This is a genomic window from Shewanella sp. Isolate11, from assembly GCF_022398315.1.
GTDB lineage: Bacteria > Pseudomonadota > Gammaproteobacteria > Enterobacterales > Shewanellaceae > Shewanella.
Genome location: NZ_JAKEVF010000002.1, coordinates 691,523 through 749,193, shown reverse-complemented (window position 1 = coordinate 749,193; position 57,671 = coordinate 691,523). Strand labels below are relative to the sequence as shown.

The window sequence follows — 57,671 nt, the reverse complement described above, 5'->3', positions numbered from 1 at the left end:
TTTGCAGAGCCGTGCGCTACTGTTTGAGAACCCCTCTCTCAATTCGTTCTCAGGCCTTAAATTGTAGTCGAGCTAAAAAAAAACACCTCAATAGAATAAAAAATAACCAGTATAAATTTTCATAAAAAACCGATTTTATATGAGTAATTTGTTTATTGGATCTTATCAATGCAACTGGCAACCTTGGATAATTCAAACCACTCTTAGCCATGTTTTGTTCTTTAACTTCGCTTAAAACTCAATGAAATAGTTACATTTATGATAATTGGCTTTCTTTGTCCAGCCACTAAAATACTGCACAGCTTCGATAAAGTACTTTATCGATATCTCGCAAACTAAAGTCATTTTTGATTCAGAGCTTCGTCGAGCGATTAAAGTTTGCTGCTGGATGCAGCGATTTTATCTTTGACCAGCTCTCTGGGTAGGCTGTTTTTCAGCTTGTTTCCTAAGTGTTTTACTAATCCCAAATTGACATCTTGATAGCAGACGATTTTTTCGCCTTGAGGCTTAGTTTTGCTCGCTAACATGATGTCGCGGCCCATCAAGAAATCGCTGGCCTGTTGTTCATCGAGTGCGATGCTATCTTCTACGTTGGCTAGTGCTGTGATGGCCTCGTGTCGAACTTTAAAACCTTTTTTAAGTCCGTCAGCAACTTTAATTCCGAGCCGTTGGAAGCGAATTTTACCGATCAAAGGCAAAATATTGTCAGGGAACAGCCAATACTCATCATCACGCTGCATTAAACAGCCGTATTGCTTTAGCTCGATATTGAAGCTGGAAAAGTATTCTTGTAAGGCTTGAGATTGCTTGTTACTGACAGCTGTAAAAGGAAAGTTCTTTTGCGCTTTAGGCTCAGGTTTAGCTCGCTCTACAGAGGCAGTTTTGGTTATTTTGGCAACGAAGAAACCTTCGCTATCGTAAATTTGCGGCCATACATGCAAGAAACCTTCAGGGGTACAGGCTTTATCGGCATCGGTAAATAGTTTATTTAACGGCACAAATTCGACGGCGTTAGGGTAGCGCTGTTTAAGGTACTGACACACGGATTGATTTTCTGTTTGGTTTAAGGTGCAGGTTGAATAAACCAGGCTGCCGCCAGGCTTGAGAGCGAGAAACGCCGATTCAATTAAGTCCTTCTGTGTCGCAGCAATTGCTTCTATCTCAGAAAAATCCCAGTGCTTCAGAGCATCGGGATCTTTTCGTACTGTACCTTCTCCGCTGCAGGGCGCATCCAGCAAAATAGCATCGAAAGTTTCATATAGGTATTCACCAAAAACCCTTGCATCGAAGTGAGTTAGGGCGCAGTTTTTCACTCCCATACGTAGCACGTTTGCATGCAGTACTTTGACCCGGCTCGATGAGTATTCATTGGCAACCAATAAGCCTTGATTATGCATCATCGCTGCGAGTTGGGTGGTTTTTGATCCCGGCGCCGATGCCATATCAAGTAGTGTCAGTTCATTTGCCTTGTCTATAACCTCAGGAAAAAGCGCATGAGGAGGCAACATCGAGCTGGCTTCTTGAATATAAAACAAACCCTGAATGTGCTCTATGGTGTTACCTAGTTGAATATCTTCAGCAGCTGTGACCCAAAAGCCATCTTGGCACCAGGGGATAGCCTCGAAGTGCCAACCTTTGGCTTGCATCAATCGGACAAAGGTTGTGCTAGCTATTTTAAGGGTGTTTACCCTAATAGAAGGTCTTAATGGCTTGGCGCTATAGGCGATAAAATCGTCCATCGATAAATGGGCGGGCATATCTTTGGCTATGCTATTGATAAAATTTTGATTTAGTTGAACCATAGGAGAGTAAAACAGGATATTGTTACATAGGAGTATATCACATAGCTGCGAGTGCTTATGTGAATAAACCTCTGGTTGAAAGGAGTTTTTGTGCTTAATCGCATTTGGTTAATTTTCTTTGTGGCGGCATTGTTGGCGATCGGTGTTTCACTCGTGCAAGGCGAGTGGCAAGTGTTGTCGACAGCTGTAGAAGCGTTATTTGCCAGCGCTAAATTAGCAGCAGAAATCGCATTAGGTTTGATTGGTGTTTTAGCCCTATGGATGGGCTTAATGCGGGTAGGGGAGAAAGCCGGTGTAGTGGGGGCTATTGCTTACCTGTTTGAGCCGCTTTTGAGACGATTAATGCCAGAAGTCCCCAGAGGTCACCCCGCTTTTGGTAGTGTCACCATGAATTTAACTGCCAATATTTTAGGGCTAGATAATGCGGCTACGCCTTTGGGGTTAAAGGCGATGCAGGACCTACAATCTCTGAACCCAACCAAGTCGGTTGCAACCAATGCTCAAATTTTATTCCTTGTGCTTAATACTTCTTCGGTTACCTTAGTTCCTGTTACCGTGTTTCTTTATCGTGCTCAGCAAGGTGCGGCGGCACCTGCTGATATATTTTTACCTATTTTACTGGCGACAACGGCATCGACTTTGGTTGGTGTACTTGTAGTTGCTGTTTTTCAGCGCCTGTCTCTGTTCAATTCGGTGATAATGGCTTACGCCGCAGTTATTTTTGGTGGTATCGCTGCCTTGGTATTCTACTTAGGCACCTTGAGCGCTAGTGCCATTGGCTCACTATCTACGGCGCTGGGTAATGGCATTTTATTGTTACTGATATTCAGTTTCATTTTAGTCGCAGGCATGCGTAAGGTGGCTGTTTATGATGAGTTTGTCTCGGGTGCGAAAGAAGGGTTTGAGCAGGCCATAAAACTGATCCCCTATTTGTTAGCCATGTTGCTTGCCATTGCGCTGCTGCGAGCATCTGGGGCGCTTGATTATCTATTGCACTTGATTGCCATCATTGTGAATACAGTAGGTGGTGATACTCGATTTATTGATGCCTTGCCTACGGCATTGATGAAGCCTTTTAGCGGTTCGGGAGCAAGAGCCATGATGTTAGAAACTATGCAACATTATGGCGTCGATTCTTTTGCCGGACGATTGGCCGCGATAGTGCAGGGAAGTACAGAAACCACTTTTTATGTATTAGCTGTATATTTTGGAGCGGTAGGGATCAGAAATGGTCGCCATGCCTTGGTGTGTGGCTTAACCGCAGATTTTGCTGGAATATGTGCCGCTATTGGTGTGTGTTATTGGTTTTATGGTTAATGGGCTAATTTTAATAACCTCGCTCAACTGACGGAGCGAAGTTATTAATATTTGGTCTAATTTATCTTTAGTATTCATTGCAAACCAATGAAAGCCAAAATACTTACTAGGTTATTTTTAGAAGAATATCGGCCAAATAATCATTAGCCAGGTAAGGCCACATAGCGTTAAGCTGATAAATACTGCTGCTGAAGCGATATCCTTTGCTTGACCACTTAAAGGGTGTATTTCATCGCCTATTCTATCGACAACCGCTTCGATTGCAGAATTGAGTAACTCAACGATCAAGACGATGAGTACTGTCATAATGAGCAAAATCCGCTCAACATTACTGACATCGAGCAGCACCGCTATGGGGAGCATGATTAAAGCCAGCACAAGTTCTTGTCTGAAAGCGGCTTCTGATTGCCAAGCTTGCTTTAGTCCCTGCATGGAAAAGCCAGTTGCGCGAAATACGCGTTTAATACCGTGATTATTTTCCGGTTTCATAAATTTCCATTCTTATCGTTATTAGTTGAATAATGCTTAAAAAGCTGCGCAATTATAGCAGCCAAGTAACACGGTTAACAATTTGAACTAAACTGGTATCAGCGAAGATACATTAGAGCTCAAGGAGGAGCTTATGAAATTACATTTCAATGGGATAACCGCTCTCTGGTCAAATTTCGATTCTATTCATCGTCGTTGGCCTAATTGGTTGAAGTACGGCTTAATCATGTTTAGTCTCAACATCAATGTAATTGGTGCTGAAGAAGCCAGTAGCCAAACAAGTCCTCAACTTCATTTACAACATGCCGGCGCGATAAAACCGCAATTTCCGATAACCGAATATTTGGTAAGCGAGAAGCTTGATGGCGTTCGTGGTCATTGGGATGGTGAACAGATGTTTACTCGAACCGGTAACCTGATTAATTTGCCTTCATGGTTTACACAAAATTTTCCTAAACAAGCGTTAGACGGTGAATTGTGGATAGGTAGAGGAGAATTTGATGCTATCTCGGCATTAATTCGAACAAGTAAAGCACCACAACAGAGCTGGAGGCAGGTCAAGTTTATGGTGTTTGATTTCCCTGATATCGCTAAACCTTTCGCTGAGCGTTATCAATTTGCCAGCGAGCATTTCGATGAAGTTTCACCCTACTTAATGGTTATTCCTCAGCAAGCGTTCCAAGATCAGCTGCAGTTAGATCAGCATCTAGATGCCATTGTCGCATCAGGAGGTGAAGGGTTGATGCTGCATCGAAAAACAGCCATGTATCGTGAGGGACGTAATAATGATTTGGTTAAACTCAAACGCTATCAGGATGCAGAAGCGGTTGTAATCGCTCATTATCCCGGTAAAGGCAAGTTTGCAGGCATGTTGGGCGCGCTAGAAGTTAAGACCCCAACAGGTATCCGTTTTCGACTCGGTACTGGTTTTAACAACCAACAGCGCAGGCAACCTCCAGCCATCGGTAGTGTTGTAACCTACAAGTATTATGGTCTAACTAAATCGGGGATACCCAGGTTTGCTAGCTTTATACGAGAGCGCCCGCCTTTATAATCTTTATCATATTTAGTGCGCGATTAAGTGCGTAGCAAGTGAAGTTATCGTGATTAATCGTTTGATGTAAAAAACTGCATAAGATCAACTTATCAGTGTTTTAGTCTTTTTTGTGGGGTTATTGTTTTATTGGAAATAGTGAAATTAATTCAGTTAACAAAAGTTAATGAAAAATAGCTTGAACCTAGCCTCCTAAAGGAGCAGTCTGAAAGTGTCAAGTGGTTAATTCACAATTAAAGGGTAAAAATATGAAATCACAATATCAAACAGAAGCGTTAAGCGAAGTGACAACTAAAATCGGATTAGCACTATTCTTTACTTTTTGTATTATTGCACCATTTAGCGACCTTGCGGATATCCTTATTCATCTGTAATTGAGGATGGAACTGTTCAAATAAAGCTAGTATTTACAATACAAACAATAATATAAAGCATACTCACTTCTACACTAGCTTTTTGGCCATTATGAATGATGTTGATTGATAACCATCAATAATGGCCTCATGTTAGCACTCGTTCTGATGAGTTCAATTCATTATCGGTAATTTGGCCAAGCTGTTTTTTATATTCCTATCAGTGGTAGACTTTATAGTTACCCCCAGTAGTCTATGTCTGAGTGATTATCCAATATGAGCACTGTTAATTCTATCTTGTTTGTTTGCCTTGGTAATATTTGTCGTTCACCGACAGCCGAGGCGGTATTTAAAGCAAAAGCCAAGAAGCGGGGCATTCAAGTGCAATCAGACTCGGCCGGCACAATGGCTTATCACCAAGGTAGTTCCAGTGATAAGCGAGTTAGGGTAGCAGGTGAGCGACGTGGCTATGATTTTTCAGGGATTATCGCTAGAGGTATCGAGGATAAAGATTTTGCTGATTTCGATCTTATCTTGGCGGCCGATAATCAAAATTTACAGGATTTACGTAGTCGCTGTCCGCTTGAGTTTCAGCATAAATTAGCTTTAATACTGTCGTTTGCTGATGCCGATTATAGTGAGGTACCGGATCCTTATTATGGTGGTGAGCAGGGCTTTGAGCTGGTATTGGATTTATTAGAGATAAGTTGTGACAATCTACTCGATAAACTGTCAGCATCAGTACGTTAAAAGTGCCTCATAAAAAAAACGAGCATTGAATGCTCGCTTTTATCAGCTTTGTTATCTGAAATACGCCAACTAGTTGTTATGTCGAACACCAGAACGCTTAATTCTTTCCTCTTCTAGCTTCTGCTGTTTCAGCGCTTCTTTTTCTGCCAATACCCGAGCCACTTCGGCTTTTTCAGCTTCAGCCATTTCGGGTGTTTCCAAGGATAATAAGCCAATTTTTCCTGAGCGATATTCATGTAACAGTAATTCAGAGGCTTTATGCAAATCGATGCGTCCGCCTGGTCTTAATGCCCCGCGCTTACGTCCAATGGCTTCTAACAGGCCAATATCGTCTTTGGGTAATGTTTTTAATTTATATCGCTCAGCTATCTCGTCAGGGTAAGCCGCTAAGAAATATTCTGCAGCAAACATGGCCACATCTTCATATTCCATCGCGGTATCTTTAATGGCTCCGGTAACAGCGAGGCGATAACTACTGGCCTCGTTATCTACTTTTGGCCATAAAATACCTGGGGTGTCTGACAGCACGATGCCGTTTTTCAGGTTGATACGTTGTTGTCTTTTAGTCACTGCTGGTTCGTTACCGGTTTTTGCGATGACCTTACCGGCAAGAATATTGATGATGGTCGATTTCCCCACATTGGGGATCCCCATGATCATGGTGCGAATATCTTTTTCACTGGCTTCTCTATTAGGAACTAGCTTACGACACAGATCGGGGACCTTTCGAACTTGCGCCGCCTGCAGTGTTGTAACTGCCATAGCTTTAACGCCTTGTTCTTGCTCTAAATAGTCAATCCACAATTGGGTGGTTACGGGATCAGCGAGATCAGATTTGTTGAGCAATTTAATACAGGGTCTATCGCCACGCAGTGTTTTCACCATTGGGTTTTCACTACTGAAGGGAATACGAGCATCGAGCACCTCGATCACGAGATCGATCTGAGGCATCACCTCTTCAATCTCTTTACGTGCCTTGTGCATGTGACCGGGATACCACTGAATTGCCATCTTGATTCTCTTTATCTACTAACGGTTATAAGACGGGGATTTTACCTTGAAATAGCATAAAAATCACAAATATAAAGCGCCATTAGGCGCTTTATTCACTTCCAGTTTTATATTAGCCCAAGTTCTCGCAGTCTTTCCATTAGATAACTATCTGCGGTATAACGCTCAGATAGTACTACCTCAGGTTTAGGATGAAGAAACAATGGTAAAGAGATACGCGAACGGCTTCTATCGGCACCTTCTGGGTTGATTACTCTGTGGGTCGTTGATGGGAAGTAACCCGCAGAGGCTTCCTGTAGCATATCGCCAGTATTGATAATGATGTTACCGAAATCACTAGGTACATCCAGCCATTCACCTTGTTTGCTCTTAACTTGTAGACCTGGCTCGTTAGCGGCCGGAAGCACTGTTAACAGGTTAATATCTTCATGAGCTGCGGCTCTGATCGCGCCAAGCTCTTCATCTCCTGATAAAGGAGGATAATGTAATATTCGTAGTAAGGTTTTTTGGCTGTCTTCAATCATTTTAGGCAATGCCATCGAATAGTTGGCAGCAATATCCTCAGGTGTATATGCTTCAACCCAACTGAGCAATTCTGCCGCTAGCGCGTTGGCTTGATGATAATATTTTAAAATGTTTTCTCTTAACGCATCTGGAATCCGACCCCAAGGGTAAACGTGGTAATACTCTTTAATATCTTTAACACTGTTTCCTTTTGCCGTTTCAGAAACTTCGGCGGGAAAGAAACCATCATGAGTTTCGGCTTTAAATAAGAAAGCCTGTTTTGCATCACTATTAAAGAAGTCCTGCCATTGAGCGTAAATGGTCTCCACCAACTCTTGCTCTATAGGATGGTTACTCAATACGCCAAACCCCGTATTACGTAGGGAGTCGACAAATTGTTTTGCGCCGTCTTGTGCGCGGTAATCGATAGTGGCTAATTGCATAAATTCTTTTGTTGTTATTAAACCCCGACAGCAGTGTAGCGTTGACTCTAATGATCAGCAAATAAGTGTGACTAAAATCACCTTATCACTGTTCTTACAAAGAGTTACATGATTGCGAGGTTGCTATTAGGTTTTGTTTTTCAACAGTTTGATTGCAAACAATGGTTGGAAAAATATAAGTGAGAAATATCTGAGTTCATTACTGAGTCTTTTATCTGTTAACCTTGGTATATTAGGAAAGTGAATTTAGCCTGTGAAGAAAAAATTGCAGGGGATGAGTGGTTAGGTATGCGTAAATTAACTGAATTTGAGCAATACGTGATTGAACAGAAGGGAACAGAGCGTCCCTTTAGCGGCGATTATTATCATTGGGATGCTGAAGGGGTTTACCATTGTAAACGTTGTGATGCGCCACTTTATTTGTCTGAGCATAAATTTAACGCTCATTGTGGTTGGCCAGCATTTGATGATGAAATTAAAGGCGCTGTAAAGCGGATTCCTGATAGTGATGGTCAACGTATTGAGATTGTATGTCAGCATTGTGATGCTCATCTTGGACATGTGTTTGAAGGCGAATACTTAACTGATAAAAACATCCGGCACTGTGTAAATTCAGTTTCTATGATTTTTAAACCACTAGAGCAATCAGTGGCAGTATCATCAGAACAACAACCGCAACAATCGCAACAACAATTTTCCTATGCCACTTTAGGTGGTGGTTGCTTCTGGTGTTTAGAGGCGATTTTTAGTCAGTTAAACGGTGTGCATTCTGTGCAATCAGGCTACAGTGGTGGCAGCGAGCAAGATGCGAATTACAAGGCGGTTTGTAGCGCTAGTACCGGGCATGCTGAGGTGGTGCAGATTGAATTTGATAGCGAAATAATTAGTTATGAAACCTTGTTAAGGGTGTTTTTTAGCAGTCATGATCCCACCACGTTAAATCGACAAGGAAACGATGTCGGCCCACAATACCGTTCGGTTATTTTTGCTCACGATACGCAGCAAATTGATATTGCATCCTTGATGATCCAGCAGCTAACAGAGCAACAGCTATATCCTACACCAATAGTGACAGAGTTAGTTGCACTTGAGCAATTTTATCCAGCGGAGACATATCATGATGACTACTTTGCTAATAATGCGCAGCAGCCTTATTGTCAGGTTGTCGTTAAGCCTAAACTGGATAAATTTAAAGCTTTATTTAAAGAACATTTGCAAACTGATAGGTATGAGTGATTGCAGAAAAATAAAAGGCGCTTGAAGCGCCTTTTTTATCGATAAAAAATTAATCTAATTTGTCGTCAGCCACTTTATAGTGAGGATCTTCGATTAAATTCACTTCGACTAAATCCCCCGCTTTATGCAGTAATTGCTTACAGTCATTACTGAGGTGACGTAGATGTAAGCGTTTACCGGCGCTGACATAACGTTCCGCCAAGGTATCGATAGCTTCTAATGCTGAGTGATCGCATACCCGAGAATTTTCAAAATCGACTATCACATCTTCAGGGTCAGTTTGCGAGTGAAATAGCTCTAGAAACTCAGCAACAGAACCAAAGAACAGCGGACCGTTTAGTTTGTAAACTTTCCAACCATTAGCATCTTTGCTTATATTGACATTAATGTGCTTTGCATGTTCCCAAGCAAATACCAGTGCAGACACTATTACACCCACGAATACAGCGAAGGCGAGGTCGGTAAATACGGTGACCACAGTGACCAGTACAATGACGAAGGCATCGTGTTTAGGCACTTTACGCATTACTTTGAAACTGGCCCATTCGAAGGTACCAAGCACCACCATGAACATCACGCCGACCAAGGCAGCTAGAGGGATCATTTCAATCAGTGATGAGCCAAATAAAATAAAGGCGAGTAATGCCACTGCGGCAGTAATGCCTGATAGACGTCCACGACCACCCGAGTTGATGTTAATCATCGATTGACCAATCATGGCGCAACCACCCATAGCACCGAAGAAGCCACTGGTGATGTTACCTACACCTTGTCCAACACACTCTTTATTGCCTTTACCACGGCTGTTGGTCATCTCATCAATCACGGTCAGAGTCAGCAATGATTCAATCAAGCCAACGGCGGCCAAAATAAACGAATAGGGGAGAATGATGTATAAGGTTTCTAGATTAAATGGCACAGATGGAATGGCAAATGTTGGCAAGGAGCCAGCAATGGTTGCACTGTCATCACCGCTCATGGATTTTAAGAAATCGAGTACGTTACGGGTATCTAATTCGAAAAATACCACGATGGCTGTCACTGATAAAATCGCTGCCAATGATGAAGGGAATGCCGTTGTTAATTTAGGTAAAAAGTGGATAATCGCCATAGTTACGGCAACAAGAACAAGCATTAAGATTAATTGTTCTTGTGGGAGCCAAGTTAGCACACCACTTGCATCTGGTGCTTTAAATTGTCCCAATTGAGCAAGAAAGATAACGATTGCTAGACCATTAACAAAGCCTATCATCACCGGATAGGGCACAATGCGAATAAACTTTCCGAGTTTGAAAACACCACAAGCGACCTGAATTAATCCGGCTAAGACCACTGCGGCAAACAGATATTGCACGCCATGCTGCGCTACTAAGGCGACCATCACCACGGCCATAGCACCGGTGGCACCTGAGATCATGCCTGGTCGTCCACCGATTAATGCAGTAACCAAGCCCATAATAAATGCGGCATATAAACCCACCATTGGCTCTACACCAGCAACGAATGCAAATGCAACAGCTTCAGGTACTAGAGCTAGTGCTACAGTTAAGCCTGAAAGGATGTCTGCTTTGTGGCTTGAAGTTTTGTGACGAATGAGATCGAACATTTAGCCTCTGTTATAAATTTGTTAGTTATATAGTCTGCGGCCGCGAATACTAGCAAAATTCCCAGCTCAGTTAAATAAAAAGCCATGCGACTGCATGGCTTTTAAATTGAGGGGCGAATGAGATACGCCCCTTATAACGCAAAGTTATGGGCGTGCCATCTCTGATGTTGCACTGTCTTTGCGTGGTGCTGCGGCTTCGCTGCTAGTAGGCTTCTCTGTCGCTTGATATTGGCGACCAGTGGGCACTTCTACATTGGCTCGTGTTTCAACGCTTGGCTTGGTCGTCGTTGAACTCACCATTGTGCCGAAGCGACTTGAAGTACTCGTAGCAGGCTTAGCGCTAACTTCCACTTTGGCTTCTACAGGCTTAGTTTTAACAGGAGCCGAAACCGCTGGTGCGGAAATAGCTGCAGGTTTTGCCATTGGCGCTGAAGCTGCAGTTTCTTGAACTTTTTTTGCAGGCTTAGCGACAGTGGCTGCTGTTTTTGTTACGGCTTCATCAGCTTGAGTTTCAACAGCTTGCTTTTCAGCAACTTCAACTTTAACAGTCTCGGCTTCGACAGCCTTAGGCTCTACCGCTTCAGTTTCGGCTGCTTCAGTAGCAACTTTGGTGACTTCAGAAGCTTCTACATTTTCAGCGTTATCTGTATCAGCTGTTTGGCTTGCAACAGGCTCAGCTATTGGTGTTGACGTTACCTCTGAAACTGCTTCGTCAGCTTTAACATTTTCAGTAGGAGATTCAGTTGCTTCAGCCTTGCTGTCATCTTTTTTAGGTGAAGCGCCACGTTTAGGCTTAGCTTCAGCTTTAACTTCTTCTGCTTGTTCAACATTTGCTGGAGCAGCCTCGATAGCAACTTCAGCTTTTGCTTCAACGGTGGGCTCAACCTGAGTTTCACTCTGGATTTCAACACTAGCGGTTCCATCACTGGTTGTAGAAACGGCTTCAGTATCTAAGATTGGCGCAGTTTCAACATCGTTAGGAATGAAAGCGGGTTGCCCGTCTCCATTTGCTTCCTGTGATGGATCTTCATCACGGCGACGACGTTGGCCAGCGGCTCTTAGGTGACGAGGACTACGGCGACTGCGACGCTGACCGTCACGTGGTTCACGTTTTAATTCAGTGTCACTGTCGTCTGCACTTGTTTCGTCTTTAGCAACAGCATCAGCATCAACTAGAACTTCTGCACCTACCTGAACTTCGGCTTTAACGGGAGTGTCAACTTTCGTCTCAGCAGTGACAGTTTCAGTTGCTTCTGTATCGTTAGTTTCAGCAACATCTTGTTCAGACTTGGCTTGTTTTGGCTTAGCTTTACGTGGTTGACGTTTCGCTTTTGGTGCTTTGTCTTCAGCTTTAGTCGTCTCAACTTTTGGCTCAAGTTCAACATCACCGCTTTGAGCTTCAAGTGTTAATGCTGCTTCTTCAGCTTGTTGCTGTTCGCTTTGAACGCGGACTTTGCGACGCATATTACGACGTTGACGACGTTCTCTTGCAGCTTCCTGTTTAGGCTGCTTCTCAGTTGAAGTGTCGGCTGCTTTTTGAGGAGATTCCGATTTAACATCGTCACGTTTTACACGTTTATTGTCGTTACGGCCTTTAGATGTACTGGTTTCATTTGAACCGGCTTTTTGATTGCGATTGCGTTTGTTATCGGTTTCTTTGATATCGGCTTCTTCGCGGTTACGACGATTGTCGTTACGGCGGTTGTTACGACGACCTTTGCTATTATTGCTGTTACTGCGATTTTGTGAATTACGACGAGGCTGCTGTTTGCTCTTTTGCTGCTCCTCAGTTGAGTCATTTGTACTGAATAAACTACCAAGGGCTTTTAGTAGTTTAGAGAATAACCCAGGTGAAGCCGACTTTTCCGCCGTTTTGGCAGTTGGAGCGGTCGCTGTCTGTGGCGCAGTCTTGGTTGGTGCGGCGAAGCCTTTTAATGCAGGCTCTGGAGAGGCTGCTCGCTCAAATTTACGCGGTTCATAAAGTTTACTTTCTGGCGTTTCAAGTAATTTGTAACTTGATTCGCTGATCTCATCATCTTTACGATGACGTGTTACACGATAATCCGGTGTCGTCATGTTTGGATCTGGGATCACGTAAACTTCAACATCATGACGCTGTTCTGTAATACGAATTGCTTTACGCTTCTCATTCAACAAGAATGCGGCCACATCGACAGGGACTACCGCTTCGATTTGCGAAGTGTTTTCTTTAATCGCTTCTTCTTCCATTAGACGAAGAATCGATAGCGCTAATGATTCGGTGCCTCGAATAGTACCTTGACCATGACAGCGTGGGCACAGATGGGCAGCAGACTCTTCAAGAGAAGGACGTAGGCGCTGACGAGACATCTCCATCAAGCCAAAGCGAGAGATACGGCCAAGCTGTACTCGAGCTCTGTCAGGGTGAACGGCATCACGCATTCTATTTTCAACTTCACGCTGATGCCTTACCGGTGTCATATCGATGAAATCAATCACCACGAGACCACCTAAGTCTCGTAGACGTAACTGGCGTGCAATTTCATCTGCGGCTTCAAGGTTCGTATTCAGTGCGGTTTCTTCAATATCTCCACCTTTAGTGGCGCGGGCAGAGTTGATATCGATAGAGGTCAGTGCTTCGGTTGGATCGATAACAATCGAACCACCAGATGGTAATCTCACTTCACGTTGGAAAGCCGATTCAATCTGGGTTTCGATCTGGAAATGAGTGAAGAGTGGCACTTCAGCTTCGTAACGCTTAATTCGATCGACAAAGTCTGGACGAACTAAAGAAACATGTTGTTTCGCTTGCTCATAAATACGAGCGTGGTCGATAAGCACCTCACCAACATCACGACGTAAATAATCACGGATTGCGCGAACGATAACATTACTTTCTTGATGGATTAAGAAAGGCGCAGGGCGTGATTGTGCAGCTTCTTCGATGGCAGCCCAGTGGTGTTGTAGGACTTTTAAATCCCATTTCAGTTCGGCGGCATCTTTACCTACACCAGCGGTACGTACAATTAAGCCCATGCCTTGTGGAACTTCGAGCTCAGAAAGCGCTGCTTTAAGTTCGGTTCGCTCGTCACCTTCAATACGGCGTGAAATACCACCTGCACGAGGGTTATTCGGCATTAATACTAAGTATGAACCTGCCAAACTGATGAAAGTGGTTAGTGCCGCACCTTTGTTGCCACGTTCTTCTTTGTCAATTTGAACAATAACTTCTTGTCCTTCTTTAACAACCTCTTTGATGCTCGGACGGCCTTGGAATGAGTAACCTTTTGGGAAATATTCGCGAGCAATTTCTTTGAGAGGAAGGAAACCATGGCGTTCTGCGCCATAGTCGACAAATGCGGCTTCAAGTGAAGGTTCTACGCGGGTGATTTTACCTTTGTAGATATTGGCTTTTTTCTGCTCATGACCTGGGCTTTCAATGTCTAAGTCATATAGCTGTTGCCCATCAACAAGGGCAACACGCAACTCTTCAGATTGAGTTGCATTAATTAACATCCGTTTCATGATGACGTATTTCTTCTTAAAATAAGGTCATCAAACCACACTTATTTCGATGCATTACGGGCCCAGATCTGGAGTGAAGCCTCTCGGCTTGGGTCTCGGCTTAAGGTGCGCAATTTTGTAAGACGCAATCTCTGCGTGTCGCTACCTATTTATGGCTTATTTTTTAATGTTACTAAAAACAAGGAATTCGTTGTAAAACGTCAACCAACCCCATAAATTCTATTGTTCTTTCCGGTAATGCCAAAATCGATAAGTGTTTGTCTGACGACAAGTTAAAATTAAACTTCGAATTTGGGGGCGCTATTCTTAGAGAAACCACGTTGAAATGTGGCATTGATACTGTGTTTAGTCGTTCAAACTCGTTTTCTCGGTTTATTTTTATGCAACGACTTGCAAATCAATGAGTTGCTACTCAGTAAAAATGTTTTTTAGTCTCGGCTCTTCGCGCTTGCTTTGGGGGATTTATGAACACTTTATTCAGCTTTTATCCCCATTAGCGAGGCAAATATAGCAACAATACATAATTTCAGCAAATGGAAAGGCATAAAAGATGTTAGTTGTGTACAATAAGCCTCTTGAAAGAGACAAGGCTAAACATGAATAATCCACAACCTTTAAATAAAGTCGAATTAGTTACAATAGATGAAGACCATTTAGGGCAACGTATCGACAATTATCTTGTGACCAAATTAAAAGGTGTACCTAAGAGCATGATATACCGGATCGTGCGTAAGGGAGAGGTGCGTGTAAATAAAAAGCGCATTAAGCCTGAGTACAAGTTACAAGATGGTGATGTGGTGCGGATCCCGCCTGTTAGAGTTTCCAACAATGAAGATAAGCCGGGCCCAAGTACCAAACTCACTAAAGTTTCACAACTGGAAGATCGCATCGTATTCGAAGATAAATCGATTATCGTGCTTAACAAACCTGCAGGCATTGCCGTACATGGTGGTAGTGGTGTCGACTTTGGTGTCATCGAAGCGATGCGTTCATTACGTCCGCAACAGAAGTTTTTAGAATTGGTGCATCGTCTCGATAAAGATACATCCGGCGTGTTACTGATTGCCAAAAAGCGCAGCGCATTAAAACATCTGCACGATCAGTTGCGTTATAAGAAAATGCAGAAAGATTACTTTGCGCTAGTGCGAGGCGAATGGCAGTCACATGATAAAGTGGTTAATGCGCCCTTGCTCAAGTTGACATTAAAATCCGGTGAGCGAATCGTTCGGGTTAACAAAGAGGGCAAAGCCTCTGAAACTCGTTTTAAAATTAAGCAGCGTTATAAAGGCGCAACCTTGGTACAGGCCAGCCCTGTAACAGGCCGAACTCATCAGATCCGTGTGCATTGCCAATACGCAGGTCACCCTATTGCTTGTGATGAAAAATACAGTGAGCAGAAGTTTGACGATAGTATGAGGGCACTCGGATTAAATCGTCTGTTTTTACATGCCGCGCAGCTGAAATTTATTCATCCGTTAACCGAAGAGATTATGCAAGTTAAAGCCCCTTTAGATGAGGCGTTAGAGCTGTTATTAAATAAGTTGGAAAAAGTATGAAACGATATGAGCTAGTCATCTTCGATTGGGATGGCACCTTGATGGATTCGATTGGGAAAATTGTTGCCTGTATGCAACAAACGGCTAAAGAGCTGAGTATGTTAGTGCCAACAGAAGCCGCTGTACGAGACATCATAGGTTTATCTATGGATGAAGCTCTCAATACCTTACATCCAACAGCTTGTGCTAAAACCCGAGAAGATATGATTGCAGTGTATCGCCAGCAGTATTTGCAACTTAATAAAACTCCAAGCCCAGTTTTTGATGGTGCTGAAGAGTTATTACTTACGCTTAAAGATTCTGGCCATAAACTTGCTGTTGCAACGGGTAAAGCAAGAGCGGGTTTAAATCGAGTATTAAATGAGACCGGATTTGCTGCGCATTTTCACGGCAGTCGCTGTGCCGATGAAGCTAAGAGCAAGCCAGATCCACAGATGCTGCATGAACTATTAGTACAATTAAATGTGGCGCCTGAAAAAGCGGTGATGGTGGGGGATTCTATTCACGATCTTACAATGGCAAAAAATGCCGGCATCGATGCTATTGGTGTGAGTTATGGTGCTCACAATGAGCAGATTTTAAAGCAAGCTCAGCCCATTGCCATTGTTGCTTCACCTCTCGCCATGTTGCCTGTGATTATGGAAGTCTAACGACGAGCTGAATTGTATACAAAGTTGTGTATATACAAGTTGTAATAAGCCATAAGTAATAAACCCAGAAAACAGAGTAGAGTCGGCGAAGGTATTATGGAACACTTTTATTCGCAGCTGTAGACGCTTTGTTATTTATCTTTTTGGCTTATCGCAACTTTCACTGCTTTAAGGATTCAACACATCCACACCTTGGGCTAATAACATTTCGGTGAGCAAGATTAATGGCAAGCCAACCAAGCAGTTTGGATCGCGTCCTTCCAATTGGGTAAACAAAGCGATACCTAACCCTTCACACATAAAGCTGCCTGCACAATATAGTGGTTGCTCCTTGTCGACGTAGTAACGTATCTGAGCTTCAGTTAAATCTCTAAAATGGACCGTAAAGGTTTCATACCTAACATCTATGCTGTCTGCCGCAACATTATACAGGGCGAGTCCTGTATAAAAATTAATTTTACGGCCTGAGAAACTCATTAACTGTTTCACGGCATTTTCGCTAGTGAGGGGTTTGCCAATGATCTTGCCGTTCAACACAGCCGCTTGATCTGAGCCAATGATGATGCCAGTTTGCTTACCTTCTGCACCAGCTTTGGCTTTAGCGCTTGCTAAACGCATCACCATTTGTTGGGCGGTTTCAGACTCGAGAGGGGTCTCATCTGTATCTACACTACAGGTTTCAAAAGGAATGGCTAACTTTTCTAATAATAACTTTCGATAACTGGATGTAGAGGCAAGCACTAATGCTGACATATTGCATCTCTCCATGGAAAAATGAGATGAGATCTGAGACCTTGGACTTGTAGCTAACGATAGGACAACAGGGTCTCAATAAGGATGTCATTTATGCTAACAGTTTTCTTGCTTAAATAGACTAAAATTAACGTCGAATGCTACTATTTTAAGCGTGTTGGGCTTGAGTATATACTTGGGCTTGGGTAAAATTTTGGCTCCAACAATTTTGGATTTTATTAGGTGTTTTATGGGAATCGTTACCTTGATCTATATAAGGTGAGTAATTTTCCTTTGACTCCGAGTAATTCAAACTATAATATGCGCGCCTTATGCAAACAGTAAAGATACCGGTTTCAATTGATCCTAACCGCGCGGCGGCAAGTAAGCTTTCTTATGAGGGCTATATTCCTGGCGTCCAGCTGAAGCGATTAAATGAGTTATGTGCCGGCGACTGTTCCGATGTGGCAGTGTCGCTTGAATGTGGCGTAGATATACAGGGGATAGTCTACCTGAAAGGGAAGGCTGTGACGGAGCTCACTCTGAATTGTCAACGTTGCATGACGCTTTATACCACTGAGGTTACGGTCGACTTTTGTTTTAGCCCTTGCGGGTCTGAGGCAGAAATCGATGAGCTCCCGGATGCGTATGACCCTATTGAGTGCAATGAGATAGGTGAAGTTCGTCTGCATCAATTGATTGAAGATGAATTGATAGTTGCTATGCCATTAATACCCATGCATGAAGACGAAAGTTGTAATGAAGGGGACCAAGACATAGTAGTAGGCGAGATTGAACCCGCTCAAGAGGAGCGTCCAAATCCGTTTGCAGTGTTAGAAAAACTGAAGAGCAAGTAATCTAGGAGACAGGTCAAATGGCTGTACAACAGAATAAAAAATCTCGTTCAAAGCGCGGTATGCGTCGTTCACATGATTCATTGAGCACTGCTCAATTATCTGTAGATGCAACAAGCGGTGAACTACACCGTCGTCACAACGTGACAGCTGACGGTTTCTACCGTGGTCAAAAGGTTATCAACAAGTAATTTGTTGATCATCTTATGACTGATCTGACGCTTGCGTTAGATGCGATGGGGGGCGACTTTGGCCCCCGCATCACAGTGCCTGCAACTCTGCAGGCACTTCGCTTATATCCCTTTTTAAATGTCATTATCGTTGGCGATAGAGCTCAAATCGAGCCGCTATTAAGCCAATGCGACTCTGCTGTTCTTTCGAGAATTGAGATTGTACATACGACTGAAGTCGTGCAAATGTGCGATCGTCCTGTGCATGCGCTTCGCAACTGCAAACAGAGTTCAATGCGATTAGCGGTTGAGTTGGTTCGTGATAATAAGGCTCAAGCTTGTATAAGTGCTGGAAATACCGGTGCCTTAATGGCTATCTCCAAGGTATTGCTCAAGACACTGCCAGGTATCGATAGGCCTGCATTGGTGAGCTGTTTACCGGCAGTAACTCATAAACCCGTTTATCTTCTCGACTTAGGTGCTAATGTCTCATGCTGCTCTGAAACCCTGTTCCAGTTTGCGGTTATGGGCTCTGTATTATGCGAAGCGGTCGATAAAAATCCCAAGCCTAAAGTTGCATTACTCAATGTTGGTATTGAAGAAATAAAAGGCAATGATCAGGTTCAGCAAGCAGGACAGCTGTTACAGCAAAGCTCGCATCTAAATTACACAGGCTTCATCGAGGGCGATAATATATACTCAGGTGAAGTGGATGTGATTGTTTGTGATGGTTTTGTTGGCAATATCACTTTAAAAACATCAGAGGGGATCGCTAGACTCCTCGTCCATCAGTTAAAGAAAGGATTAACTCAGGGCTTTTTTGTACGATTAATGGCCAAGTTAATCGCTCCGCGGATCAATAGTGTGCTAAATCAGATGAACCCCGACCACTATAATGGGGCAAGTCTGATAGGATTGCGCGGAATTGTAGTGAAAAGTCATGGAAGTGCCGATGAGACAGCCTATTTACAAGCAATTAGTTTAGCTGTTACCGAAGCACAACGTCGACTTCCTGAGATGATTGAACAACGTCTCGAGTCGATCCTTTTAGACATAAATAACTGATATCTCCTTATATGCATACAAAAATTCTCGGAACGGGCAGTTATGTGCCAGCGCAAGTCCGTAGCAATCAAGATCTGGAACAGATGGTGGAAACCAGTGACCAGTGGATTGTTGAACGAACCGGTATTTCAGAGCGCAGAATAGCCGCCAGCGACGAATCTGTTACCACCATGGGCCACCAAGCAGCGTTAAAAGCGCTTGAGATGGCAGGTATTGAAGCCAGTGAATTAGACATGATTGTCTGCGGCACAACCAGTGCCAGTAATGCATTTCCTGCTGCAGCATGTGAAATTCAAGCCTTGTTGGGCGTACACACTATCCCTGCATTTGATGTGGCAGCTGCATGTTCAGGTTTCGTTTATGCTTTATCTGTAGCTGATCAATTTGTTAAAACCGGCTCAGCTAAGAAAGTATTGGTGATTGGTGCTGACGTATTATCACGTCTCTGTCATCCAGATGATCGCTCGACAATTATCTTGTTTGGTGATGGTGCTGGTGCTGCGGTGATTGGTGCCTCTGATACACCAGGTATTTTATCGACTCATATTTATGCCGATGGCCGTCAAGGCGATCTGCTAAAGTGTCAATTTCCACCTCGTGCAGGTGAAACGACTGAAGCCGTTGGTTTCATGACTATGAAAGGTAATGACGTATTTAAAGTTGCAGTCACCCAGCTATCTCATGTGGTGACAGAAACATTACGTATCAACCAAATTGAGAAGTCTGAAATCGATTGGCTAGTTCCCCATCAAGCTAATTTCCGCATTATTAAAGCGACAGCCAAAAAATTGGATATGAGCTTAGATAAAGTGGTTCTCACCTTGGCCAAACACGGAAACACATCTGCTGCATCTGTGCCTATTGCACTGGATGAAGCTGTACGTGACGGACGTATTCAGCGTGGTCAACTATTATTGTTAGAAGCTTTTGGCGCCGGGTTTGCTTGGGGCAGTGCATTAGTTCGTTTTTAAATTCGTTTTCTATAATAGATTTGATTTAGCAAAGGTATAAAAATAATGGAAAAAATTGCTTATGTTTTTCCTGGGCAAGGATCTCAGACCGTAGGTATGTTGGCCGACTTAGCCGCAGAACATGCGATTGTGACGCAGACTTTCAGCGAAGCAAGCCAAGTATTAGGTTATGACTTATGGCAGTTAGTACAAGATGGACCTGCTGAAACCTTAAATGAAACAGATAAGACTCAGCCTGCACTGCTTACGGCAAGTGTTGCTATCTGGCGTGCAATTGAGGCTACAGGAGTGGCTAAGCCTGAGGTATTAGCCGGTCATAGTCTAGGCGAATACTCAGCATTAGTGTGTGCTGGTGTGATTGACTTTACTGATGCTGTCAAACTGGTTGAATTGCGTGGCCAATTGATGCAACAAGCGGTTCCTGCTGGAACTGGTGCTATGTTTGCCATCATCGGCCTCGATAATGATGCAATTCAACAGGCATGTGATGATTCGGCGCAAGGGGCTGTTGTCAGCCCTGTTAACTTCAATAGTCCAGGTCAAGTTGTGATTGCTGGTGAGAAAGAAGCCGTTGAACGTGCCGCTGCGGCTTGTAAAGAAGCCGGTGCCAAAATGGCGGTAGCTTTACCTGTAAGCGTGCCATCACATTGCCAACTAATGAAGCCTGCGGCAGATAAATTAGCCGAGGCATTAGCCGCCATTAGCTTCTCTGCACCTAGCATTAAAGTGATCAATAATGTCGATGTAGCTGCACCACAAACTGCGCAGGAGATAAAAGATGCACTCGTTCGTCAACTCTACTGCCCAGTAAGATGGTCAGAAACAGTAGAAGCTATGGCCGCTGAGGGTGTAACACAGTTAGTGGAAGTCGGTCCCGGTAAAGTGTTAACCGGGCTTGCAAAGAGAATTAATCGATCCTTGGGTGCTAAAGTGGCCAATGATCCTGCCTCGGTTGCAGCACTGAGCGAATAAAGGAGTTTTTGATGAGTTTCAATTTTGATTTAACTGGCAAAGTGGCATTAGTCACTGGTGCTAGCCGCGGTATTGGGCGCGCTGTTGCAGAAACTTTAGTGCAAGCTGGAGCGACAGTTATTGGTACAGCTACCAGTGAACGTGGCGCAGAGGCAATTCAAAGTTATTTGGGTGATAAAGGTCACGGCTTGGTATTAAATGTTACCGATCCTGATTCAATTGCCGATTTATTCGCCTTGATCAAAGAAAAAGCTGGCGATGTTGATATTCTGGTTAATAATGCAGGTATCACGCGTGATAATTTATTGATGCGTATGAAAGAGGAAGAGTGGGTTGATATCATTGATACTAACTTAAGCTCTCTCTATCGCACTTCTAAACCAGTGCTACGCGCTATGATGAAAAAACGTGGTGGTCGCATTATTAATATCGGCTCTGTCGTAGGAACCATGGGCAATCCTGGCCAAACAAACTATTGTGCGGCGAAGGCTGGCTTAATTGGGTTTACAAAATCTCTTGCAAGAGAAGTTGCATCTCGTCAAATAACAGTTAATGCTATTGCTCCTGGATTTATCCAGACTGATATGACAGATGAGCTGACTGAAGAGCAGCAAAAAGGTATCATGTCTCAAGTTCCGATGGAAAGATTAGGTCAACCGCAAGAAATTGCGAATGCAGTACTATTTTTAGCCTCGGATTCAGCTGCTTACATTACAGGGGAAACTCTGCATGTAAACGGCGGCATGTATATGGTTTAATCAATTAGTTTTAACAACTAACTGATTTTGATTGAATTTGGGCGTAAATTTACGTAGGTTTCGTGGTTTGACCACAAAAGTTAAGCTTGCATTGTGTGCCAAATTGAATAAACTACTCGCAATCTTACGCAAGTGCGTAATTTGAATAGGAAAGAAAACTAATGAGCAACATCGAAGAACGTGTAAAGAAAATCATTATCGAGCAACTGGGCGTTAAAGAAGAAGACGTTAAACCAGCAGCATCTTTCGTAGACGACCTAGGTGCAGATTCTCTGGACACCGTTGAGTTGGTAATGGCTCTAGAAGAAGAGTTTGACACTGAGATCCCTGATGAAGAAGCAGAAAAGATCACTACTGTTCAAGCAGCGATCGATTACGTTTCTAAGAATCAGTAATACTGAATTCTAAAAAACAGGCGGCTATTATGCCGCCTGTTTTTGTTTTAGGTTTTGGAAATTTATACAACAGCATATTTCCTGTAAGGTTTTGCTGTGGTTGTTGTGCTATAAATTATTAATCTTTATTTCCTTTTAATTGCCTTTGTTGAGGCAAATTGTCATAACTTTAGTAGAAGGTGAAAACGTGTCTAAACGTCGTGTAGTCGTAACAGGTCTTGGTCTCGTCACTCCTGTAGGCAATACCGTAGATACGTCCTGGAAAGCGTTAGTCTCAGGACAAAGCGGTATTGCGCCTATAACAAAATTTGATGCCACAGAGTATTCCACGCGTATTAGTGGTTCAGTTAAAGATTTTGATGTTGAGCAATATCTGTCTAAGAAAGATGCTCGTAAGATGGATTTATTTATTCAGTATGGATTAGCGGCTGGTATTCAGGCGATTAAAGATGCTGGATTAGATATGGAACAAGAAGATCCTACTCGTGTCGGTACTGCGATTGGTGCAGGTATGGGAGGAATGCCTTTAATTGAGGCGGCGCACACTAGTTTAATGAATGGTGGCCCACGTAAAATCTCACCTTTTTTTGTTCCTAGCACCATTATTAATATGGTCGCAGGTCACCTTTCTATCATGTACGGTATGACTGGTCCTAATTTTGCTGTTACTACAGCATGTACGACAGGCGTACATAATATCGGTTTTGCTGCGCGTACAATTGCTTACGGTGACGCCGATGTGATGGTTGCCGGTGGTGCTGAAGATGTGACTTGTCCATTGGCCGTCGGAGGTTTCGGTTCGGCTAAAGCATTATCGACACGTAACGATGATCCCACTGCAGCGAGCCGTCCATGGGACAAAGACCGTGATGGTTTTGTGATTGGTGATGGTGCTGGCGTGATGGTCATGGAAGAATATGAACATGCTAAAGCGCGTGGTGCCACGATATACGGTGAGCTTGTGGGTTTTGGTATGAGTGGTGACGCTTTCCATATGACATCACCTCCAGCCGATGGCGCTGGTGCTGCAGCTGCAATGGAAAATGCGATCAAGGATGCGGGAATTGATAAAGCCCTAATCGGTTATATTAATGCTCATGGTACCTCGACGCCAGCCGGCGATAAGGCTGAAGTGGCAGCGGTTAAGTCAGTGTTCGAGCAACATGCTTATGATCTATTAGTGAGCTCGACTAAGTCGATGACCGGCCATCTTTTAGGTGCAGCGGGTTCTGTTGAGGCTATTATCACCTTGTTGGCGCTTCGCGATCAAATTGTGCCTCCAACACTGAATCTTGATAACCCTGATGAAGGTTGTGATTTAGATTTTGTGCCTCATACCGCTCGTGAACATAGCTTCGAATATGCGTTATGTAATTCGTTTGGTTTCGGTGGGACTAATGGTTCATTACTGTTTAAACGTGGCGAATAAGCTTTAAACCGCAAAAAAGCACCTTCGGGTGCTTTTTTTATATCGATATGTTGTGGTCCGATTGGCCTATTAATAGATATCTGTATCACTAAGACTCAATTATACCAATTAGTATAAAGGTGTGATCGCTAAGCGAGAATTTAGTGTTTCTGAGGCAAGAAGTGAAGAGTATAGTTGTTCTGCTGTCAAATTCGTCGACACAGCATCAGAAGTGCTAAAGCTCGCTTGTTAGACGTATTTAGGGCTGCCTACTTATAGGTTGGATGGTCTCACTAGGAATAACCCTTCCATCATCCACTGCCTTGAATGAGTTGCCAAAAAACGTTGAGTAGATCATTTCCTCATACTAATTGGTATTATCCACTTCTGTATGAAATCGCGTAGTTTATTCACGATTAAAATTGGTTTATTGGGATAATCTTAGATATTCGCTGGCTTTATTTTGCAGTACACTCTAAGCAAATCATCTGAATCGAGCAAATCGATATGGCCGGAAAAGAAAGAGAGATCACTTTACGATTTTTAGCTGAGCCTGCCGACGTTAACTTTGGTGGCAAGGTGCACGGCGGTGCGGTTATGAAGTGGATTGACTTAGCGGCTTACGCCTGCGCAGCTGCTTGGAGCGGGAAATACTGTATTACCGCTTATGCAGGGGGGATTCGTTTTGTTAAACCTATTTTGGTCGGCAATATCGTTGAAGTGAGTGCCAAGGTTATTTACACCGGCAGAACCTCAATGCATTTAGGTATTGATGTCAAGGCGGGCGATCCTAAAAACCCTGAACGTCATCTTACGACCCACTGTATTGTTATCATGGTTGCCGTTGATGATGAAGGACAACCTACCGGGGTGCCTGAGTGGGTTCCAGTTACCGAGTCGGATAAAGTTATGCGCGATTCTGCTATTCGATTAATGGAAATGCGCAAAAAAATTGGCGCCGAAATGGAAGCCCACCTTAAACCTTAACGTTATTGCAGCTTAAGGTTTTATATTTTTAAAATTTATACTTTCAGATAAATAGATAGGATTATTCATGGCAAAGGTCGCATTTTTAGGATTAGGTGTAATGGGCTACCCGATGGCTGGACACTTAGTTAAACATGGTCATGAGGTTACCGTTTATAACCGCACCACAGCCAAAGCCTCTGCTTGGGCACAAGAGCATGGCGGTCAGTTTTGTGATACACCTTTTGGAGCGGCTAAAGGTCAAGACTTTGTGTTTGTGTGTGTTGGGAATGATGATGATTTACGCTCGGTGATCTTAGGTGAACAGGGCGCGCTTGCAGCCATGGAAGCCGGTAGCATCTTGGTCGATCACACAACGGCTTCTGCCGATGTTGCCAGAGAAATAGGCGCATTGGCTGCGACGAAGGGCGTCGGCTTCATCGATGCCCCGGTATCAGGTGGTCAAGCTGGTGCTGAAAATGGCGTATTAACCGTGATGATTGGTGGCGAACAATCGACATTTGATAAGGCAAAACCGGTAATGCAGGCCTATGCTCGTTGCGCTGAACTATTGGGCGAAGTAGGTAGCGGTCAATTAACCAAGATGGTAAATCAAATCTGTATCGCGGGTGTGGTTCAAGGTTTAGCTGAAGGTTTGCACTTTGCTCGTAGTGCCGGACTCGACGGTGAGAAAGTGGTTGAGGTGATCAGCAACGGCGCAGCCCAATCTTGGCAAATGGAAAATCGTTATCAAACCATGTGGCAAGGTGAGTATAACTTGGGCTTTGCAGTTGACTGGATGCGTAAAGATTTGGGCATTGCACTCGATGAAGCTCGCCGTAATGGGTCGCAATTGCCACTTACCGCGTTAGTCGATCAGTTTTATTCAGATGTGCAGGCCAGTGGCGGCCAGCGTTGGGACACTTCAAGCCTACTTTCTCGTTTAGAGCGCAATCGAAATAAATAACATAATAAAAAGGACTGCATTGCAGTCCTTTTTATATCGTCATCAGTTAAGCATCATCTAACTGATAGGGTCAATCGCAATATGTTCTAGTTCTATGGCTGCCACAGTGTGCAGCGCATCCATCGTCGCGCCCACCAATGATATTTTTCCTTGGCTTGATTCAACTAGCACCGCACGGTTAATTTCACTAAAGTCTCGATTGTGTCTTGCCATCGCCGACAGTGCCATTTGCATGGGTAACATGGATGGGTTAAATGCTGCATTTTCAGCATAACGACCACAGAAGGTTTGTCCATCTTTGGTTTCTAACACTACGGCTGCGTAGCTGTTTGAATATGGCGCGTAACTTAGGCTTGCATGGTCTAAGGCTTCGATGATCATCGGATCGCTACTGTCTAAGGCAAATTCATGTTGTTGCTTTGATAGTAGAGGGGGGGTGATATTAAGATCACTCGGTCCGAAAGCATAGGGTAAGTAATGAGACAATGGCTTCGCGCTTTGTCCCGGCAAGTGGATATTAATCTGTTGACCCGCCACAAGCTCATTCATAAATTGGCGGCAGTGACCACAAGGTGAAGCATTGACTATGATATCTTCAATCTCGGTTTCACCGCTTAACCATGCATGACTAATGGCACTTTGTTCGGCATGAACACTGTGAAATAGCGCTTCACCAGCCAATTCAAGGTTAGCTCCCATGTAGATATCGCCACTTTTTCCCTTGGCGATAGCGCCCACATAAAACTCGCTTATTGGTGGTTTTGCTAATGCCGCCGCTACCGGAAGAAGCTTCAGCAGCAGTTGTTCGCTTGGGAGGTGAGTAGCCGTTGCGAGATCGGCAATTTGTTTAGCATCTATATGACCAGCAAAATCATGATTTAGCAGGGGAACTAATTTGTCTGCCAGCGGTGCTGGCATATTAGCTATGCAGTGAATAAACCTATCTTGCATCAGCTTTGTCCTTTTAAATATTCGACGATGGGTTAATCATTTTAGCGATTAAGCCTGCATGATGATGGGATCCTTATCCCATTCATCTGGAGTTTACACTACAAATTACTTAGGTAATGACATAGTGCTGTGAGTAACTTTTGCTTTTCAGTATCAGGCTGAGTTTCATTACATAAGGTTTCTAATTTGTGCAAGTAGTCAGCATCATTAAGCCTTTGTTGGCAAAACTCTCGCCAGCGGTATTGTTCAGAATCATCAAGAGTTTCTGGATAATTACGCCCACGATAGCGGAATAACATCTCCTTAAGTCTAGGATCGTCGAAATGAAGATCCAACGCGGCTAGATTGTGTGGCTGGGTATGACGGATGATCTCCATTTTATTTTTGTCAGCCTGACTAAAAAAACCACCGCTATAAAGCTGCAAATCTGGATCTGTGATTTCACTGCCATGATCGTTATCAAATACTGCAACCAACTTTTCTCTGATCTCAGGGTGTTGTCTTAAGCGCTTATATTGTGCTCTGGCAAATTCTTTATCGATACTTAAACGTTCGGCATTGTCATCGGTCAGGGATTTGGCGGGGGCAATGAATGGGCATTTATTAATATGCAGTTGTTTCAGACCTATGGGTAATTCATCGGCGGCGAGTTCGTGGCGCGGAGTATACATACGCTGTTTGATCTGCTCGACATCGAGCTCTAATAGCGGAGTCACATCCATGGCTAAATTGACGCAAATAACCGCGTTTTTATTGCTAATGTGGTGAGCAATGGGGGCGATTAACGTCGTGCAGCCATTCAAGGCACTGATCTTGGAGCTGACATGCAATAGAGGCTGCATGTTGAGTACATCTATTTGTTTATTTACTTCGTTTTTTTTGCGCAGGCTAAAATAATAATCAAATAGTTTGGGCTGTACTTGTTTAATCAATTTTGCCATTGCAATAGTGGCGTAGACATCTGACATCGCATCATGGGCTTTTTCATGACTTAAGTCATTGGCTTGAGTAAGATGCTCAAGTTTAAAACTTGGGCTGCCATCTTCTTTTGAAGGCCATTCAATGCCATCAGGTCTTAGCGCATAACAAGCTCTGACCAGATCGATAATGTCCCAGCGAGAATTTCCATTTTGCCACTCTCTGGCATAAGGGTCGAAAAAGTTACGATAAAATCCATAGCGAGTGACTTCATCATCAAACCTGAGCGAGTTATAACCAGCAACACAAGTATTTGGCACCGAAAATTGTTCATGTACTCTGGCCATAAACTCAGCTTCAGGCATGCCTTTTAAATTGGCCAGCTGCGGTGTTATCCCTGTGATCAATATCGCCTCTGGTGAGGGCAGGTAATCCTTGGCCAACTTACAATAAAAGGTGATTGGCTCTGAGATAATATTGAGATCTAAATCGGTGCGAATACCAGCAAACTGTGAAGGCCTATCTTTAGCAGGATTGGCGCCAAAGGTTTCATAATCGTGCCAGAAAATGCTCGCTAAATTATTAGATGACATATAAAAGTGGGCAAAATGAATAGTGCTTTTATCATAGCATTCACAAACTCATTGATGCCATTGGAATTGGGATTAATCATAATCAAGGAAAAATAGGGTAAATGAACTGGTCGCTGGAGAACAACACAGCTACAATGGAGTGCAATGTAAAGGAAATCTTCATGTTCGAGTCGTTACTTAACCAGCCGCAATTAATTGAACTGACTTACGGTTCACAACTCAAATTGAGTTTACGTGATCAGATCAGTGATATTAGTTTGTTGCAAACTTTAGGCGGTCATATTGCCGAATGGGTGGTGGTTGATACTAATAGCCGTAGTGTGACGCTGGTGGCTCGAACGCATCCGTTTCTGCAGATCGAAAATCAATCACAGCTTACTATTGTTGAGCAGTCACAAGAATTTGTTCAACATGAGATCATCCGTACTCATGGTCAAGGTGTACGTTTATTTGGTTCGTTAGGATTTTCGCCCTCCATCTGTATTGGTTTGTTACGCCAAGGTTTATTTATTTCAATTGATTCTAAGCAGGCGGGAGAGGTGAGTTTCTCACCAAGATTTGATAACAAATGGCAATTGATTGAACTTGAAAATGATTTACGTTTGTTCAGTGAGCCAAACGAGATGCATAGAGCCAAAGCACTTCTTGCGAGAAAATTAGATTACGAGTTAAAGCCAGAAGCTTATTTACTCGATATCAGTGAAATTGAAATCGTAAGTAGGGAGCTTAATCAGTTTGCCGGTAATCATAGCGTGCATCACTTCAGTGGCATTGTCGGTGAGCTTTCGACTATTGAATCGCAATTGCATCGCAGAAAACAATTACTTATTAGGTTATATCAGCAGCTATTAGAACGACCTAACTGGCAATATTCTTCTAATAGCGCCGATGATTTCGACAGCATCAAGCGCAAGTTGGAATCCTATCAGTTACTCGCCCCACCAGAGCTTAATGCGATGGTTGAACAAATGTTTATTGATGATCTTGACTGAAATTATCCTTTCTACTCCAGTTCCCAGTTTCGGAAAATTTAATGAATTATCGTTGTCCAATTTGTAGTCAAACTTTGCAATTAATTCAACAAACTTGGTGTTGTGATAACAATCATAGATTTGATTGCGCCAAAGAGGGCTACGTTAACTTATTGCCTGTACAGAAAAAACGCTCAAAAGATCCTGGTGACAGTAAAGAGATGATGTTCGCTCGGCGGGAGTTTTTGAACCAAGGCTATTACCAATTTATGAGCGATAGAGTTAATCAACTGGCATTAGAGTTTGCGCCAGATGCGATACATGGCTTAGATATCGGTTGTGGTGAGGGCTATTACTCACATCGATTACAACGGGTGATGCAGACCAGAGGCGAGTTTAGTTTAAACGGGGTTGATATCTCCAAGTCGGCGCTGAAATATGCGGCGAAACGCTATAAAGAGATCGACTTTTGTGTCGCAAGTAGTTTTGAAATGCCATTTGAAGACAATAGCTTTGATTTCATGTTGAGAATCTATGCGCCGTCTCAAGATGCAGAGTTACATAGAGTCGTGAAGTCTGGAGGTATTTTGATCACCGTATCAGCAGGGCCGCAACATCACTTTGCGCTGAAACAACGTATTTATGAACAGCCGCGCTCACATCCTGATATTGTTAGCCAGATTGAGGGCTTTGAATTAATACATGGAGAACGGGTTCAGCAGCTGTTGCAGCTAGAAGACCCCACCGATATAGCAAATTTTTTAGTGATGACACCCTATAATTGGAAATTTACAGCAGAACAAAAACAGGCGATGACGACGGCAAAGTTTAGCTGTGAGCTAGATTTCAAGATAGAAGTCTTTCGAGCGAGCTAGCGTGTTAATCATTGTTTAAGTTATCTATTTTTTTGCCCCCAAAAAACTGTTCAACATGCGGTTTAAATTTTCAGTCATTAATTTGTAACAACTGACAGAAATTTAAGTAAAAAATCAGATTTTGGATGGTTTAAGGTTGTTGACATACTGCTAGAATCATTTATAGTGATTGGAGCTTGAAGGTTGGGCTTAACTTTATGTGTTCAATACGACCAGTTCGTCCTGTTAACATAAGTAATACCGGCATTTTCCAGCTCTACTGCCGTTTATGGCTTTAATTTATTTAGTTACAGGATTTATATCATGTCTCAAGTTACTGGCGTTGTTAAGTGGTTCAACTCTGACAAAGGTTTTGGTTTTATCGAGCAAGAGTCTGGCCCAGACGTTTTCGTACACTTCCGTGCGATCAACTCTGACGGTTTCAAAACTCTTGACGAAGGTCAGAAAGTGCAGTTCACTGTGACTCAAGGTCAAAAAGGTCCACAAGCTGAGAACGTAACTGTTCTTTAAGCTGACCTAGTAGCATATAGCTACTAAAAAGAATTCTAAGAGCTGCGATTAATCGCGGCTCTTTTTTTATGGGTAATTCATGTACCTAGCCAGATTATCCGGCTTTATGAACCAGCTTTGTCTTCGCATCTTCTCGCAATATCGTCCATTTACGTTGCTCAATATCTACTTATTAACTGCTGATTTTTACTCTCAATTTGATAGGCAAGTCATAGCTATAATAAAGCCAGCATGATGCTGGCTTTATGGTTTAGTTACTCTAGTGAGCTTAACGCTGCTCAGCCTTAGTTTGAAAACAGCTTATCCTCAAGGGTTCTACCACGCTGGATAGTTTTGTATGACCAACCTTGTTCACTAAACAGATTGAGTAGCTGCTGCTCAATCTGAAATCCTTGTAGTACCTCATAATGAAGCACGAATTCATGATACTGATTGCTCTTAACCGATTTAACCTGTGGCCAAGTAGAAAGGATGGCTATGAGTCGTTCGCTATCACATTGCTGCATCGCTAAGGTGAGATAATCTTCAGCCTGATTGTCTTTTATCGACACCGATTGATTTAGCACGCCTAAGTCGAGATATAACACCTTGTCGCACAGCTTTTCTAGCTCATCGAGATTATGCGAGCTGATAATAAATGTGGTTTGGCTCGATTGGCTGCGTATTAATTCTCTTATGGCTTTGGCATTGACAGGATCGAGGCCTGCTGTTGGCTCATCTAATAACACTAATTGAGGAGAGCCTATCAGCGCTTGGGCAATGGCTATTCGTTTTCCCATACCGTGGCTGAGCGCCAGTGGTTTCTGCTCGGCTACATCAAGCAAGTTGACTAAGTTTAATACTCGCAGTGCTTCCTGCTTTGCCGATGATTTATTAAATCCCTGTAATTGTGCAAAAAAACTTAATTGTGTTAACACGGTCAAATTAGGATCGAGTCTGGCATCCTGAGGTAAGGCGGCGACATTGCCTAACAAGGCACTGTCACCGGGCTTATGACCCATAATATTAATCTCGCCCTGGGAAGGGCTAATATAACCACATAAAAGTGAGAATAGGGTGGTTTTACCCGCCCCATTGGGGCCGACTAAGGCGATGGCTTGTCCTGCATCGATGTCGAAACTAACATCATTTAATGCTCGTTTGTTGCCATATAATTTACTGACATTTTGGCAGCAGATCATTTTCATAGTGCAATCCTCGCCATATAGGTTCGACCTAAAAGCAGCAATATGGCGGCTTGCACTAGGGGGACAACTGTAATCCCTAGATTGTTAAAGCCGTGGCTATTAATCATGATTGATAGCTGTGCGCCAGGAATTAGCCAATTTAGTGTTTCGCCAATTGCTGGCAAGTAGTGTGAAATCAAACCATTAATAATCGATGTGCCCACTAAAAATAATGTGGCATATATTGTCGCTTGACGAGCCGAATTAGCATGAAGCGATAACAAGGCCATTAATGCTGTAAAGGGCAAAATCACTATCATGATATTGATAAAGATAAATGTACTCGATGCCAAGGCGACCCATATTAAACTGGTGTCACGATAGCCCACCAGTAACAGTGTCGCTAACAATGTAAAGCCCAGTAGCAAGGCTTGAATTAACAAGTAACCAGTGACGCGCCCAAAGAATAATGTGTCTCGACTGGTACGCAGAGTAAGGAAGCGAAAAGTTCCTCTGGTTTTGTCTGAGGCAAACTGATCGGCGCAGACAAACAAGCTGAATAGTGGGAACAAGTACAGAGCAGCAACCCACATAATCGCCATTTCAGCCACTTTCCAAGAGAAAAGCTCTTTTACGGAGTCTTCACCAAACATGCCTGTCAGTAAATGCTTTAAATCTGGAGAGAATAAGTAAAATGATGCTTGTCTGATGGGATACCAAAGCAAAACAAACCAAACAAGAGAGAAAGCAGCTAGGGCTACAATACCACGTCTGCTGAAGAGTATCTTTTTCAATTCAAAGGTTGCTAAGAGCAACGCTGCATTGATAGGGTTTTTAGTTGTCACAGTATTCAATGATAAATCCCTTTTTAATTATTGCCCTACGTTAACATCTCTGTATGCAACAGGGTATGTTGAAATGTGTTTAATTGTTACTTTTTAGTTGTAAAACTAGCTGTTTTAACTCAGCGACTTCCAGTTCTAATTGAGATACTCGGTCAGCTAAAGCGGTGGAATGAGGTTCTGGGTTATCAGTGTTGCTGGGGATCACAGAGAGATCATCTGTTGACAAGTTATCACTCGTTTCGCTTAATAGTTCGGTGAAGCGACATTCGCGTTTCCCTGGTTCTCTAGGCAGTTGCTGTACTAAGGGGGAGTCTAACTGGTTGAGCTCCATAAGGGCACTTTCAACTTCAGCGACATCGCTAAAAGGATGTAATCTGTTACTACGAGTTCGCAACTCGCCTGGCGTTTGTGGGCCTCGAAGCAGTAATAAACAGATAATGGCGACTTGAGCTTGGCTCAGTTGTAATGCACTGAATTCGGTGTTGCAGAAACGATGTTTATATTTGACGACTCGGGAGCCAAAACCGCTCTGTTCGCTTATTAGTCGTTTCTTGTTGAGCGAATCTAAGGTTGATTGGACTTCTGATTCAGTTAAGTTCATCACTGGCTCACGGCTGGATTTTTGGTTACAAGCTAAGGTTAGGCCGTTTAATGAGAGTGGGTATTGTTCTGGTGTGGTTTTTTCTTTTTCGAGTAAGCAACCGATAACGCGAGCTTCAAGTGCAGTGAGTTTCATCATTAGGTCTTATCTAAAATAAAAGCATAGCCTTGTTATAACAGAGCTATGCTTTTGTGCAAAGACAATCGCTAAGTTGGCATTTTTACTGGTTAAAAATACCTCGCATACGTTTAAATAAGGCGTATACCGTCGGTGTCTATGGTGATTTTCTGCATTTTATATAAACCGCCGATGCTCTTCTTAAAGGCTTTTTTACTCATGGCCAATTCGGCATAAATTACTTCAGCATCGGTTTTGTCAGTAAGGGGCAAGAAACCATCTGATTGTTTTAATTTAATCATAATGGTGTTGGCATGTTTATCGAGTTCTTCTTTGGCACCGCGCTGTAAAATCAAATCGATTTTATCGTCGCTGCGAACGCGCTTGATAAAGCCATTAGTACGCTGGCCAAAACGCAGTGGTTTAAACACTTCATTTTTATATATGACGCCCCAGTGGGCATGATCGATAATCGCTTTGTAGCCCAAATCAGTGGTGCCTGCGATGATCAAACTGACCTCTTGCCCATTACGATATGGCGGCGGCGTTTTATCTAAAAATTTATCGACTTTTGATGACGCAACAATACGTTCATCGGCACTGTTTTGATAAACATAAACCAAATAAGAGCGACCAACCTCAATCTCTCTATGTTGTTCGCCGAAAGGGAGGAATAAGTCTTTATCTAAGCCCCAATCTAAGAAGGCGCCATAAGGACCAGTAGCTACGGCTTTTAGATAAGCAAATTGCCCTACCTGAACTTTTGGTTGCTTGGTCGTAGCAATTACCATGTCTTCAGAATCAAGATAAAGAAACACCTCGATGTTATCGCCAATTTCAAATTCTTTGGGTGCCACTTTTCTTGGTAGCAAGACTTGACCTAATTCATGGGCATTAAGATATACACCAAAATCGACCTGTTTGACGATCTCTAACGTGCAGGATTTTCCTATCTCTATCATGGGATTCTCTATGGTTTTGTCGAACAACTTCGACTGCGGATTATAGAGTAATTTTGCCTAAGATGCTTGAGCAGTTATTGGTTAAGGCTATTTATTTTAGCTAGGCTAATAAGTTTACAGTTACACGTGACAAAATTTGTCTTATGGAAGTGATAAAAGTGCATTAAAGGTTGTAATAAATTAATGTGTTATTGATACTTGCAATTAATTTATTTCGGGGGTTTAATTGCGCGCCTTTTTTGCTTTATCCCTGGATAAGCTTGGGTAATGGATTAGGGCGTGTGAAGCGAATACTTAATACGGCCTCCAAACAGTTTTGATGTTGCCTTTGTGTGCCAAGATGTGGCGATATTGAATTACATTAATGTGTTGGTAAGCGCTGCGCGAGCCAAATATGAATGTCGATAGACAGGTTGAGAAAATATGAGTAATTGGTCTATTAAAGATGCTTATGCAGGTTATAACGTTAACTACTGGAGCTCTGGGCTCTATGGCATAAGTGAGGCCGGTGAGGTGACGGTTTCGCCCGATCCGAATCATCCTGAACACAGTATTGGATTAAATGAGTTGGCCAAAGATATGGTCAAATCAGGTGTTGCTTTACCCGTACTTGTGCGTTTTCCGCAAATTTTGCACCACAGAGTCAATAGTCTTTGTCAGGCGTTTAACCAAGCGATTCAGCGTTACGATTATCAATCTGATTACTTACTTGTTTACCCTATTAAAGTTAATCAGCAGCAGACTGTAGTTGAAGAGATCTTAGCCAGCCAAGTCTCTAAAGAAGTGCCGCAGTTAGGCTTAGAAGCCGGTAGTAAGCCCGAGTTAATGGCCGTGCTAGCCATGGCGCAAAAAGCCAGCTCAGTGATTATCTGTAATGGCTATAAAGATGTTGAATATATTCGTTTAGCGCTGATTGGTGAAAAGCTGGGTCATAGCGTTTATATCGTCTTAGAGAAACTGTCAGAGCTAAAAGTCGTACTCGAAGAAGCCAAAAAACTTGGCGTAACACCTCGATTAGGTTTGCGCGTACGTTTGGCGTTCCAAGGTAAAGGTAAGTGGCAAGCCAGTGGCGGTGAAAAATCTAAGTTTGGATTGTCAGCGGCGCAAGTGTTAACAGTGATTGACTCTCTCAAAGCCAATGACATGCTTGATTGCTTACAGCTGCTGCATTTCCATTTAGGTTCGCAAATAGCCAATATTCGTGACATTCGAAGTGGTGTGAGTGAAGCTGGTCGTTTCTATTGCGAGCTGCAAATGCTGGGTGCCAACGTTAAATGTTTCGACGTCGGTGGTGGTTTGGCTGTGGATTACGATGGAACGCGAAGCCAAAGTAGTAACTCGATGAACTACGGTTTAACTGAGTATGCTAACAATATTGTGAGTACACTTCGCGATATGTGTGATGAGTATGAACAGCCGATGCCGAGATTGATCTCGGAGTCGGGACGTTATCTGACCGCACACCATGCCGTGTTGATCACCGATGTTATTGGCACTGAAGCCTATAAGTCGGAAGAACTCGATCCACCCAGTGAAGAAGCGCCCCAGCAGCTTAAAAACATGTGGCAGTCTTGGACTGAAGTGAGTGCCAGAGCTGATCAGCGTGCGCTGATTGAGATCTATCATGACGTGCAAAGTGATTTGGCTGAAGTGCATTCATTATTCGCGTTAGGACAGATGAGTCTTACCGATAGAGCTTGGGCTGAGCAGATGAATTTGCGTGTCTGCTACGAATTAAAAGGTGTGATGAGTGGTAAGTACCGTTTCCATCGTCCCATTATTGATGAATTAAATGAAAAGTTAGCAGATAAGTTTTTCGTTAATTTCTCACTGTTCCAGTCTTTGCCTGATGCTTGGGGGATCGAACAGGTCTTTCCTGTGATGCCGCTCAGTGGATTAGATAAGAAGCCAGAGCGCCGTGCTGTGATGCTTGATATCACCTGTGATTCGGACGGTATTGTCGATCAGTATGTTGACGGCCAAGGGATTGAAACCACTTTACCTGTACCGGCATGGAGCGCAGAGAGTCCATATTTGATTGGCTTTTTCCTCGTTGGAGCTTATCAAGAGATTTTGGGCGATATGCATAATCTGTTTGGTGATACCAATTCAGCCGTTGTGCGTTTAGATGACGAAGGACTAGTGAATATAGAATCTGTACTCGCAGGCGATACCGTTGCCGATGTTTTGCGTTATGTGAACCTTGATGCAGTGTCCTTTATGCGTACGTATGAGGAGTTGGTGAATCAGCATATTCAAGAAGATGAACGTGCTAATATTCTCGAAGAGTTGCAAGTGGGCTTAAAAGGTTACACTTATTTGGAAGATTTCTCTTAAGCCAAAGTGTAAGCTTTAATTCTCAAAAGCCAGTTTTGACTCGGTCAAAGCTGGCTTTTGGCTATATAATCACTATCAATCATTCACTGGAGCAGCCCTATTAGCATGTTTTTTGAAGGTGCAGAAAAACGCATTGAGATAGTTATCGATGAAAGCCAAACGGGTTTTCGTGATAGAGAAATACTATTTTGGCAAACTGTGCTGGCAAAAGCGGGGGCGAGCATCCTTTCGAAAACCACCCATAATTATTGTGATGCCTATGTGCTTAGTGAGTCGAGCTTATTCGTCTGGCAGCATAAGCTGATCTTAATTACTTGCGGTAACACCAGTTTAATTGATACTACTTTGGCTATATTAACGTCGGTCGGCTGTGAGAATATCAAGGGCTTTAGCTATCAGCGCAAGAGTGAGCTGTATGCACACCTTCAGTCGAGCCGTTTTGAAGATGATGTGTGGCAATTACGTCAACATATTGCAGGTAAAGCCTATCGATTAGGTCATTTAGACAGCCATCATCATTACCTGTTTACCTATGGTGAAGAGGCTTTGAGTCGCCATTTTAGCGGCTTACAGCTATTTCATATTCGGGGTGAGTTTGCCGAGTATCTGCGTGCTGAGACGCAGAGTAAGCAGTATATTTTTCAGCAGTTAGGCTTAGCCGAACGCTTGCCCGACTTTCAGTTTGATGATCATCTGTTTACTCCCTATGGCTACTCATTAAATGGGGTGTTAGAGCAGCAGTATTTAACGTTACATATAACCCCGCAACTGCCGAACTGTTACATCAGTATTGAAACCAATATCGAACAGGACGAGCTAGTGTGTTCGCTGTTTGATGTGCTTTTAACGGCATTTAATCCTAGTCGTTGGGATATGATTAATATCGACTCTACAAAATTAATTGGATTGGCGAATACTGTGGCAAAAGATGCACAACACTTATCTCAAATTCAATTGTCAATTGGACGGCAAAAAACGGTTTTTATTAATCATTATAAACAGTTGGATTGTGAACACCTTGTCCCTGTAGAATTAACCTAATTAGGCTTTAATTGGCCTACAAGAATGTTGAGTTGCACTAAGGCTAATTGTTGCAATAGCAACGACAGGGTAGATGGATGCAAGGGCCTATGCTTTAAAATGAGTTAGTCCCTGTTTAATCTTGATGTAGTAAAGGAAAAGAGATGTCGAACTTAGATGATATCAGACGGGAATATACCTTAGGTGGCTTACATCGCGAGGAACTTCCCGATGATCCTATGGTGCTATTCGAGAAATGGATGCAAGAGATCCGTGATGCCAATGTATTAACGGATCCAACGGCGATGTCGGTGGCGACAGTCGATGAGCATGGCCAGCCTTTTCAACGTATCGTGTTGCTAAAACGCTTTGATGATAACGGCTTTGTGTTTTTTACTAATTTGGAGAGCCGTAAGGCTGAACAAATTGCTCAAAACAGCAAGGTGAGTCTGTTATTCCCTTGGCATCCCCTTGAGCGACAAGTGGCAATTACCGGAGTTGCAGAAGCATTATCAACCACTGAAGTACTAAAGTATTTTATTACGCGGCCGAAAGAGAGCCAGATAGCGGCCTGGGTATCAAAACAGTCGAGTAAGATTTCTGCCCGTCAGGCGCTTGAGAGTAAATTTGCTGAAATGAAGGCCAAATTTAGTAAAGGCGAGGTGCCATTACCCAAATTCTGGGGCGGATATGTGGTGAAACCTTCTAGTATTGAGTTTTGGCAAGGTGGTGAATATCGTTTACACGATCGTTTTCTTTATAGCCGACAGGACGTGGGTTGGGATATTTCGAGATTAGCGCCTTAGGTAAAGATAATTGAGCTTCTACATCATAAAAAAACCACCAACTGAACTTGGTGGTTTTTTTTCAGTAAGTCAAATGGGATCACCATTTTTTCTTAGGTTGGAATAATACATCAATATCATCTTCGCCCTGTTTTCTCTGTACCACATCGGGTTCGGCGAGCTTTTGTGCGCCCATTATCTCATCAAGTAATAATTTGGCTTCCTCGACTTTTTTCATGATGAAAGGATCGTTAGGCGTCAGCGCCTTAATGGTATGGAGTGTTGCTAAAGCTTTAGTAACCATCTGTTTTGATGAGCCATATTGCTTCATAAAACAGGCAGTACGTGCCCGAGAAAGCATAGATTCAACATTAATTCTGAGCTGTAAACTATCTACGCGAGCCTCTTCTTGAGCGAAAATAGTGGGCTCAACTTTGCCTTTGTTATGTTCGGCGCGAAGGATAGCTTTTAGTTTTTTTAATACTTGAACCAAGGTCAAAATCTGTTTATCGGTATCGGGTAAGCGAAACTGTTCAACAGAGGGATTTTTTTTCGGGTTAGCATTGAGGGCTTCGATCTGGCCATTGAGATCAATTAAACGGCGGCGGTAGTCAGCAGCTAAGCTTCCACCTAGATGACTCGCCTGAAATAACGCCTCTTGAATGCGTTTATAGAGGATAAGGGTGATATCGGTAGAGCAGGGGAACATGCCGGTACAAGACAAGACATTTTCAGTTTCATCAATAATGGCCCGTTGGCGTGCGAGTTCAATTCTTCTTTCTGCTTCTACACGCTCTTTATGCTGTTGTATCACATTGATACCGATAACTAGAAGCAGTAAAGCACCAATTAGGATCAGAACCAAAGTAAATATCATTGGGTTACCATTATTTTTATAATTAGGTTAATACTACAATAAATCAAAATACTAGCATAGCTATCTTATTTAAGAGTATTGCTAATCTCTCATCATAGATTTTTGATATATGCTATATTCCAGATTGATTTAATTTTCTGCATGCACTATAACTATTTCTTATACTTAAAGTTACAATTATTGTGCAACCACATGAGCATTGCACACCTTTCAAAGGATAGAAGATGAAGCTACAGCAACTGAGATATATCGCCGAAGTGGTTAATCACAACTTAAACGTTTCGGCTACTGCGGAAAACCTCTATACATCTCAGCCTGGCATCAGTAAACAGGTGAGAATGCTTGAAGATGAACTGGGGATTCAAATTTTCGGTCGCAGTGGTAAACATTTAACACATGTGACACCAGCGGGTCAGCAAGTGATCAGTATTGCCAATGATATTTTGGGTAAAGTTGAGAGTATTAAAAAGGTGGCTGAAGAGTACACTAAACCCGATCAAGGTGAGCTAAATATTGCTACGACAGATACCCAGGCTCGTTATGCCTTGCCCAGTATTATACGTGGCTTTATTGACCGTTATCCAAAGGTGAATTTACATATGCATCAGGGCACACCTTCGCAGATCAGTGAGTTGGCGGCGCGAGGAGATGCTGACTTTGCTATTGCAACTGAAGGGATGCACCTGTATTCCGATCTGATTATGCTGCCTTGTTATCACTGGAACCGCTCTATTGTTGTTACTCGAGATCATCCATTAGCCTCACGAACTCAGATTAGTATCGAAGATTTAGGCCGCTTCCCATTGGTAACTTATGTATTTGGTTTTGATAGAGAATCTGAGATTGAAAAAGCTTTTAACCGTGCCAATATCGATCCACGTGTAGTGTTTACCGCTACCAGTGCAGATGTGTTAAAAACGTATGTTCGACTCGGCCTAGGGGTTGGGGTTATCGCCTCTATGGCGATTGATCCCGTTATCGATAAAGATTTAGTGGCTATCGATGCGAGTCATTTATTTGCTCACAGTACTACTAAAATTGGTTTCAGAAAGGGTAACTTCCTACGTACTTATATGTACGATTTTATCGAGTATTTTGCGCCGCATTTGACTAAAGATGTGGTTGAAAAGGCAGTGAGCTTGAGGGACCCACAACTTATCGAGAATCTGTTTACCGATATCGAATTGCCAATTCGTTAATTTACTATTTTATCAAATATCAAAACCGCCCAAGTGTAAGCTTGGGCGGTTTTATTTTTGCTATTGGTATTAGCTAAGTCGTAATAGATAAAGGCTAAGCAATTAACACTCGACGATATTTACAGCTAAACCACCTTTGGCGGTTTCTTTATATTTACTGCGCATATCTTTACCGGTATCCATCATGGTTTTGATGACTTTATCTAGTGAAACCTTATGGTTACCATCACCGCGCATGGCTAGGCGTGAAGCATTAATGGCTTTTACCGCGCCCATGGCATTACGTTCGATACAGGGTACTTGAACGAGTCCACCAACAGGATCGCAAGTCAGACCTAAATTATGTTCCATACCAATTTCGGCGGCATTTTCGACATGTTCGATAGTACCGCCCATGATCTCTGTCAGTGCACCCGCAGCCATTGAACATGCGACGCCTACCTCTCCCTGACAACCAACTTCAGCACCTGAAATTGAAGCATTCTTCTTGTATAAGATGCCGATGGCTGCGGCAGTGAGTAGATATTGGCTACAGATATCGATATCGACTTTTTGAACGAAGGTGTCGTAATAGCATAATACAGCTGGGATAATTCCCGCTGCACCATTGGTTGGCGCGGTAACCACCCGATCGCCAGCCGCATTTTGCTCGTTGACCGCAAGGGCAAAGAGGTCAACCCAATCCATCGCCATTAAGGGATCTTTATTGGTTTTCCCCTCAGCTTTTAAGCGGCGATACAACGCGGGGGCTCGGCGACGTAGTTTTAAGCCACCAGGAATAATGCCTTCTTTTTGATAACCCCGCTCAATACAGGTTTTCATGGTTTGCCAGATGGACCATAGGCGTTGTTTTACTTCGGCCTCATTGGTGGCAACTGAGAGTTCATTGGCCATCATTAATGCGGAGATACTCAAACCATTTTCTAGGCACATCTCAAGCAATTCTGCCGCACTATTAAAGTCATAAGGAGCTGATTTAATTGGTGAGGCGGGAGAAACGTTACGTGCTTTAATCTCATCTTCATCGAGAATAAAACCGCCGCCAACAGAGTAATAAGTACGTTGATAGATACATTCACCCTTAGCAAATGCATATAAGGTCATTGCATTGGCATGTGCGGGTAGACTCTTACGTCTGTGGTAGGTGATTCCGTCTTCGCGGCTGAAGCGGACCACTTTATTATTTGGCATGGTGAGGGTTTGGGTTTCATTCACTTGCTCAAGAATATTATCGATGGCGTCTGTATCAACAGTCTCTGGCTCTTCACCCATCAGGCCTAAGATCACCGCTTTGCCTGTACCATGGCCTTTACCCGTTTGACCTAGTGAACCAAATAATTCTGAACGTAGCTCATCGGTGGCTGCTAAATGACCATGTTGTTGTAGATCTTTAATAAAGATATTGCCCGCTTTCATCGGACCTACGGTATGGGAGCTTGATGGCCCAATACCGATTTTAAACATGTCAAAAACGCTAATCATTTAAAATCCCGCTTGCTTTAATTGTTATCATTATTCAATCTCGTGATTTTAGGCTAATAAAGCTATTTTTGCAGGCAACAAAGCATGAGAAGGTATGTTAATCTTGCCAGCACTTTAAGATTGATGGTTTATGAGTATCCCATACTTTGATAGGTAAACTCGCATTAGTTTTTTTAATTAAGGTGATTCGGATTAGTCATATTAGTGCAAGGTGTTAGTTAGCTAAATTCATAAAAACAGTATTAAGTTTAATTTCATTATTTAACAGATGTTTATTGAACTATTGTTGCAAGTATTATCATAGCGCTCATTGTTGTATTAGCGCTATCTAACAGGAAATTTAGGGGGAAGTGTGAGCTATCTAATGATGGATTTATTATCAACTCAGGTATCGGAACAAGAGCGAGCACAGTTACAACACCCTATGGTTGGTGGCCTCATTTTGTTTAGCCGCAATTACCAAGATAGAAACCAGTTATGTGAATTAATTTGTGCTATTCGCCAAATTCGTGCTGATTTATTGATTGCCGTCGATCATGAAGGGGGACGTGTACAACGCTTTATCGATGGCTTTACAAAAATTCCGGCCATGGGTGATATTTTACCTAAGGCAAAAGGTGACATTGCACTTGCGAGAATATGGGCTAAAGAGCTGGGTTTTTTGATGGCGATAGAGCTGCTGAGCTGTGATATCGATTTAAGTTTTGCACCTGTACTTGACCTTAATGGAATTAGTGAAGTGATTGGTAGTCGCGCTTTTAGTTCAACACCTGAGCAAGTGATACTGCTGGCTTCTGCTTTCATTGAAGGCATGAGTGATGCAGGTATGGCGGCTGTGGGCAAACACTTTCCTGGACATGGCAGCGTGGCGGCTGATTCTCACATTGCTAAACCTGTGGACTCACGAAGTGAACAAGCTATCCGCGACTTGGACATGGTACCGTTTAGCGATTTAATCTCGAAGTCAATGTTGCAAGGGGTCATGCCGGCTCATGTTATCTATGACAAGGTTGATCCAAGTCCTGCAGGGTTCTCCTCTTTTTGGCTGCAGCAGGTATTACGTGGTGAACTTGGCTTTAATGGTGTGATTTTTTCAGACGATTTAGGCATGAAAGGCGCTGGTGTAGTTGGTGGTTACCAGCAAAAAGCCACTGCTGCATTGGCTGCGGGTTGCGATATGATTTTGGTTTGTAATGATAATCGCGGTGTCACCGAGCTGCTTAATGATTTTAAATGGCCGAGAGAGAGACCTAACATGCCTGCCAATCTATTACGTGCCGATTCGGCAAAAGTGGCAAGCGCATTAGAAGATGAAAGCCGCTGGCTTGAAGCTAAGTCATTGGCGAATAAACTGCTTGAGGCATAAATATTTGATATAGCTCACATGCGTTTTTGAATCAGTTAGCTACAGTTTAAACAGGTATTGCATGATAGGTGAAAAGGATGATCCTCTATTTTCATGGTTTTGACGCGACAAGTCCGGGTAATCACGAAAAAATGCGTCAGTTACAGTTTATCGATAATGATGTGCGCTTGATAAGTTACAGTACGTTGCATCCTAAGCATGATATGCAGCATCTGCTCAACGAGGTGTCTAGGCAACTACAGCAAACGGATGATACTAAGCCACTGGCTATCGGCGTTGGCTTAGGGGCCTATTGGGCTGAAAGGATCGGATTTCTGAATCAGCTTAAAACGGTTTTGATAAATCCGAATCTGCATCCTGAACAGACCATGTTAAACCAAATTGACCGTCCAGAAGAGTATGCGGATATTGCCAGCAAGTGTGTTTCACAATTTAGGGATAAAAACCGCGGAAATAGCCTATGTATCTTGTCTCGTCATGATGAAGCTAATGATAACCAATTAGTGGCAAATGAGCTTGCAGATTTCTATGAAATTATCTGGGATGAAGAGCAAAGTCATAAGTTTGCAGCGTTAGCGGCTCATCTCGGTCGAATTAAGGAATTCAAAGCCACATAAGTCAGTTACCCATTAAAATTATTTTCATTGAGCAGTTAAGTTCTGCTTTTGATGGCGTTACATCTGTATGTTCCTTTTCTGTTTAAATTGGCAAAATTCATTGATCCATTTTGCCAGCAACAACGTATTACCGATATTAAATCAATTTTTGCAATCCTTAATCTCGTAAGATTATTCCGATCTATTTGTATGATCAATTAGATTAAAAATGACGTGTATTCTGATATTGAAGTTTTTTATAGTGCAATAGTGTATAACAGTGGTTTTTTATTGTGTCCATTGATACAATTTTCCGCATGTTGATCTTTAAAGATCTTTCCAGTTTGCGTATGTCGCCCGATGCAGCTAACCAATCTATTAGTTAGCTGTTTTTTTTGCCTAAATTTTGCCCATTGCCCTAGTTTGAGTTATCTTCAATGTGTCTATTCGATAGGATGAGGCAGCAATGAAGCGAGTGATTATTACGGTTTCGGGAAAGGTTCAGGGAGTCTGTTTCAGACGATTTAGCCAACAACAAGCATTAACGTTAGGCTTAACGGGCTATGCTAAGAATAATGACAATGGCAAAGTATCAATCTTATTACAGGGCGGTGGTGATGCTGTCGATAAGTTTGTTGCTTGGGTCGAAACTGGAGTGCCTCAGGCAAGAGTCGATGATCTACTTATCGAAGATGACGAGGCAGATGATATCTACCTCGATTTTTCGATACTTTAATGTATTTAACTGCTACTAATTTAATGATCGGAAGGTGTTTGCTCTGTCTGGGTATTGCTTTCTATCACAACTTCTTGTGATGGCTTTTCGGGTAATTGATCCGTCATTTCACTCGGTTGCGTCATTTTTCGAATTTGTAAAATCATGCCCATATTGGGATGGTCGAAATAATGGATCTCATCGCTTATTACCCGCTTATTCTGCGCCATCCAAATTTTATACAGATAAGGTAACGGACTGCTTGTTCCCGATACTGTTTGATAGGGCTCACTACTAAAGGCATTGTCATTTAATGAAGCGGTGTTGAGCTGTTTTTGGCCTTCTTCACGTAAGGTCAGTGCTGTTTCAACATAAAGGTAATGATCGAGATAGATGTTGATTGCGCCTTCGAGTTGCCAAATAGGCTGTTTTTTCGCTGTGGTGCCAAAGTCGATATCAAAATTAAATTGTGGAATAACTGGCGCTACTTGTTGATGATCTATCGAATAACCGTCTTGATTATAACGTTTGGAAAAGTCATCACCGGCAATTAAACGTACAGGTGTGGCGAGTCGTCTGGGTTGCATCGATTGTTGCCAAGTCATATGCAATAAGCCTTTATGATCAGCTTCTTGAGTGAGTGTGGCAATGATGTCACTAAATTGTGCTTGTGAGTCTGCTAATAGCACAGTTGATTCTCCCACTTTGGCGTATTGTGGCTGCGCAGCGCCAATGTTCATGGGGATACGGCTTGGATAACTGACGTGGCCAGCATCTAATTGCTGATGACAAGCTTCAGGATTATCAATCCATTGTTGCTCGGTGCAGCCGGTTAAGCCTGCACTAGCGCCACTGATGTCAGTAGTGAACAGGGGTAAAATCATATCAACGGGTTGACGTTGATTGATATTGGCTGGATTTTTTAACATCTCTTCGTATGGGTTGCCTTGACGTTCAAAAATATAGATCTCTACCTCAAACCAACGTTCATCATCAGCCGCAATGGCTGATCCAGAAATAGAAAGTAGGGTAGTGGCTAAAAATAGAGTCTGTTTAAGCACGTGGTTCTCCAAGGCGATGTTGCATCAACTGTGAGATAAGCAGTGACAGCAAATCTAATCGTTCTGAATCAGTTTCTGTTGGCATGATGAATTTTAACTTACTTGGTCCATCCATACGATAACTTTGTGGCTGGCTTTGTAAAAGGCCAATAATGAAGCCGGGATCGACACAGTGATCATCCCTAAATTCGATACTCCCCCCTTTAGTGTGCATCTCAATTTTACCTATACCTAATGCCGTTGCTTGATGTTTATGCAGGGTCAAGGCAAACAGGTTTTTGGTCGCTTGAGGTAACAAGCCGAAGCGGTCAATAAGTTCCACTTTTAAGTTGTCGATGGCTTTTTCGTCGGCGCAATTAGCGATGCGTTTATAGAGAGACAGACGAATATTAACGTCACTAACATAGTTATCAGGCAGCAATGCTGGAATACGTAGGTCGATTTCACATTGACCTTTTAGCATCTGTTCTAATGAGGGTTCTTTACCTGCCTTCAATGATTTCACCGCATCTTCGAGCATCTCCATATACAGGGTGAAGCCGATTTTGGAGATATGGCCACTTTGCTCATCGCCGAGCAGTTCGCCAGCACCGCGGATCTCAAGATCTTGTGTCGCCAACATAAAACCGGCGCCTAAATCTTCCAATAGGCCGATGGCTTCAAGGCGTTTAAGTGCATCTTTGGTCATGCGTTTGGGATGTGGCGTCATCAAATAGGCATAAGCCTGATGATGGGAACGACCGACTCGTCCGCGTAATTGGTGTAACTGGGCGAGGCCGAAATGATCGGCACGTTCAATCACTATGGTATTGGCGCTGGGAACATCGATGCCGGTTTCTATAATCGTAGTACAAACTAACACATTGTATTTTTGATGATAAAAGTCAGACATCACCTTTTCTAGATCACGCTCTCTCATCTGGCCGTGCGCGGTTATCACTCTAGCTTCGGGTAATAAATCTTCAATTTCCCTTGCACGTTTTTCGATAGTTTCGACGTTATTGTGCAAGAAGTAGACTTGACCGCCCCTTAAGATCTCACGTAGCAGCGCCTCTCGTACCGTAGCGTCGTCATATTCACGCACGAAGGTTTTTACCGCTAAACGTTTTGCTGGTGGTGTGGCAATAATGGATAAATCACGCATGCCCGACATTGCCATGTTTAAGGTTCTGGGGATCGGCGTCGCGGTAAGCGTGAGAATATCGATATTGGCTCTTAGCGCCTTAATCTTTTCTTTCTGACGAACACCAAATCTATGCTCTTCATCGATGATCAACAAGCCCAGGTTTTCAAATTTTGCTTCCGATTGCAGCAGTTTGTGGGTACCGATAACGATATCGACTTGGCCATTGGCGAGTTGATCTAATACCGCTTGTTGTTCTTTAGCCGTTTTGAAGCGGGATAAGACTTCAATCTTAATCGGCCAGTCGGCAAATCTGTCTTTAAAGTTTTCGTAATGTTGTTGTGCCAGTAGAGTGGTTGGCACTAAAATCGCGACTTGCTTGTTGTCATTCACCGCGACAAAAGCCGCTCGCATTGCCACTTCGGTTTTACCAAAACCTACATCACCACAAACTAATCTGTCCATCGAGATCGGCGAACACATATCGGTGAGCACCGCATCAATAGCGGTTTCTTGATCGACGGTTTCTTCGAACGGGAAGCTGCCAGCAAACTGGGCATACTCTTGTTGATCTAGCTGACAGGCTTCACCTGGACGTGCCTGACGTCGTGCGTAGACATCTAATAACTCTGCGGCCACATCGCGAATCTTCTCAATGGCCTTACGTTTTGCTTTAGTCCAGGTTTCATTACCCAGTTTATTTAGGTGGGCTTCTTCTTCGGCGCCAACACTGTAACGGCTGATAAGGTTCAGCGATGCCACGGGAACATAAAGTTTATCGCCCCCTGCATATTCTAATTTTAAATATTCCGCGATTAAACCACCGGTATCTAAAGTTTCAAGCCCCTGATATAGGGCAACACCATGGTCTAAATGCACGATAGGTTGACCGACTTTTAATTCGGCTAAATCTTTAATCAGTGCATCGCTGCTGATCTGTCGCTGTTTGTCGCGTCGACGTTGCTGGGAGATCCGCTGGCCAAATAGCTCGGTTTCACAGATCAACGCCCAAGGTTTACCCGTTTTGGGTTGAAAAATACCGCCTTGGGACAAGGGCGAGACAATTAAGCCAAATTTCACCGGTTTCTCGGCGAATTGATAAAAATGCTTAAACAACTGGGGTTTGATATCGATTTTGGCTAATAACTCGATAAGCGCTTCACGGCGGCCTTCCGATTCGGCACAAAATAGCAGCGGAGTGCCGGACTGCGCATACTCTTTTAGATTGATTAGTGATTGCTTGAGTTTGTGATTGGCAGCGATATCGGGTAAGGCTTCAACGTCAGCAGAAATACTGGTACCGGAATAATTTAAACCTTTACATAAAAATCTTGGAAGCTGTTTGAAGGCTTCGAATACTTGTTCTGACAGCAGGTAGAGATCTTTGGCTGCGAGCAGCGGCCTGAGAGGATCCACACGGCGATTTTCATAGCGCTGGTGTACCTCATTGAGGTGAGCTTTGGCTGCTGTTTCAATATCACCCACAGTGACCAATTGTGTTGCTTGTGGAAGGTAGTCAAATAGAGTGGCTGTTTCGTCAAAAAACAGCGGTAAATAGCTCTCGATACCCGCAGGCATTACCTTACGGCTCACCATCTGGTATATGGACTCAGGTTCTTTTACGACTATTTCAAATTGACGGCGATAACGTTGTCTAAAGCCTTCGATGGCAGCATCGTCGGTGGGAAATTCTTTGGCAGGCAACAGGCGTATGGCGTCTTGTGTTTCGCTGGAGCGCTGAGTTTCTGGGTCAAAAAGGCGAATGGATTCAACTTCATCATCAAACAATTCGATGCGGTAAGGGTGATTTGACCCCATTGGGAAGATATCTATGATCGAGCCACGAACGGCGAATTCACCATGTTCATAAACCTGCTCAACCAGATGATAGCCGGTATTGATCAACTGCTGACGGACTTGCTCTAACGGGAAGATATCCCCTTTGGTCAGCAGTAATACGTTACCTGTTAAAAATGACTGCGGCGGCAGGCGAACCATCAAGGTGCTAATTGGGACAATCACAATCCCTTGTTTAGCACTTGGAATGCGCGACAAGGTTTCGAGTCGCTGTGAGACCAAGTCTTGATGGGGGGAGAAACTGTCGTAGGGCAGGGTTTCTCGGTCGGGAAACAGTAAAACGGGCAGCGATTTTGGCGCAAGTAAGTAACTTAACTCCATTTCCAGCTGTAAAGCGCTCGGCGTATCATGAGTGACAACTAAGGTTAGCCCTGGGTGTTCAATACAGATATTCGCCAAGGTGATAGCTTGCGCTGCACCTTGAAGTTGACTGAGCGTTTGTGGCGTTTTGGCCCCTTTTACTTTTGGGGGCGTTAGGATGGAGAAAGCTTTCATGAAGATGAGATTAATGGCCAAAAATCGACAAAGATGTTCGACATTGTAGAGGCTTAGCCTCTACAGTACCAGTGAAAACTAGCCCTTGGCGAGATTGTCTTTTTTGCGCTGTTGCAGTTGTTTCTGTTGCACATTGAGGCTGGCCTTAACCAGTTGCTCAACATCTTCATCTAATATCTGACTGAACTCGAGAGAACATTGAAAGCCGTGCTCATCAGGCTGGCACTCAACACATTGGGCGATGCACAAGATAGAAATCAGTGCTTCTTTAATATGGAGTGTCAGACGATATTGTTGGCCTAGTGTTAGCGGCTTGCTGCTGATAATACTGACGCCGCTACCACCAAATTGCTGGCCAATACATTTATCACCTTCGTGTGCCTGCTGTTCAAGAATGTGCTGTAATACTAAGTCAATTTTCTTCGATTGCAGCTTGAGATAGTCAACCACTGTTCGAGCTTCATCATCGAGGTTTCTGAGTTGTAATAAGCAGCTTGCTTCCATAGCATTGACTTCATTGATCAATTGTAATCCAAGAGGCAGCATGGATTTCAATTCAACCTCGGTCGGAAGCGGTTGATTTTCTGGCCACGCACAGAGGTAGGCCGAAAACGGATGCTGGACGCTAAAATAGGAGTTTGATTCGCTGTTCAACGGATTGCCTCTTGTTTTTATAGTACTATTACCCCTATTATCGTGCGCATCTCAATGATTTAGCAAGGCTCCAGAGCAAAGAGAATCAGCCACACATGAATTTAGCGTTATCTTGGAACATAGGTTATCGATATTGGCGAGCGCGTAAAGCTAACTCTTTTGCCTCTTTTATTACTCTCTTTGCCGTATCAGGCATTCTTCTTGGTGTGGCCGCATTGATCATTGTTAGTTCGGTGATGAATGGGCTTGAAGGGCAGTTAAAGCAACGTATTCTTGGCGCTGTGCCGCAATTAACCGTTTATAGTCAGCAGAATATCCCTCATTGGCAGCAACAGGCCAGTCGTCTTGTGGCAATGAAAGATATTTTGGCCGTCAGTCCCAGTATTTCTACTCAAGCCATGTTGCAGTCGCCTACCAGCATAAGTGCGGTTCAGCTTTACGGTATCTACCCTGAGTTTGAACAACAAAATTTAGCGGTGATGGAGCAGCACTTCAATGGTTCCTTAGCCCTATTAAAGCAGGGGAATTACAATATTGTCTTGGGTGCCGAACTCGCCAGACGCTTAAAAGTCACTGTGGGAAGCAAAATCAGGGTGCTCAGCGGTGATGGTGTGGTGTATTCGCCTTTAGGCCCTGTACCCAGTCAGCGTAATTTCCATGTCGCAGGCATATTTGAAATGGGCTCACAAGTTGATGCCAGCCTAGCTTATATTCATCATGATGATGCTCAGCGTTTGATGCGGCAACAATCAGGTGAGATTAAGCAACTTAGACTCTATTTGAAAGATCCGTTTAAGGCCTCGAGCCTTGAACCTAAGGTGGTGAGCACTTTTGAGCAAGCAGGCATTAAGGTGACCACCAGTGATTGGCGTGAAAGTTATGGTCATCTGTTTTCTGCGGTGAAAATGGAAAAAAATATGATGTCGCTGATGCTCAGCCTGATCATCGCCGTAGCCGCGTTTAATATTGTCTCCGCTTTAGTGATGATGGTTGTGGATAAGACTACCGATGTGGCGGTATTAAAAACACAAGGTCTGACAACCGGCAGCGTGATGGGAATATTTATGATCCAAGGCTCTTTGAATGCCATCATAGGCCTAATTGGTGGATTGCTTGCGGGTGTATTGATCACCTTGAATCTTAATAGCATTTTGTCGGCTTTAGGGATTTCAATTCTGGGTGCAGGCCACAGCCTGCCTGTTCAGCTACAGCTGTCGCAATTAAGTTTTATCGTGGTGGGTACCTTGGTTATCACCTTTATCGCTACCGTTTATCCCGCGCTGCGGGCGGCCAATGTACAACCCGCAACTGCATTAAGGTATGAATAGTTTATGACTCAACAGACAAATCCGCGTTTACTTTTACAAGTCAAACAGGTCAGTAAGCGTTATCAGGAAGGTAAGATCGATACTCAAGTGCTAAAAGGCGTTGACCTTGATGTGTATGCGGGTGAGCAGTTGGCGATTGTAGGTACCTCTGGGTCGGGCAAGAGTACTTTACTGCATATTATGGGCACGTTAGATGAACCAACTCAGGGACAAGTCACCCTGCAAGGTGAAGATCTCTATCAGTTATCACCGGCTCGTCAAGCTAAGATCCGTAACCATGACTTAGGCTTTATCTATCAATTTCACCATCTGTTACCTGAGTTTACCGCGCTTGAAAATGTGGCCATGCCAGGGTTGATTCAAGGACGTAACAAAAAAGCAGTTGAACAAGAAGCCAAAGCGTTATTAGAGCGAGTCGGTTTGGGTCACAGGTTAGATCATACCCCTGCGGAGATGTCCGGTGGTGAACGCCAGCGCACCGCTATTGCGAGGGCGTTGATAAATCAGCCTAAACTTGTGTTGGCCGATGAACCGACAGGGAATTTGGATGCTGCAAGTGGTGAGTCTGTTTACGAGTTGATCCGCGAACTGGGTAGTCAGTTAGGCACAGCGTTTGTGGTGGTGACTCACGACCCTAAGTTAGCGGCGCGTATGGATCGGCAGCTGCAGATGAAAGATGGTCAGCTTTTTGGTGAAACAGAGCAGGATTCAGCAAGCTCACAGGTGAGTGCATGAATCAAATGTTGTCACTGTGGGTTGGCTGGCGTTTTTATCGCGCTCGACAATCCAACCGCTTTATCAGTTTTATCTCTTTTGCCTCAACGGCCGGCATCGCCTTGGGTGTGGCAGTGTTGATCACTGTGTTATCGGCGATGAACGGCTTTGAACGTGAGCTTGAGCAGCGCCTGTTGGGCGTGGTGCCACACGGTGAATTGACTGGCGTCAATGAACCTATTCGAAATTGGCCTCAAATAGCAAAGGATGCGCACTTAATCGAAGGGATCACGGCCACAGCTCCCTTTGTACGTTTACAAGGCTTAATTCAAAAGCCTGGTGGGTTCCAAGGACTTACGGTTATTGGTATTGATCCTGCGGTCGAGTCTAAAGTCTCTAATATTGCTGACTTTATGAATGATAAAAGCTGGCAAGCGTTGAGCGGAGACAGTAATAACATAGTGCTGGGTAAAGGTTTAGCTAAGAGTTTATCTCTGGAAGTCGGCGATTATATTAGCTTGTATACGCCTAATTTTGCGGTGAAACAGCTCAACACTCGTAGCATAGGGGCCGCTAAGAGTCATCGTTTCGTGGTAGCTGGGATTTTCGATATCGGTGGTGAGCTGGATATGACCACAGCGTATATCCCATTGGCTTATGGCGCGAAATTGCTTGGGCTCGACGATGGGGTGAGCGGCGTGCGAATTAAAGTCGATGATGTCTTTGAGGCGCCAAGGTTAATTCGCAGCCTAGGATATAGCCAGCAGCAATATATGTATTTATCTGATTGGACCCGTACCCAAGGGCATCTTTATCATGATATTCAGCTGGTTAGAGCTGTGATGTATCTGGTTTTAGCCTTAGTGATCGCCGTTGCGTGTTTTAACATTGTCTCTACTTTGGTTATGGCTGTGCGAGATAAGCAATCAGAAATTGCTATCTTGTTAACCATGGGCATGGCGAAATCCACTGTAATGGGGATTTTTATTGTTCAAGGTGCACTTAATGGAGTGTTAGGTTGTTTAATCGGCGGTGGTCTTGGGGTCATGCTGGCACTTAATTTAAGTCAAATTGCGATTCTAATAGAGCAGAGTTTAGGCATTCAATTGTTGTCTGCAGACGTTTATTTTATCGACTTCCTTCCGTCTCAGCTGCATTGGCCAGATGTGATAGTGGTAATAAGTTTAGCCTTTTTGATGAGCCTAATTTCAACCCTTTACCCAGCCTGGAAAGCCAGTCGCACTTTACCTGCTAGAGCGTTAGCTGGTCGATAATCCTGCGGGCGGTAACAAGACAAACGCCTTAAAGCGTTAGGCTTTAAGGCGTTCTTGTTTTTTGTGGGCGTACATACTTTTATCGGCTTGAGATAGTAATTGTTTGACTGTGGCTATTTGGCTGTCATAAATTGCAAAGCCAATACTCAGCGAGGGGGCGATGTGGTTTTTTTCCCACAACAGTACACTCGACTCAACCGAGTAGCGGATTTTTGCTATCATTTCATCTACTTCCGACTGAGATGCAATATTTTTCATTAGTACCAAAAATTCATCACCACCAAAGCGGGCAACTGTATTCTCCTTTCCAGCGACTTCTTGCAGTAGTTTAGCAATATGTTTTAGTAACTCATCACCGGCTTCATGGCCTAAGTCATCATTGACTTGTTTAAAGTCATTGAGATCGATATTGAGTAGCGCAAAGGATGGTTGCTTATTGTCGTTCATTAAACGATTTAACAGCGAGATCATAAAACGTCGGTTGGGCAGATGCGTTAGTTCGTCTTGTAACGCCGCTTTGTGAGTATGCTTATAGTGACGATAGAGTAATATCATCACGACATAGAGTAGCAAGGTCACTAAGGCGCCAATGGTGACAATCAAATGTCGTGTTGCAATGGTTTGTTTATGAGCGTCCAAACTAAATTGTGCCATTAATTGCCAAGTTTCACCGGGAAGACGGATCGGATAAACAACATCAGCTTGTTCAAATATCGCCTTATCACCATATACCACATGTGCCTCTTCATTCGCTAACTGTGGTTTTTTTATCGCAATTTTAGCGCCTTTGAAGCTATTTAAGCCTGTTTCTGTGATTAACGCATCATAATCCATGACGACACTTATCGTTCCCCAATAATGTTGGTTCACTGGGAAGTCAGAAAAAATAGGAAAGCGAGCAATAAGTCCTTTGCCTCCTTGAACCAGGTTGACTGGACCTGCTATATAAACTTTTTGTCTTTGTCTGGCCAGATCGACAGTTCTCATTTGTTCGGGAACCGTTTTAAAGTCCAAACCAATAGCTGCCTCATTACCCGTAAGGGGATAGATATATTGAATGACATTATTGGGTGCCAAGCCAACATTTCTAACATATTGGGCTTTTTGCAATAATTTGGATGCGATAGTTTCCCAATTTTGAATGGCAAAATTAGGGTCGATAGTGATCACAGTGGCTAGACTGTCGGCCAAATAAGTGTCCATAAAAATTGAGGCCTCAAAGTTAAATCTAACTAAAGCCAAATTTTTTCGGATATTCTCTTTCTCTGCGGCAATCTCTTTTTCACTAAAATACTGGCTAATAGTAAACACACTGCTCATGCTAATGAATAGGTAGGCCAATGATAATATTATGAAAAAAATGATATGTTTTTTATTTGAACCGATTTCCATGGCTTCCAACACTATTGTTGAACTTACAACAAACTAAGGATTTTTGTTCAATTCTTGAAGCTTGTTAATATCGATAGTTAAAGATGTAACGACTAAGTTAGTCTATAGCAAGTTAGTTTGATTAGCGAAATTTAGATTCGGGCAGGGGTCACAGTTTTAGTGTAAACAACTGTTTTTTGATGAGGTGTCAGTAGTATGGCCCGAGATAGGTGGGTCATAGGGAGCGTTGTTTGGTTGAGCTTATTTATGTGGGCGATTTTTCCACTTAAATAAAATCGAGTATTTCCATAAATTACGTACCACGAAGTAACCGACGGCAGAGAAACTGATGCCAAGCACTAAGCAGCCTAACAGAAATGGTGGACCAATGGTGGAGATAGAAGATTCAATCCACTGCCAACTGGCTTGAAATGTAAATTCTTGCGGTGGGTGATTCAGAATTTTTGCGCCTAATAAGTAGGCCACATAAAACATGAAAGGCATAGTGACTGGATTGGTTATCCAAACCAAGGCAACTGCAATTGGCATATTACAGTTAAAGAAAATGGCTAACGCGGCGGCTAAAATCATTTGAAATGGCATAGGAACCCAGGCCACAAATAATCCAACGGCAAACGCCATTGGTGCAGACCTACGATTGAGCGCCCATAAATTCGGTTTATGTAACAACTTACCAAACATACGCAAATGCTTATGATTTTGCAGTGTTTCCGGTTTAGGCATAAACCTTTCAATGATTTTTTTTGGCATAGCTTAGTATTGCAGTCTTAAATTATTCACTATGAATCGATTTATGTTTGGCTACTGTGCCATTGTCATTTCGGCACTTTGTTGGCCGTCTTTACTTACCCCCATCCATGCTTACTTATGCATTGGAATCGCGGCAATCCTGCTTCGCTGGTCAAAACTTTTGGCAGGAGGCTTATTCGCCGTCGCCTGGGTTAGCTTATTTTCTCATCAACTATTGACCTTCCAAACCTCTGAAAATCATTCAAGTATCGAGACAAGGGCCGAAATCATATCACTAGTTTATCGAAACAGCGATCGGATCAGTGCCGATATTCGCCTATTAGGTGTAAATAGTTCCACATTTGTACAGCGATATATGCGCGTTAATTGGCCAGAAACTATTCCTGTGCGGGTAGGAGAAGTATGGCAACTACAAATTCAGCCTAAGCCTATCGCCAGCACACTCAATCAAGGCGGATTTAATCGTCAGCGATACTACCTTTCTAAACATATTATAGGGACGGGAAAAGTGATTATAGCCGAGCGTGTGATGGCGACAGAAAATATTCGCACTCGGTTTAATCATCACATAATTGATAAGGTGTTGCCATTGAGTAATGGCGATTTGTTATTGGCGCTGATGGTAGGTGATAAGCAGTTCATTACCGATGAACATTGGCAGGGGCTGAGACAGAGTGGGACAGGCCATCTTATTGCCATCTCGGGATTGCATCTGTCGGTATTAGCATTGTGGGCGCTGTTTATTGCTCGATTAATGTTAGCTCAGTTTAATGTGACTCAAAGCATCGTCAATCTCAAATTGGCGGCAATGATGGCTTTGGGTTTATGTATTGTGTATGCCTACTTGTCAGGTTTTTCCTTACCCACTCAGCGGGCATTGATCATGTTGGCATTAGTGATAGTACTGAGCTTTCTGCGACGCTATTCCACCTCGTTTGAGCGCTTATTGTGGGCGTTATTTATTGTATTGTTGATCGACCCATTGAGTATGATGAGTGCAGGATTTTGGCTATCTTTTGGTGCCCTGGGCATTATTTTAAGCTTTATGCAGCAGTTGGGAGGAAATAAGGATGTACCCGCTCGATCGATGCGCAAGAGAATGACCAAAAAGGCGTTACAGTTTTGGTCGCTGCAGTGGCGTCTGAGCCTTTTACTCGGCGCATTACAGATGTTGCTTTTTGGTGGTGTTGCTCCCTATGCTTTGTTGTTTAATTTGCTGTTTGTTCCTTGGTTCAGTTTAGTGGTAATCCCACTGACATTCATCGTCATGCTGCTAAGTTCGGTGGGATTGGCAACTCAAGGGATATTAGTTGGATTAAATAGTACAATTTCGCCATTGACTTGGAGTTTTCATCAGCTGCAGCATCTGCCATTGACTTGGCTTAGCGCCTCAGAGGACTTATCTCTAGCGCTGCTGTTTTTATTATTAGCCTTTTTTCTACTGCGGTTGATTACTAAACCGCTATGGCGTGTCTTGGCTTTAGTATTTTTGTTGCCAAGTGCTTTACTCATGGCGCGACCTTTTGTGGATATTAATAACCGGTCTAACTGGAAGTTACACCTCTTAGATGTGGGGCAGGGGCTCAGCGCTATCATCGAACGTCAGGGGCGGGTGGTTATTTATGATACCGGCGCCGCTTTTGGCGAAGATTTTAGTTACGCAAAACGTGTGATTATTCCTTTCTTACAATATCAAGGTATAGATAGTGTCGATTATCTCATACTCAGCCATGCTGATAACGATCATGCTGGCGGTGCCCAAGATTTGCTCAGTCAATATCCCGGTTTGCAGTTAATTACCGATATTGAAATGCCATTTTCCGTGCTACCTCAACCAATGAGTTGTCGGCCTAAGCACCTTGTGTGGCAAGGATTAAGTTTGCAGATATTGGCACCTCGTGAGCCTAGAGCAGGCAATAATGGTTCCTGTGTGCTTAAAGTCAGTGATGACCAATATCAGCTTTTATTGCCAGGAGATATTGAGTCAGAAGCTGAACAGGAACTAATACAAACATATGCAGCTTTTGAAGGCAATGTGCTGACCAGTGATGTGCTTGTGGCACCTCATCATGGCAGTAATACCTCTTCAAGTGAGGCGTTTATTCATGCCGTTTCCCCGCAATTAGTCTTGTATCCTGCAGGTTTGCATAATCGTTATCACTTCCCTAAAACCACCGTCGTCGAACGTTATAAAGTGGCTCAAAGCGAGCAATATATGGTCGGGCGTAATGGACAATTAAGTGTGATTTTTGAACAAGATGACTTAAAGGTTCGTGGCTTTAGGTATGATATTTCACCATTTTGGTACAATCGGGTGTTTGAATTTGGTCTGTTAGAGAATACTAGAGTAGAATAACCATTTTGCATCAATAATAGATTTTTGAATGACAAACTCTTCTAAAAGTGAAGTGAGAGCCGTATTTCTTCGGTTACTGACTTATCTCATCCCGCTAAAAGGGGTGTTGCTACTTTCCATCTTTGGACTCGCACTCTATGGTCTCGTGGATGCAACCTTCATTTTTTCTATTAAGCCTTTTATCGACCAAGGTTTTGCGAGTAATGTTCCCACCACGCCAGGTATGGCAACAGGCGTGGATTTAGGCC

51 protein-coding genes (1 of these 51 cut by a window edge) are annotated in these 57,671 nt (G+C 43.2%); 31 read left to right on the top strand and 20 right to left on the bottom strand.

Annotated elements, in window-relative coordinates; translation table 11 throughout:
• Positions 1-371 precede the first annotated feature (371 nt).
• On the bottom strand, positions 372-1,802 hold the full coding sequence (gene rsmF / locus L1D21_RS08505; RefSeq protein ID WP_239844802.1) for a 16S rRNA (cytosine(1407)-C(5))-methyltransferase RsmF: 1,431 nt from the start codon (positions 1,800-1,802) through the stop codon (positions 372-374).
• A gap of 90 nt (positions 1,803-1,892) precedes the next feature.
• Between rsmF and L1D21_RS08500 the strand changes: the two genes are divergently transcribed.
• Positions 1,893-3,119, top strand: a complete 1,227-nt coding sequence (locus L1D21_RS08500; RefSeq protein WP_239844801.1) for a nucleoside recognition domain-containing protein — start codon at positions 1,893-1,895, stop codon at positions 3,117-3,119.
• Positions 3,120-3,236: 117 nt separating this feature from the next.
• On the opposite strand, the gene L1D21_RS08495 is transcribed toward L1D21_RS08500, so the two are convergent.
• Positions 3,237-3,608, bottom strand: coding sequence for a diacylglycerol kinase (locus L1D21_RS08495; protein WP_239844800.1), 372 nt, complete (start codon positions 3,606-3,608; stop codon positions 3,237-3,239).
• Between the two features lie 133 nt (positions 3,609-3,741).
• Here L1D21_RS08495 and L1D21_RS08490 point away from each other — a divergent pair, with 133 nt between their 5' ends.
• The gene (locus L1D21_RS08490; protein WP_239844799.1) at positions 3,742-4,662 is read left to right on the top strand and encodes a DNA ligase; all 921 of its coding nucleotides are present in this window, start codon (positions 3,742-3,744) and stop codon (positions 4,660-4,662) included.
• Between the two features lie 629 nt (positions 4,663-5,291).
• Entirely contained in the window at positions 5,292-5,765 is a 474-nt protein-coding gene (locus L1D21_RS08485) for a low molecular weight protein-tyrosine-phosphatase (protein ID WP_239844798.1), read from the top strand.
• 69 nt (positions 5,766-5,834) lie between these two features.
• Here the strand turns inward: L1D21_RS08485 and ylqF are convergent, their stop codons facing one another.
• On the bottom strand, positions 5,835-6,776 hold the full coding sequence (gene ylqF, locus L1D21_RS08480; protein ID WP_239844797.1) for a ribosome biogenesis GTPase YlqF: 942 nt from the start codon (positions 6,774-6,776) through the stop codon (positions 5,835-5,837).
• 107 nt (positions 6,777-6,883) lie between these two features.
• Positions 6,884-7,723, bottom strand: coding sequence for a 2OG-Fe(II) oxygenase family protein (locus L1D21_RS08475; RefSeq protein WP_239844796.1), 840 nt, complete (start codon positions 7,721-7,723; stop codon positions 6,884-6,886).
• A gap of 288 nt (positions 7,724-8,011) precedes the next feature.
• Here L1D21_RS08475 and L1D21_RS08470 point away from each other — a divergent pair, with 288 nt between their 5' ends.
• Entirely contained in the window at positions 8,012-8,959 is a 948-nt protein-coding gene (locus tag L1D21_RS08470) for a bifunctional methionine sulfoxide reductase B/A protein (protein WP_239844945.1), read from the top strand.
• Between the two features lie 49 nt (positions 8,960-9,008).
• Here L1D21_RS08470 and L1D21_RS08465 read toward each other — a convergent pair whose 3' ends face one another.
• Both L1D21_RS08465 and rne read right to left on the bottom strand, forming a co-directional pair.
• Positions 9,009-10,565: a SulP family inorganic anion transporter gene (locus L1D21_RS08465; RefSeq protein WP_239844795.1), complete on the bottom strand. Its 1,557-nt coding sequence runs from the start codon at positions 10,563-10,565 to the stop codon at positions 9,009-9,011.
• 144 nt (positions 10,566-10,709) lie between these two features.
• Positions 10,710-14,069, bottom strand: coding sequence for a ribonuclease E (gene rne, locus L1D21_RS08460; RefSeq protein WP_239844794.1), 3,360 nt, complete (start codon positions 14,067-14,069; stop codon positions 10,710-10,712).
• 596 nt (positions 14,070-14,665) lie between these two features.
• Between rne and rluC the strand changes: the two genes are divergently transcribed.
• Positions 14,666-15,625 (top strand): 23S rRNA pseudouridine(955/2504/2580) synthase RluC, encoded by a 960-nt coding sequence (rluC, locus tag L1D21_RS08455; protein ID WP_239844793.1) that lies wholly within the window; start codon positions 14,666-14,668, stop codon positions 15,623-15,625.
• Entirely contained in the window at positions 15,622-16,275 is a 654-nt protein-coding gene (locus tag L1D21_RS08450; RefSeq protein WP_239844792.1) for an HAD-IA family hydrolase, read from the top strand. The genes rluC and L1D21_RS08450 overlap by 4 nt, the downstream gene beginning before the upstream one ends.
• A 168-nt stretch (positions 16,276-16,443) precedes the next feature.
• On the opposite strand, the gene L1D21_RS08445 is transcribed toward L1D21_RS08450, so the two are convergent.
• Positions 16,444-17,028: a Maf family protein gene (locus tag L1D21_RS08445; protein WP_239844791.1), complete on the bottom strand. Its 585-nt coding sequence runs from the start codon at positions 17,026-17,028 to the stop codon at positions 16,444-16,446.
• A 311-nt stretch (positions 17,029-17,339) separates the two neighbouring features.
• Here L1D21_RS08445 and yceD point away from each other — a divergent pair, with 311 nt between their 5' ends.
• From yceD to L1D21_RS08395, 10 genes are all read left to right on the top strand, one after another.
• Complete coding sequence (gene yceD, locus L1D21_RS08440; protein WP_239844790.1) at positions 17,340-17,864, top strand: 23S rRNA accumulation protein YceD; 525 nt, start codon at positions 17,340-17,342, stop codon at positions 17,862-17,864.
• Positions 17,865-17,881: 17 nt separating this feature from the next.
• Entirely contained in the window at positions 17,882-18,052 is a 171-nt protein-coding gene (rpmF, locus tag L1D21_RS08435) for a 50S ribosomal protein L32 (RefSeq protein WP_020913118.1), read from the top strand.
• A gap of 15 nt (positions 18,053-18,067) precedes the next feature.
• Positions 18,068-19,096 (top strand): phosphate acyltransferase PlsX, encoded by a 1,029-nt coding sequence (plsX, locus tag L1D21_RS08430; RefSeq protein WP_239844789.1) that lies wholly within the window; start codon positions 18,068-18,070, stop codon positions 19,094-19,096.
• A gap of 11 nt (positions 19,097-19,107) precedes the next feature.
• A complete protein-coding gene (locus tag L1D21_RS08425; RefSeq protein ID WP_239844788.1) occupies positions 19,108-20,067 on the top strand; it encodes a beta-ketoacyl-ACP synthase III in 960 nt (319 codons plus the stop codon).
• Positions 20,068-20,112: 45 nt separating this feature from the next.
• Positions 20,113-21,039: an ACP S-malonyltransferase gene (gene fabD, locus L1D21_RS08420; protein ID WP_239844787.1), complete on the top strand. Its 927-nt coding sequence runs from the start codon at positions 20,113-20,115 to the stop codon at positions 21,037-21,039.
• Between the two features lie 11 nt (positions 21,040-21,050).
• Entirely contained in the window at positions 21,051-21,797 is a 747-nt protein-coding gene (gene fabG, locus L1D21_RS08415; protein ID WP_239844786.1) for a 3-oxoacyl-ACP reductase FabG, read from the top strand.
• A gap of 161 nt (positions 21,798-21,958) precedes the next feature.
• A complete protein-coding gene (gene acpP, locus L1D21_RS08410; protein ID WP_011865403.1) occupies positions 21,959-22,192 on the top strand; it encodes an acyl carrier protein in 234 nt (77 codons plus the stop codon).
• Between the two features lie 187 nt (positions 22,193-22,379).
• Positions 22,380-23,621 (top strand): beta-ketoacyl-ACP synthase II, encoded by a 1,242-nt coding sequence (gene fabF / locus L1D21_RS08405; protein ID WP_239844785.1) that lies wholly within the window; start codon positions 22,380-22,382, stop codon positions 23,619-23,621.
• A 486-nt stretch (positions 23,622-24,107) separates the two neighbouring features.
• Entirely contained in the window at positions 24,108-24,587 is a 480-nt protein-coding gene (locus tag L1D21_RS08400; protein ID WP_239844784.1) for an acyl-CoA thioesterase, read from the top strand.
• Between the two features lie 67 nt (positions 24,588-24,654).
• Positions 24,655-25,533 carry an NAD(P)-dependent oxidoreductase gene (locus L1D21_RS08395; protein ID WP_239844783.1) on the top strand — a complete coding sequence of 293 codons (879 nt, stop codon included), beginning with the start codon at positions 24,655-24,657 and terminating at the stop codon, positions 25,531-25,533.
• 57 nt (positions 25,534-25,590) lie between these two features.
• Here L1D21_RS08395 and cdd read toward each other — a convergent pair whose 3' ends face one another.
• The gene (cdd, locus tag L1D21_RS08390) at positions 25,591-26,484 is read right to left on the bottom strand and encodes a cytidine deaminase (RefSeq protein ID WP_239844782.1); all 894 of its coding nucleotides are present in this window, start codon (positions 26,482-26,484) and stop codon (positions 25,591-25,593) included.
• A gap of 98 nt (positions 26,485-26,582) precedes the next feature.
• Complete coding sequence (sbcB, locus tag L1D21_RS08385; protein WP_239844781.1) at positions 26,583-27,995, bottom strand: exodeoxyribonuclease I; 1,413 nt, start codon at positions 27,993-27,995, stop codon at positions 26,583-26,585.
• A gap of 161 nt (positions 27,996-28,156) precedes the next feature.
• Here sbcB and L1D21_RS08380 point away from each other — a divergent pair, with 161 nt between their 5' ends.
• The 3 genes from L1D21_RS08380 (at position 28,157) to L1D21_RS08370 (ending at position 30,351) form a co-directional block, all read left to right on the top strand.
• Positions 28,157-28,987, top strand: coding sequence for a hypothetical protein (locus L1D21_RS08380; RefSeq protein ID WP_239844780.1), 831 nt, complete (start codon positions 28,157-28,159; stop codon positions 28,985-28,987).
• A gap of 41 nt (positions 28,988-29,028) precedes the next feature.
• Positions 29,029-29,841, top strand: a complete 813-nt coding sequence (gene rlmA / locus L1D21_RS08375) for a 23S rRNA (guanine(745)-N(1))-methyltransferase (RefSeq protein ID WP_239844779.1) — start codon at positions 29,029-29,031, stop codon at positions 29,839-29,841.
• Between the two features lie 303 nt (positions 29,842-30,144).
• The gene (locus L1D21_RS08370) at positions 30,145-30,351 is read left to right on the top strand and encodes a cold-shock protein (protein WP_028764848.1); all 207 of its coding nucleotides are present in this window, start codon (positions 30,145-30,147) and stop codon (positions 30,349-30,351) included.
• 284 nt (positions 30,352-30,635) lie between these two features.
• On the opposite strand, the gene L1D21_RS08365 is transcribed toward L1D21_RS08370, so the two are convergent.
• The 4 genes from L1D21_RS08365 to L1D21_RS08350 form a co-directional block, all read right to left on the bottom strand.
• A complete protein-coding gene (locus L1D21_RS08365) occupies positions 30,636-31,538 on the bottom strand; it encodes an ABC transporter ATP-binding protein (protein WP_239844778.1) in 903 nt (300 codons plus the stop codon).
• Positions 31,535-32,371, bottom strand: a complete 837-nt coding sequence (locus tag L1D21_RS08360) for an ABC transporter permease subunit (RefSeq protein ID WP_239844777.1) — start codon at positions 32,369-32,371, stop codon at positions 31,535-31,537. Before L1D21_RS08360 ends, L1D21_RS08365 begins: the two co-directional genes overlap by 4 nt.
• Positions 32,372-32,441: 70 nt before the next feature.
• The gene (locus L1D21_RS08355) at positions 32,442-33,098 is read right to left on the bottom strand and encodes a DUF480 domain-containing protein (RefSeq protein ID WP_239844776.1); all 657 of its coding nucleotides are present in this window, start codon (positions 33,096-33,098) and stop codon (positions 32,442-32,444) included.
• Positions 33,099-33,211: 113 nt separating this feature from the next.
• Complete coding sequence (locus L1D21_RS08350) at positions 33,212-34,042, bottom strand: S1-like domain-containing RNA-binding protein (RefSeq protein WP_239844775.1); 831 nt, start codon at positions 34,040-34,042, stop codon at positions 33,212-33,214.
• 423 nt (positions 34,043-34,465) lie between these two features.
• Between L1D21_RS08350 and speA the strand changes: the two genes are divergently transcribed.
• From speA to pdxH, 3 genes are all read left to right on the top strand, one after another.
• Positions 34,466-36,379: a biosynthetic arginine decarboxylase gene (speA, locus tag L1D21_RS08345; RefSeq protein WP_239844774.1), complete on the top strand. Its 1,914-nt coding sequence runs from the start codon at positions 34,466-34,468 to the stop codon at positions 36,377-36,379.
• 105 nt (positions 36,380-36,484) lie between these two features.
• The gene (locus L1D21_RS08340) at positions 36,485-37,420 is read left to right on the top strand and encodes an S-adenosylmethionine decarboxylase proenzyme (RefSeq protein ID WP_239844773.1); all 936 of its coding nucleotides are present in this window, start codon (positions 36,485-36,487) and stop codon (positions 37,418-37,420) included.
• A 143-nt stretch (positions 37,421-37,563) separates the two neighbouring features.
• A complete protein-coding gene (pdxH, locus tag L1D21_RS08335; protein ID WP_239844772.1) occupies positions 37,564-38,205 on the top strand; it encodes a pyridoxamine 5'-phosphate oxidase in 642 nt (213 codons plus the stop codon).
• A gap of 79 nt (positions 38,206-38,284) precedes the next feature.
• Here the strand turns inward: pdxH and L1D21_RS08330 are convergent, their stop codons facing one another.
• A complete protein-coding gene (locus L1D21_RS08330; protein WP_239844771.1) occupies positions 38,285-39,061 on the bottom strand; it encodes a hypothetical protein in 777 nt (258 codons plus the stop codon).
• Positions 39,062-39,285: 224 nt separating this feature from the next.
• On the opposite strand from L1D21_RS08330, the gene cysB reads away from it, so the two are divergent.
• Positions 39,286-40,260: an HTH-type transcriptional regulator CysB gene (cysB, locus tag L1D21_RS08325; RefSeq protein WP_239844770.1), complete on the top strand. Its 975-nt coding sequence runs from the start codon at positions 39,286-39,288 to the stop codon at positions 40,258-40,260.
• Between the two features lie 102 nt (positions 40,261-40,362).
• Here the strand turns inward: cysB and L1D21_RS08320 are convergent, their stop codons facing one another.
• Positions 40,363-41,742 (bottom strand): L-serine ammonia-lyase, encoded by a 1,380-nt coding sequence (locus L1D21_RS08320; RefSeq protein WP_239844769.1) that lies wholly within the window; start codon positions 41,740-41,742, stop codon positions 40,363-40,365.
• 352 nt (positions 41,743-42,094) lie between these two features.
• On the opposite strand from L1D21_RS08320, the gene nagZ reads away from it, so the two are divergent.
• From nagZ to L1D21_RS08305, 3 genes are all read left to right on the top strand, one after another.
• Positions 42,095-43,108 carry a beta-N-acetylhexosaminidase gene (gene nagZ / locus L1D21_RS08315; protein WP_239844768.1) on the top strand — a complete coding sequence of 338 codons (1,014 nt, stop codon included), beginning with the start codon at positions 42,095-42,097 and terminating at the stop codon, positions 43,106-43,108.
• A 77-nt stretch (positions 43,109-43,185) separates the two neighbouring features.
• Positions 43,186-43,725, top strand: coding sequence for an alpha/beta hydrolase YcfP (gene ycfP / locus L1D21_RS08310; protein ID WP_239844767.1), 540 nt, complete (start codon positions 43,186-43,188; stop codon positions 43,723-43,725).
• Positions 43,726-44,170: 445 nt separating this feature from the next.
• The gene (locus L1D21_RS08305) at positions 44,171-44,440 is read left to right on the top strand and encodes an acylphosphatase (RefSeq protein ID WP_239844766.1); all 270 of its coding nucleotides are present in this window, start codon (positions 44,171-44,173) and stop codon (positions 44,438-44,440) included.
• A gap of 20 nt (positions 44,441-44,460) precedes the next feature.
• Here the strand turns inward: L1D21_RS08305 and L1D21_RS08300 are convergent, their stop codons facing one another.
• The 3 genes from L1D21_RS08300 to L1D21_RS08290 all read right to left on the bottom strand — a co-directional run bounded on the left by L1D21_RS08300 (position 44,461) and on the right by L1D21_RS08290 (position 49,609).
• Complete coding sequence (locus tag L1D21_RS08300; RefSeq protein WP_239844765.1) at positions 44,461-45,480, bottom strand: CsiV family protein; 1,020 nt, start codon at positions 45,478-45,480, stop codon at positions 44,461-44,463.
• On the bottom strand, positions 45,473-48,955 hold the full coding sequence (gene mfd, locus L1D21_RS08295) for a transcription-repair coupling factor (RefSeq protein ID WP_239844764.1): 3,483 nt from the start codon (positions 48,953-48,955) through the stop codon (positions 45,473-45,475). The genes L1D21_RS08300 and mfd overlap by 8 nt, the downstream gene beginning before the upstream one ends.
• 78 nt (positions 48,956-49,033) lie before the next feature.
• Positions 49,034-49,609, bottom strand: a complete 576-nt coding sequence (locus tag L1D21_RS08290) for a PilZ domain-containing protein (protein WP_239844763.1) — start codon at positions 49,607-49,609, stop codon at positions 49,034-49,036.
• 95 nt (positions 49,610-49,704) lie between these two features.
• Between L1D21_RS08290 and L1D21_RS08285 the strand changes: the two genes are divergently transcribed.
• Genes L1D21_RS08285 through lolE form a run of 3 tightly spaced genes read left to right on the top strand, consistent with a single transcriptional unit; the run spans position 49,705 to position 52,925 of the window.
• Positions 49,705-50,937 carry a lipoprotein-releasing ABC transporter permease subunit gene (locus L1D21_RS08285; protein WP_239844762.1) on the top strand — a complete coding sequence of 411 codons (1,233 nt, stop codon included), beginning with the start codon at positions 49,705-49,707 and terminating at the stop codon, positions 50,935-50,937.
• Between the two features lie 3 nt (positions 50,938-50,940).
• Positions 50,941-51,672, top strand: coding sequence for a lipoprotein-releasing ABC transporter ATP-binding protein LolD (gene lolD / locus L1D21_RS08280; RefSeq protein ID WP_239844761.1), 732 nt, complete (start codon positions 50,941-50,943; stop codon positions 51,670-51,672).
• On the top strand, positions 51,669-52,925 hold the full coding sequence (gene lolE / locus L1D21_RS08275; RefSeq protein WP_239844760.1) for a lipoprotein-releasing ABC transporter permease subunit LolE: 1,257 nt from the start codon (positions 51,669-51,671) through the stop codon (positions 52,923-52,925). Before lolD ends, lolE begins: the two co-directional genes overlap by 4 nt.
• Before the next feature lie 36 nt (positions 52,926-52,961).
• Here the strand turns inward: lolE and L1D21_RS08270 are convergent, their stop codons facing one another.
• On the bottom strand, positions 52,962-54,128 hold the full coding sequence (locus L1D21_RS08270) for a diguanylate cyclase (RefSeq protein ID WP_239844759.1): 1,167 nt from the start codon (positions 54,126-54,128) through the stop codon (positions 52,962-52,964).
• Between the two features lie 429 nt (positions 54,129-54,557).
• Positions 54,558-55,067 (bottom strand): DUF2062 domain-containing protein, encoded by a 510-nt coding sequence (locus tag L1D21_RS08265; protein WP_239844758.1) that lies wholly within the window; start codon positions 55,065-55,067, stop codon positions 54,558-54,560.
• A 31-nt stretch (positions 55,068-55,098) separates the two neighbouring features.
• Between L1D21_RS08265 and L1D21_RS08260 the strand changes: the two genes are divergently transcribed.
• The gene (locus tag L1D21_RS08260; RefSeq protein WP_345773510.1) at positions 55,099-57,423 is read left to right on the top strand and encodes a DNA internalization-related competence protein ComEC/Rec2; all 2,325 of its coding nucleotides are present in this window, start codon (positions 55,099-55,101) and stop codon (positions 57,421-57,423) included.
• A gap of 28 nt (positions 57,424-57,451) precedes the next feature.
• On the top strand, positions 57,452-57,671 hold the beginning of the coding sequence (msbA, locus tag L1D21_RS08255) for a lipid A export permease/ATP-binding protein MsbA (RefSeq protein ID WP_239844756.1). 1,595 nt of this gene lie beyond the right edge of the window; the window shows 220 of its 1,815 coding nt (coding positions 1-220); the start codon lies at positions 57,452-57,454; its stop codon lies off the right edge, out of view.

What these genes read in the sequence shown, in the direction of transcription:
- L1D21_RS08450 (WP_239844792.1), top strand. Translation starts at nt 15,622, where the DNA reads ATGAAACGATATGAGCTAGTCATCTTCGATTGGGATGGCACCTTGATG.
- cysB (WP_239844770.1), top strand. Translation starts at nt 39,286, where the DNA reads ATGAAGCTACAGCAACTGAGATATATCGCCGAAGTGGTTAATCACAAC.
- rlmA (WP_239844779.1), top strand. Translation starts at nt 29,029, where the DNA reads ATGAATTATCGTTGTCCAATTTGTAGTCAAACTTTGCAATTAATTCAA.
- cdd (WP_239844782.1), bottom strand. Translation starts at nt 26,484, where the DNA reads ATGCAAGATAGGTTTATTCACTGCATAGCTAATATGCCAGCACCGCTG.
- L1D21_RS08465 (WP_239844795.1), bottom strand. Translation starts at nt 10,565, where the DNA reads ATGTTCGATCTCATTCGTCACAAAACTTCAAGCCACAAAGCAGACATC.
- L1D21_RS08285 (WP_239844762.1), top strand. Translation starts at nt 49,705, where the DNA reads ATGAATTTAGCGTTATCTTGGAACATAGGTTATCGATATTGGCGAGCG.
- L1D21_RS08490 (WP_239844799.1), top strand. Translation starts at nt 3,742, where the DNA reads ATGAAATTACATTTCAATGGGATAACCGCTCTCTGGTCAAATTTCGAT.
- L1D21_RS08270 (WP_239844759.1), bottom strand. Translation starts at nt 54,128, where the DNA reads ATGGACACTTATTTGGCCGACAGTCTAGCCACTGTGATCACTATCGAC.
- L1D21_RS08425 (WP_239844788.1), top strand. Translation starts at nt 19,108, where the DNA reads ATGCATACAAAAATTCTCGGAACGGGCAGTTATGTGCCAGCGCAAGTC.
- L1D21_RS08445 (WP_239844791.1), bottom strand. Translation starts at nt 17,028, where the DNA reads ATGTCAGCATTAGTGCTTGCCTCTACATCCAGTTATCGAAAGTTATTA.
- rluC (WP_239844793.1), top strand. Translation starts at nt 14,666, where the DNA reads ATGAATAATCCACAACCTTTAAATAAAGTCGAATTAGTTACAATAGAT.
- lolE (WP_239844760.1), top strand. Translation starts at nt 51,669, where the DNA reads ATGAATCAAATGTTGTCACTGTGGGTTGGCTGGCGTTTTTATCGCGCT.
- L1D21_RS08330 (WP_239844771.1), bottom strand. Translation starts at nt 39,061, where the DNA reads ATGATATTTACTTTGGTTCTGATCCTAATTGGTGCTTTACTGCTTCTA.
- fabG (WP_239844786.1), top strand. Translation starts at nt 21,051, where the DNA reads ATGAGTTTCAATTTTGATTTAACTGGCAAAGTGGCATTAGTCACTGGT.
- L1D21_RS08370 (WP_028764848.1), top strand. Translation starts at nt 30,145, where the DNA reads ATGTCTCAAGTTACTGGCGTTGTTAAGTGGTTCAACTCTGACAAAGGT.
- pdxH (WP_239844772.1), top strand. Translation starts at nt 37,564, where the DNA reads ATGTCGAACTTAGATGATATCAGACGGGAATATACCTTAGGTGGCTTA.
- L1D21_RS08400 (WP_239844784.1), top strand. Translation starts at nt 24,108, where the DNA reads ATGGCCGGAAAAGAAAGAGAGATCACTTTACGATTTTTAGCTGAGCCT.
- ylqF (WP_239844797.1), bottom strand. Translation starts at nt 6,776, where the DNA reads ATGGCAATTCAGTGGTATCCCGGTCACATGCACAAGGCACGTAAAGAG.
- yceD (WP_239844790.1), top strand. Translation starts at nt 17,340, where the DNA reads ATGCAAACAGTAAAGATACCGGTTTCAATTGATCCTAACCGCGCGGCG.
- L1D21_RS08305 (WP_239844766.1), top strand. Translation starts at nt 44,171, where the DNA reads ATGAAGCGAGTGATTATTACGGTTTCGGGAAAGGTTCAGGGAGTCTGT.
- fabD (WP_239844787.1), top strand. Translation starts at nt 20,113, where the DNA reads ATGGAAAAAATTGCTTATGTTTTTCCTGGGCAAGGATCTCAGACCGTA.
- rsmF (WP_239844802.1), bottom strand. Translation starts at nt 1,802, where the DNA reads ATGGTTCAACTAAATCAAAATTTTATCAATAGCATAGCCAAAGATATG.
- L1D21_RS08365 (WP_239844778.1), bottom strand. Translation starts at nt 31,538, where the DNA reads ATGAAAATGATCTGCTGCCAAAATGTCAGTAAATTATATGGCAACAAA.
- acpP (WP_011865403.1), top strand. Translation starts at nt 21,959, where the DNA reads ATGAGCAACATCGAAGAACGTGTAAAGAAAATCATTATCGAGCAACTG.
- L1D21_RS08395 (WP_239844783.1), top strand. Translation starts at nt 24,655, where the DNA reads ATGGCAAAGGTCGCATTTTTAGGATTAGGTGTAATGGGCTACCCGATG.
- L1D21_RS08380 (WP_239844780.1), top strand. Translation starts at nt 28,157, where the DNA reads ATGTTCGAGTCGTTACTTAACCAGCCGCAATTAATTGAACTGACTTAC.
- speA (WP_239844774.1), top strand. Translation starts at nt 34,466, where the DNA reads ATGAGTAATTGGTCTATTAAAGATGCTTATGCAGGTTATAACGTTAAC.
- ycfP (WP_239844767.1), top strand. Translation starts at nt 43,186, where the DNA reads ATGATCCTCTATTTTCATGGTTTTGACGCGACAAGTCCGGGTAATCAC.
- L1D21_RS08485 (WP_239844798.1), top strand. Translation starts at nt 5,292, where the DNA reads ATGAGCACTGTTAATTCTATCTTGTTTGTTTGCCTTGGTAATATTTGT.
- L1D21_RS08260 (WP_345773510.1), top strand. Translation starts at nt 55,099, where the DNA reads ATGAATCGATTTATGTTTGGCTACTGTGCCATTGTCATTTCGGCACTT.
- L1D21_RS08495 (WP_239844800.1), bottom strand. Translation starts at nt 3,608, where the DNA reads ATGAAACCGGAAAATAATCACGGTATTAAACGCGTATTTCGCGCAACT.
- rpmF (WP_020913118.1), top strand. Translation starts at nt 17,882, where the DNA reads ATGGCTGTACAACAGAATAAAAAATCTCGTTCAAAGCGCGGTATGCGT.
- mfd (WP_239844764.1), bottom strand. Translation starts at nt 48,955, where the DNA reads ATGAAAGCTTTCTCCATCCTAACGCCCCCAAAAGTAAAAGGGGCCAAA.
- lolD (WP_239844761.1), top strand. Translation starts at nt 50,941, where the DNA reads ATGACTCAACAGACAAATCCGCGTTTACTTTTACAAGTCAAACAGGTC.
- L1D21_RS08355 (WP_239844776.1), bottom strand. Translation starts at nt 33,098, where the DNA reads ATGAAACTCACTGCACTTGAAGCTCGCGTTATCGGTTGCTTACTCGAA.
- rne (WP_239844794.1), bottom strand. Translation starts at nt 14,069, where the DNA reads ATGAAACGGATGTTAATTAATGCAACTCAATCTGAAGAGTTGCGTGTT.
- L1D21_RS08470 (WP_239844945.1), top strand. Translation starts at nt 8,012, where the DNA reads ATGCGTAAATTAACTGAATTTGAGCAATACGTGATTGAACAGAAGGGA.
- L1D21_RS08265 (WP_239844758.1), bottom strand. Translation starts at nt 55,067, where the DNA reads ATGCCAAAAAAAATCATTGAAAGGTTTATGCCTAAACCGGAAACACTG.
- L1D21_RS08475 (WP_239844796.1), bottom strand. Translation starts at nt 7,723, where the DNA reads ATGCAATTAGCCACTATCGATTACCGCGCACAAGACGGCGCAAAACAA.
- sbcB (WP_239844781.1), bottom strand. Translation starts at nt 27,995, where the DNA reads ATGTCATCTAATAATTTAGCGAGCATTTTCTGGCACGATTATGAAACC.
- L1D21_RS08320 (WP_239844769.1), bottom strand. Translation starts at nt 41,742, where the DNA reads ATGATTAGCGTTTTTGACATGTTTAAAATCGGTATTGGGCCATCAAGC.
- plsX (WP_239844789.1), top strand. Translation starts at nt 18,068, where the DNA reads ATGACTGATCTGACGCTTGCGTTAGATGCGATGGGGGGCGACTTTGGC.
- L1D21_RS08350 (WP_239844775.1), bottom strand. Translation starts at nt 34,042, where the DNA reads ATGATAGAGATAGGAAAATCCTGCACGTTAGAGATCGTCAAACAGGTC.
- L1D21_RS08340 (WP_239844773.1), top strand. Translation starts at nt 36,485, where the DNA reads ATGTTTTTTGAAGGTGCAGAAAAACGCATTGAGATAGTTATCGATGAA.